The sequence below is a fragment of the Actinoplanes auranticolor genome, from assembly GCF_018332655.1.
Lineage (GTDB): Bacteria > Actinomycetota > Actinomycetes > Mycobacteriales > Micromonosporaceae > Actinoplanes > Actinoplanes auranticolor.
The window spans coordinates 1-41,006 of sequence record NZ_BOQL01000010.1; the positions used below are offsets into that span (position 1 = coordinate 1).

Annotated in this window: 40 protein-coding genes and 2 pseudogenes; 20 read left to right on the top strand and 22 right to left on the bottom strand. The window is 73.3% G+C overall.

Going from position 1 to position 41,006, the window contains the following annotated elements:
* Positions 1-649, top strand: a pseudogene (locus tag Aau02nite_RS04750) (hypothetical protein); the annotation flags it as partial.
* Positions 650-811: 162 nt separating this feature from the next.
* On the top strand, positions 812-1,420 hold the full coding sequence (locus Aau02nite_RS04755; protein ID WP_212987083.1) for a response regulator transcription factor: 609 nt from the start codon (positions 812-814) through the stop codon (positions 1,418-1,420).
* Here Aau02nite_RS04755 and Aau02nite_RS04760 read toward each other — a convergent pair.
* The 6 genes from Aau02nite_RS04760 to Aau02nite_RS04785 form a co-directional block, all read right to left on the bottom strand.
* On the bottom strand, positions 1,340-3,106 hold the full coding sequence (locus Aau02nite_RS04760; protein ID WP_212987084.1) for an ATP-binding cassette domain-containing protein: 1,767 nt from the start codon (positions 3,104-3,106) through the stop codon (positions 1,340-1,342). The two genes, Aau02nite_RS04755 and Aau02nite_RS04760, sit on opposite strands and share 81 nt — an antisense overlap.
* A complete protein-coding gene (locus Aau02nite_RS04765; protein WP_212987085.1) occupies positions 3,103-4,806 on the bottom strand; it encodes an ATP-binding cassette domain-containing protein in 1,704 nt (567 codons plus the stop codon). The genes Aau02nite_RS04760 and Aau02nite_RS04765 overlap by 4 nt, the downstream gene beginning before the upstream one ends.
* Positions 4,807-4,889: 83 nt before the next feature.
* Complete coding sequence (locus Aau02nite_RS04770; protein ID WP_212987086.1) at positions 4,890-5,021, bottom strand: SapB/AmfS family lanthipeptide; 132 nt, start codon at positions 5,019-5,021, stop codon at positions 4,890-4,892.
* A 54-nt stretch (positions 5,022-5,075) separates the two neighbouring features.
* The gene (gene lanKC, locus Aau02nite_RS04775; protein ID WP_212987087.1) at positions 5,076-7,652 is read right to left on the bottom strand and encodes a class III lanthionine synthetase LanKC; all 2,577 of its coding nucleotides are present in this window, start codon (positions 7,650-7,652) and stop codon (positions 5,076-5,078) included.
* A 129-nt stretch (positions 7,653-7,781) separates the two neighbouring features.
* On the bottom strand, positions 7,782-8,981 hold the full coding sequence (locus tag Aau02nite_RS04780; protein WP_212987088.1) for a cytochrome P450: 1,200 nt from the start codon (positions 8,979-8,981) through the stop codon (positions 7,782-7,784).
* Between the two features lie 78 nt (positions 8,982-9,059).
* On the bottom strand, positions 9,060-9,644 hold the full coding sequence (locus Aau02nite_RS04785; RefSeq protein ID WP_212987089.1) for a GNAT family N-acetyltransferase: 585 nt from the start codon (positions 9,642-9,644) through the stop codon (positions 9,060-9,062).
* Between the two features lie 123 nt (positions 9,645-9,767).
* Between Aau02nite_RS04785 and Aau02nite_RS04790 the strand changes: the two genes are divergently transcribed.
* On the top strand, positions 9,768-11,777 hold the full coding sequence (locus Aau02nite_RS04790; RefSeq protein WP_212987090.1) for an FAD-dependent oxidoreductase: 2,010 nt from the start codon (positions 9,768-9,770) through the stop codon (positions 11,775-11,777).
* Positions 11,778-11,793: 16 nt separating this feature from the next.
* Here the strand turns inward: Aau02nite_RS04790 and Aau02nite_RS04795 are convergent, their stop codons facing one another.
* From Aau02nite_RS04795 to Aau02nite_RS04805, 4 genes and pseudogenes are all read right to left on the bottom strand, one after another.
* Positions 11,794-12,978: an MFS transporter gene (locus Aau02nite_RS04795; RefSeq protein WP_212987091.1), complete on the bottom strand. Its 1,185-nt coding sequence runs from the start codon at positions 12,976-12,978 to the stop codon at positions 11,794-11,796.
* 152 nt (positions 12,979-13,130) lie between these two features.
* Positions 13,131-13,400: a nuclear transport factor 2 family protein gene (locus Aau02nite_RS48025; protein ID WP_246594902.1), complete on the bottom strand. Its 270-nt coding sequence runs from the start codon at positions 13,398-13,400 to the stop codon at positions 13,131-13,133.
* Between the two features lie 73 nt (positions 13,401-13,473).
* Positions 13,474-13,722, bottom strand: a pseudogene (locus tag Aau02nite_RS48030) (sigma factor); the annotation flags it as partial.
* The gene (locus tag Aau02nite_RS04805) at positions 13,719-14,381 is read right to left on the bottom strand and encodes an SDR family oxidoreductase (RefSeq protein ID WP_212987092.1); all 663 of its coding nucleotides are present in this window, start codon (positions 14,379-14,381) and stop codon (positions 13,719-13,721) included. The gene Aau02nite_RS04805 and the pseudogene Aau02nite_RS48030, both read right to left, overlap by 4 nt.
* Positions 14,382-14,504: 123 nt before the next feature.
* Between Aau02nite_RS04805 and Aau02nite_RS04810 the strand changes: the two genes are divergently transcribed.
* Positions 14,505-15,878 carry a glycoside hydrolase family 43 protein gene (locus Aau02nite_RS04810; RefSeq protein WP_246594903.1) on the top strand — a complete coding sequence of 458 codons (1,374 nt, stop codon included), beginning with the start codon at positions 14,505-14,507 and terminating at the stop codon, positions 15,876-15,878.
* Positions 15,879-15,989: 111 nt separating this feature from the next.
* Here the strand turns inward: Aau02nite_RS04810 and Aau02nite_RS04815 are convergent, their stop codons facing one another.
* From Aau02nite_RS04815 to Aau02nite_RS04825, 3 genes are all read right to left on the bottom strand, one after another.
* Positions 15,990-16,511, bottom strand: a complete 522-nt coding sequence (locus tag Aau02nite_RS04815; RefSeq protein ID WP_246594904.1) for a hypothetical protein — start codon at positions 16,509-16,511, stop codon at positions 15,990-15,992.
* Positions 16,512-16,699: 188 nt separating this feature from the next.
* Complete coding sequence (locus Aau02nite_RS04820) at positions 16,700-17,830, bottom strand: MAB_1171c family putative transporter (RefSeq protein ID WP_212987094.1); 1,131 nt, start codon at positions 17,828-17,830, stop codon at positions 16,700-16,702.
* Entirely contained in the window at positions 17,830-18,330 is a 501-nt protein-coding gene (locus Aau02nite_RS04825) for a hypothetical protein (RefSeq protein ID WP_246594905.1), read from the bottom strand. Before Aau02nite_RS04825 ends, Aau02nite_RS04820 begins: the two co-directional genes overlap by 1 nt.
* Before the next feature lie 53 nt (positions 18,331-18,383).
* Between Aau02nite_RS04825 and Aau02nite_RS04830 the strand changes: the two genes are divergently transcribed.
* From Aau02nite_RS04830 to Aau02nite_RS04855, 6 genes are all read left to right on the top strand, one after another.
* Positions 18,384-19,418, top strand: coding sequence for an FAD-dependent monooxygenase (locus Aau02nite_RS04830; RefSeq protein WP_212987095.1), 1,035 nt, complete (start codon positions 18,384-18,386; stop codon positions 19,416-19,418).
* A gap of 82 nt (positions 19,419-19,500) precedes the next feature.
* Positions 19,501-20,052: an RNA polymerase sigma factor gene (locus Aau02nite_RS04835; RefSeq protein ID WP_212987096.1), complete on the top strand. Its 552-nt coding sequence runs from the start codon at positions 19,501-19,503 to the stop codon at positions 20,050-20,052.
* 89 nt (positions 20,053-20,141) lie between these two features.
* Positions 20,142-20,783 carry a response regulator gene (locus tag Aau02nite_RS04840; protein WP_212987097.1) on the top strand — a complete coding sequence of 214 codons (642 nt, stop codon included), beginning with the start codon at positions 20,142-20,144 and terminating at the stop codon, positions 20,781-20,783.
* An 87-nt stretch (positions 20,784-20,870) separates the two neighbouring features.
* On the top strand, positions 20,871-21,509 hold the full coding sequence (locus tag Aau02nite_RS04845) for an SRPBCC family protein (RefSeq protein ID WP_212987098.1): 639 nt from the start codon (positions 20,871-20,873) through the stop codon (positions 21,507-21,509).
* Positions 21,510-21,646: 137 nt separating this feature from the next.
* The gene (locus Aau02nite_RS04850; RefSeq protein WP_438841099.1) at positions 21,647-24,076 is read left to right on the top strand and encodes a phosphoketolase family protein; all 2,430 of its coding nucleotides are present in this window, start codon (positions 21,647-21,649) and stop codon (positions 24,074-24,076) included.
* A gap of 109 nt (positions 24,077-24,185) precedes the next feature.
* Entirely contained in the window at positions 24,186-24,470 is a 285-nt protein-coding gene (locus Aau02nite_RS04855) for a hypothetical protein (RefSeq protein ID WP_212987099.1), read from the top strand.
* A 13-nt stretch (positions 24,471-24,483) separates the two neighbouring features.
* Here Aau02nite_RS04855 and Aau02nite_RS04860 read toward each other — a convergent pair whose 3' ends face one another.
* A complete protein-coding gene (locus Aau02nite_RS04860) occupies positions 24,484-24,786 on the bottom strand; it encodes a hypothetical protein (protein ID WP_212987100.1) in 303 nt (100 codons plus the stop codon).
* A gap of 191 nt (positions 24,787-24,977) precedes the next feature.
* On the opposite strand from Aau02nite_RS04860, the gene Aau02nite_RS04865 reads away from it, so the two are divergent.
* A complete protein-coding gene (locus Aau02nite_RS04865; protein WP_212987101.1) occupies positions 24,978-25,763 on the top strand; it encodes a hypothetical protein in 786 nt (261 codons plus the stop codon).
* Between the two features lie 25 nt (positions 25,764-25,788).
* On the opposite strand, the gene Aau02nite_RS04870 is transcribed toward Aau02nite_RS04865, so the two are convergent.
* Positions 25,789-26,151 carry a DUF2203 domain-containing protein gene (locus Aau02nite_RS04870; RefSeq protein ID WP_212987102.1) on the bottom strand — a complete coding sequence of 121 codons (363 nt, stop codon included), beginning with the start codon at positions 26,149-26,151 and terminating at the stop codon, positions 25,789-25,791.
* Positions 26,152-26,220: 69 nt separating this feature from the next.
* Between Aau02nite_RS04870 and Aau02nite_RS04875 the strand changes: the two genes are divergently transcribed.
* Positions 26,221-26,763 carry an AAA family ATPase gene (locus tag Aau02nite_RS04875; RefSeq protein WP_212987103.1) on the top strand — a complete coding sequence of 181 codons (543 nt, stop codon included), beginning with the start codon at positions 26,221-26,223 and terminating at the stop codon, positions 26,761-26,763.
* Between the two features lie 16 nt (positions 26,764-26,779).
* On the opposite strand, the gene Aau02nite_RS04880 is transcribed toward Aau02nite_RS04875, so the two are convergent.
* Entirely contained in the window at positions 26,780-27,625 is an 846-nt protein-coding gene (locus Aau02nite_RS04880) for a patatin-like phospholipase family protein (protein ID WP_212987104.1), read from the bottom strand.
* A 127-nt stretch (positions 27,626-27,752) separates the two neighbouring features.
* On the opposite strand from Aau02nite_RS04880, the gene Aau02nite_RS04885 reads away from it, so the two are divergent.
* Positions 27,753-28,409, top strand: coding sequence for a response regulator transcription factor (locus tag Aau02nite_RS04885; RefSeq protein ID WP_212987105.1), 657 nt, complete (start codon positions 27,753-27,755; stop codon positions 28,407-28,409).
* A 36-nt stretch (positions 28,410-28,445) separates the two neighbouring features.
* Here Aau02nite_RS04885 and Aau02nite_RS04890 read toward each other — a convergent pair whose 3' ends face one another.
* The 3 genes from Aau02nite_RS04890 to Aau02nite_RS04900 are packed head-to-tail and all read right to left on the bottom strand — an operon-like array spanning position 28,446 to position 31,488.
* Positions 28,446-29,357, bottom strand: a complete 912-nt coding sequence (locus Aau02nite_RS04890; RefSeq protein ID WP_212987106.1) for an endonuclease/exonuclease/phosphatase family protein — start codon at positions 29,355-29,357, stop codon at positions 28,446-28,448.
* Positions 29,358-29,407: 50 nt separating this feature from the next.
* The gene (locus Aau02nite_RS04895) at positions 29,408-30,559 is read right to left on the bottom strand and encodes a molybdopterin molybdotransferase MoeA (protein WP_212987107.1); all 1,152 of its coding nucleotides are present in this window, start codon (positions 30,557-30,559) and stop codon (positions 29,408-29,410) included.
* 11 nt (positions 30,560-30,570) lie between these two features.
* Positions 30,571-31,488 carry a MerR family transcriptional regulator gene (locus tag Aau02nite_RS04900; RefSeq protein WP_212987108.1) on the bottom strand — a complete coding sequence of 306 codons (918 nt, stop codon included), beginning with the start codon at positions 31,486-31,488 and terminating at the stop codon, positions 30,571-30,573.
* A 91-nt stretch (positions 31,489-31,579) separates the two neighbouring features.
* Between Aau02nite_RS04900 and eno the strand changes: the two genes are divergently transcribed.
* On the top strand, positions 31,580-32,845 hold the full coding sequence (eno, locus tag Aau02nite_RS04905; protein WP_212987109.1) for a phosphopyruvate hydratase: 1,266 nt from the start codon (positions 31,580-31,582) through the stop codon (positions 32,843-32,845).
* 170 nt (positions 32,846-33,015) lie between these two features.
* Positions 33,016-33,924: a S66 peptidase family protein gene (locus Aau02nite_RS04910; RefSeq protein WP_246594907.1), complete on the top strand. Its 909-nt coding sequence runs from the start codon at positions 33,016-33,018 to the stop codon at positions 33,922-33,924.
* 15 nt (positions 33,925-33,939) lie between these two features.
* Here Aau02nite_RS04910 and Aau02nite_RS04915 read toward each other — a convergent pair whose 3' ends face one another.
* Positions 33,940-34,365 carry a MarR family winged helix-turn-helix transcriptional regulator gene (locus tag Aau02nite_RS04915; RefSeq protein WP_212987111.1) on the bottom strand — a complete coding sequence of 142 codons (426 nt, stop codon included), beginning with the start codon at positions 34,363-34,365 and terminating at the stop codon, positions 33,940-33,942.
* Between the two features lie 67 nt (positions 34,366-34,432).
* Here Aau02nite_RS04915 and Aau02nite_RS04920 point away from each other — a divergent pair, with 67 nt between their 5' ends.
* Both Aau02nite_RS04920 and Aau02nite_RS04925 read left to right on the top strand, forming a co-directional pair.
* Positions 34,433-35,215, top strand: coding sequence for an alpha/beta fold hydrolase (locus Aau02nite_RS04920; RefSeq protein ID WP_212987112.1), 783 nt, complete (start codon positions 34,433-34,435; stop codon positions 35,213-35,215).
* Positions 35,216-35,257: 42 nt separating this feature from the next.
* Positions 35,258-35,680 (top strand): nitroreductase/quinone reductase family protein, encoded by a 423-nt coding sequence (locus Aau02nite_RS04925; protein ID WP_212987113.1) that lies wholly within the window; start codon positions 35,258-35,260, stop codon positions 35,678-35,680.
* Positions 35,681-35,697: 17 nt separating this feature from the next.
* Here the strand turns inward: Aau02nite_RS04925 and Aau02nite_RS04930 are convergent, their stop codons facing one another.
* On the bottom strand, positions 35,698-36,504 hold the full coding sequence (locus tag Aau02nite_RS04930) for an SAM-dependent methyltransferase (RefSeq protein WP_212987114.1): 807 nt from the start codon (positions 36,502-36,504) through the stop codon (positions 35,698-35,700).
* A 269-nt stretch (positions 36,505-36,773) separates the two neighbouring features.
* Between Aau02nite_RS04930 and Aau02nite_RS04935 the strand changes: the two genes are divergently transcribed.
* Positions 36,774-37,352 carry an RNA polymerase sigma factor gene (locus Aau02nite_RS04935; protein WP_212987115.1) on the top strand — a complete coding sequence of 193 codons (579 nt, stop codon included), beginning with the start codon at positions 36,774-36,776 and terminating at the stop codon, positions 37,350-37,352.
* Here Aau02nite_RS04935 and Aau02nite_RS04940 read toward each other — a convergent pair.
* The gene (locus tag Aau02nite_RS04940; RefSeq protein WP_212987116.1) at positions 37,349-40,075 is read right to left on the bottom strand and encodes an AAA family ATPase; all 2,727 of its coding nucleotides are present in this window, start codon (positions 40,073-40,075) and stop codon (positions 37,349-37,351) included. The two genes, Aau02nite_RS04935 and Aau02nite_RS04940, sit on opposite strands and share 4 nt — an antisense overlap.
* 93 nt (positions 40,076-40,168) lie before the next feature.
* On the opposite strand from Aau02nite_RS04940, the gene Aau02nite_RS04945 reads away from it, so the two are divergent.
* Both Aau02nite_RS04945 and Aau02nite_RS04950 read left to right on the top strand, forming a co-directional pair.
* Entirely contained in the window at positions 40,169-40,774 is a 606-nt protein-coding gene (locus Aau02nite_RS04945) for a hypothetical protein (protein WP_212987117.1), read from the top strand.
* The coding region (locus tag Aau02nite_RS04950; protein WP_212987118.1) for a hypothetical protein at positions 40,771-41,006 on the top strand (236 nt) is incomplete at its 3' end. The genes Aau02nite_RS04945 and Aau02nite_RS04950, both read left to right, overlap by 4 nt.

Here is a 41,006-nt window from a genome sequence, read left to right on the forward strand (position 1 = left end):
GCCCGCGCTGCCCGCGCTGCCCGCGCTGCCCGCGGTTCCGGTCCTGCCCGCGCTGCCCGCGCTGCCCGCCATACCTGCAGTACCGGCGCCGCCCACACTGCCGGTCCTCCCCGCATTGCCCACTCACCCCGCGGCGCCTGCCCTGCCGCCAACGCCAACGCCAACGCAAACGCCGCCCACCCTCCCCGAGCTCCCACCGGCGCCCGCCGCACCCCTGAGCCCCGACCCCTTCCTCCCGCCCGCCGCGCCCCCAGCGCCCGAGGCCCACGACCCGATCCCACCGCAGAACGCCGCGCCCACCCTCGCCCCACCACTCACCCCGGCACCGCTCCCGCACCAGACAGCCTCCAACCCGCAGCCCTCACCGAAGCTGCAGGACATCCCCACCCGGATTGAAGCCCACCTCGACCAGGCCGGTCGCGGAAGCCTGCAGGCAGCACCCCTCACCACCCCGCTGCCCGCCCCGCCGCCGCTGCCCGTTGATGCCGCCGGCGCGGGCCAGGCCCGGGATGCCGGTGGTTCCGGTTCGCCCACGATGGGCACCGTCCCGTCGTCCTGGCGACCTGAGATCGTCACCGGTGGCTTCTCCTTCGCCACTGACGTCACCGCCTTCGGGCGGACCGTCCGCTACAGCGGACCTCCCAGCTGATCGCACTCCCTCCGGGGACAGGAAACAGGCCCTGACCGGTCCGTACCGGTGACGGCCGCCCGCCGGCCCCTCGTATCCGCGCTCCGCCCGCCACCGTGGCCGAGCCGTGTCGGATGCCGGCGTTTCCCACCGCGAAGCTTTGACCCTGGCTGGGAGGCCATTGTGATCCGCATTCTGCTCGTCGAACCCGTCAATCTGCTGCGCGGCGCTCTCGCTGCGACGTTGTCGCTGGAGGAGGATTTCGAGGTGGTCGCCGATCTGGGCTGCCTCGACGAGGCGCTGGACATGGCCCGGGCCGTTCCTCCGGATGTCGCCGTCGTCAACGTCGATCTGCTGGCCGACGACGGGTTGCGTACCATCGACCGGCTCACCGAGGAGCAGCCCGGTTGCGCCACGCTGGTGCTGGCCGGGCCCGAGGCTCCCGGGCGGCTCAGCCGGGCGCTGGAAACCCGGGTCCGGGGCGTGGTCGGCACCCAGGCCGCGCCGTCCGAACTGGTCCAGGGCATCCGGCGGCTGGCCCGGGGTGAACGGGTGATGGACGCCAGCCTGGCCGTGGCCATGGTGGTCGCACCCCGCAGTCCGCTGTCGCCGCGGGAACTGGACGTGCTCAGTGTCGTCGCGTCGGGAGTGCCTTCGGAGGAGATCGCCGCGAAGCTGCATCTGACTCCGGGGACCGTGCGTAACTACATCTCAGCCATCATCCGCAAGACCGGCGCGCGCAACCGGTTGGAGGCCGTGCGGCTGGCCGAGGAGGCCGGGTGGTTCCGGTGACGGCATGTCCCAGTGGCCGGCGATCTCGCGGTACAGCGGTGAGCTGAGCCGCAGCGACCTGTCCGTGCCCAGGACCGCCTCGCCGCCGTCCAGCAGCAGGATCCGGCGGGCCCGCACGGCGGAGCTCACCCGGTGGGCGACGACCACCAGGGCGCCGGGGCGGCCGGCGAAGGCCCGCTCGGCGCGGGCCTCGCCGGCCGCGTCGAGGTGGCAGGTCGACTCGTCGAGCAGGACGAGCCGGGCCGGGGAGAGGTACGCCCGGCCCAGCGCGACGAGTTGCCGTTCGCCCGCGGACATCATGTCGGGGGTGATCGGCGCCTCGTAGCCACCGAGCCGCTCGACCAGCGCGCGCAGGCCGACGGCGTCCACCGCGTGGTCGAGCTCGCGGGGATCGGCGTCGGGGCGCAGGTAGCGCAGGTTGTCCCGCAGCGTTCCGCTGAACACGTACGCCTCCTGCGGGATGAGCACGCGCTGCCGGGCCAGGGTCCGTGCGTCCAGGTCGGCCAGGGGGACACCGCCCAGCGTGGCCTCGCCGCGCCGGGGGCGCAGGGTGCCCGCGAGCAGCGCCACCAGGGTGGACTTGCCGATGCCGCTGGGGCCGACGATCGCCAGGTGGTCGCCGTCGGTGACGTCCAGGTCGAGGTCGTGGACCACCGGCTCGGCGTGCCGGCTGTAGGAGAACGTGACCTTGCGCAGGCTGATCTGCGCGCCGGTCGGCGGCCGTGCCGCGGTCGGTGCCGGTTCGGGCGGCGGCAGCTCACCGGCGCGCAGGATGCGGTCGAGGGTCACGGTGAGCCGTACGCCGCCTCCGCCCAGGCCGCCGATCAGGGTGTTCAGCGCCGGCTGCACGCCGTGCAGCAGGTAGGTCAGCGCGCCGAGGACGGCGCCGGCGGTCAGGCCGCCGCGGATCAGCCACGGCGTGGCCAGCAGCACGATGACCACCGGTAGCCAGCCGGCCAGGGCGAGACTGAGCCCGCGGACGGCCGTCATGCGCACGACCGAGCGTTCCGCCGCGGCCTGGCCGTCCACCGGCACGGCCAGGTCCGCGGCCACCCGGCTCTCCGCCCCGCAGGCCACGACGTCGCGCCGGCCCGCGAACGCCGGCCCCGCCTCGTCGGCGAGCCTTTCGTCGGCGGCCACGTACGCGCGCTGCCGGGCCACCATCGCCGGCAGGGTCACGGCGAACAGGGTCAGGCCGGCCAGCATCGGCACCGCCACGGCCAGGGCGATCGGTGGCGCCAGCGCGGCCAGACCCAGCAGCGCTCCGGTCACCGCGAACAGGAAGCCGCGCACCGTCATGACCGCGCCGGCGAAGGTGTCGCGCACGATCTCCACCTGGTGGGTGAGCCGGGCGACGGCCGAGCGGTCGGCGTTGTCCCCGCTCGCGGCCCGTCGCAGCGCCCCACCGACGACGTGGGTCACCAGCTCGTCGCGCAGCGGCTCGGCCAGACCGGCCAGGCAGCGGTAGGTGTTGCGGGTGCCCCACGCGCCGAGCATGACCGCCGCCGCGAGCAGGCCGAGCCAGGCCAGCCCGGTCCGCGGGTGGCCGGCGAGGAAGCCACGGTCGACGGCCCGGGCGATGACCTGGCCGGACAGCACGGCGGGCACGGCCTCGACGGCCGACCACCAGGCGAGCCGGGCCAGCGGGGCGGGGTGGCGGCGCAGGAACCGCAGCAGGTATCTCATCGGTCCGCTCCGGCGAACAGCTCCCGGTACCCCGGCTCCTGCCACAGCGCCCGGTGCTCCGCGTAGCCGCGGAGCCGGCCGTGGTCCAGCCAGGCGACCCGGTCGGCCCGGGCGGCGGTGGCGGCCCGGTGGGTGACGACCAGACGGGTACGCCGGTCAGCCGCGTCGATCAGCGCCCGGCCGACCTCGTACTCGGTGACGGTGTCCAGGCTCGAGGTGGCGTCGTCGAGCACCAGCAGCCGTTGCGCCCCCAGCGAGCGGGCGATGCCCAGCCGCTGCACCTCACCCCCGGACAGCGGGGTGTCGGCGAGGCGGGTGTCGTAGCCGTCGGGCAGGCGCTCGACGACAGTGTCCACGCGGGCGGCCCGGGCGGCGGCGCGCAGGCGGGGGCCGGTGGGGCAGCCGGGACCCAGGGCGAGGGCGGAGCCGACGGTCGCGCCGACGAGGACGGGCCGGGCGAAGGCGTGCCCGATCGCGTGGCGCAGGGTGTCGTGGCGTACCCGGGGCAGCGGCATCCCGTCGAGGAGCACCTCGCCCTCGTCCGGGTCGAGGAGCCGGCCGCAGACGGCGGCCAGCGTGGACTTGCCCGCGCCGGACGGGCCGACGACCGCCACGGTGGCACCGGCCGGGATCACCAGGTCGACGTGGTCGAGCACCGGCGGGTGGCCCGCCCCGGCCGAATGGTGCACGGTCACCGCTCGCAGCTCCAGCCGGCCGTTGCCGGGTGGCAGGTCCTGCCCGCCGTACTGCTGGAGCGGCGCGGCCAGGATCTCCGCAGTCCGGCGGCAGCCGGCCCGGCTGCGCGCGATCCGGCCCAGCACGCCGACCACCCCGCCGAGCCCGGCGCCGAGGGCGACGTACTGCAGGGCGGCCAGCACGGCGCCCGGGGTCAGCCGCCCGGCGCTCAGCGCGAGCCCGGCGACAGCGACCACGGCCAGCTGCATCAGGGGTGCGAGCAGGACGCCCTGGGCGGCCGCCCGGCCGATCGCGTCCCAGGTCCGGGCGCCGTGCCGGCTGAGGTCGGGCAGGGGCCGCAGCACCCGCTGGATCTCCGGCTCCACGGTGGCGGCGGCGGCGATCGTGCGCGCGCCGGTCAGCGCCTCGGTCAGCCGGTCGGCGATGTCGCTCTGGGTGCGCTGATAGCGGGTGCTCGCGTCGGCCGTGTCGACGACGTAGGTGCGCAGCAGCAGGGTCAGCACCAGCAGGCCGGTGACGAAGGTGGCGCCCAGCCACGGGTCGATCAGGGTGAGGGCGACCAGGCTGCCCAGGGGCGGCACCAGCGCCGTACCGGCCAGGGCGACGGCCGCGCCGGCCCCGGCGGCGCCGGGCACCTGGCCCACCAGGCGGCTGACCAGGTCGCCGGCCGGGTGCCGGCGGGCCGCGCCGGGGGCCAGCGCGAACACGTGCCGGATCAGGCTGTGCCGCAGGCGGGCGGTGGCGCGGGCGGTGCTCAGGCCGGCCGCGAGCCCGGTGACGATCTCCGCGGCGGCGATGACGACGATCAGGGCCACGGCCGCGGCGATCCAGCGGCCCGGCCGGCCCCCGGGGGTCAGCGCCGCGTCGACGGCCGCGCCCAGCGCGGCCGGGAGCAGCAGGTCCGCCGCGGCCGTGGCCAGGGCGGCCACCGCCAGTACGGCGACCCACGGGCCGCCGTGCCGGACGGCCCGGCCGAACACCCGGTCACCGGTCAGGGCGGACATCACGCCTCCTCGAGGGGTACGACGGGAGCGGCCCCGGAGCCGGGTCAGGTGTCCCGGTCCGAGGCCGCGCTCAGGACTGCTCGTCAGTTACAGGTCGTGACGCTCAGCGAGCTGTCGCCGCACAGCAGCAGGCTCGCGCGGCTGCCGCCGCCGCCACCACCGGAGTTCTTCGCCTCGGTGGACAGTTCCATTCCCTGCAGGTCGAGAAGTGCCATGGTCGTTCTCCTCCTTGCTCGGTGTTGCGTTCTCCCCGCCCGGTCGGGCGGAAGTCATCGGGTGCCGGCGGGGCCGGCCGGGGTGAGGAAGGGCAGGTCCGCGCCGGGTTCGTGCTGCGCGGCGCCGAGGGCGAGCAGCACGCCGGCGGATCCGGTGGCCAGGTCCATCGACAGCCGCAGCAACTGGTCGCCGGGGAAGGCGAGCCCGCTGCGGAACGGCACGGCGTGCCAGGTGAGGTTGCGGAGCTGCAGGGCCAGCCGGTCGTCGTCACGGTCGTGCCCGGCCAGGTAACGGATGATCCCGGCCCGTCCGGCGAACAGGCCGGCCTGGGCGTAGAACGGGGACCGGGCGGCGAGGCTGATGGCATCGCCGGCCCGGGTGAGGCCCTCGTCGGCCCGGTGGGCGAGGACCTGGTCGAGCACGATGCCGATGCCGGCGCTGCCCTGGGCGAGGTACGGCATGGTGCGCCAGCCCTCGTTGACCTCCAGGGCGCCGTCGGGGCGCACGACGCAGCGGTGCAGATCCTGGCGCAGCGCCGTCACGGCCCGGTCGAGCAGCGTGGGGTCGCCGGTCTGCTCGTACATCCGCAGGAACAGCAGGGCCGGACCGGTCCAGCCGTGGGTGAGCCCGGCGCGGGGCTGCCGGCCACCGCTGACGGCCAGGTCACCGGCCGGCGGGTCGTCGGTGGCGACCGCTGCCAGGCGTTCGGACACCAGCTCGGTGGCGCGCCGGGCGGCGTCGTGCAGGGCCGTCTCGCCGGTGGCGCCGGCCAGGTGCAGCAGGTTCAGGCCCACGCCGGCCAGGCCGCTCATCAGGTCCGGGCCGAGCTGCTCCCACTGCTCGCCCAGGCAGCGTTCGACCACGTCGAGGGCCTCCTGGCGGCGGTCCAGCTCATGCAGGACGTAGGCCACGCCGTGCAGCCCGTCGTAGAGGCCGAGCCGGGAGCCGGACTGCGGGCACAGCGCCCGCCGGACCAGCCAGTCCTCGAAGCCGGGGAAGGGGCCGGAGCCGGTGGCGGCCAGCGCGTGCAGCACGCCGGCGGCGCCGTAGGCGAGGTTGAGGCCGCCGGAGTGGAACTGCTCGATGTCGCCGGGGAACAGCCGGTCGTCGCGCTGCGGGGTGGCGCTGTCCACGATGGCGTCGGTGAGCCGGCGCATCATGGCCGGGACGGACGTGTCGGGACGGATCTGCGGGCCGGTCGGCGCGGCGGCGGGCCGGGCGGTGATGGTGGCGACCGCCTCGCTCAGGAACTCCTCCGGCACGTCGAAGTGCTCGGCGATCACGGCGGCGAAGTCGCGGGCCTTCTCCGGCGCCAGCCGCAGCATCGCGGTCAGCGGCAGGAACAGGGCGAGCCGCAGGCAGGCCAGGGCGTACCGGTCGACGTCGGGCCCGGTGACCCCGCGGGGGGCCGCGAAGCCCTGGTTGCGCAGGCCGGGGCGGCGGTAGCCCTCCGCCGGGCCGGCGACCTCGAAGTCGATCAGCACCGCGGTGTCGGCGTCCGGGCCGTCGGTGCGCACCAGCACGTTGAACAGGTGCAGGTCGCCGTAGACCAGGCCGCGCTCGTGGACGGCGTCGATGGTCCGTTCGATCTGCCGGTAGATGTGCAGCGCCCACCGGCTGTACGCCTGATACTCCTCGGCCCCGGCGTCCGCGTCGATCAGCGGGTACCGGTCGACCAGCAGCTTGTTCAGCGGCTTGGCGTCGATGTACGCCAGGGCGAGGAAATCGTGCTCGCCGAGGCGGAACCGGTCGTGCACCCGGGGCACGGTCGCGAGGTCGGACAGCCGCTCCAGCGCCTCCTGCTCCCGGGTGAGCCGCGCGATGGCGTCCACGCCGTCGGCGTCGAGCCCGGCGTGCGGCCGCGCCTCCTTGAGGACCACCGCCTCACCGGTGCGGGTGTCGGTGCCGCGGTAGAGGCCGCCACCGTTGGAGAAGTGGATGACCTCCTCGATGGCGTACGGCAGGTCGACCACGGTCGTGGCGTTGCGGGCGGCCAGATGCGCGCCGAGGAACGGCGGCAGCGACACCCACTCCGGCGTCCGGAAGACCGGGTCACGCCGGTCGGGCACCAGCGTGCCGGACGGATCGGCGATGGCCGGCTCGACCACCCCGTCGGCGACGCAGTAACGGGCCGCGAAACCGCCGTAGCGCACGTGCACCGGTCCGTCGCCCAGGCGCAGGTCACTGAGGATGTACGGCCCCGGCTCGCCGTCGAGCAGCTCGCTGAGCTCCTTGCAGACGACCTCGAGCTCGGCGTCGTCCCGGGGGTAGACGGTGATGAACTTGCCGCTGGTGCCCCGCCGGGCGTACTTGGCGTTGCGCATCAGCAGGGCCGCCCGGCCGTGGATGAACTTGAACGGCAGGCCACGGTCCCGGCAGTAGCCGAAGACCCGGTCGAGGACGCGGTCGGCGTTGTCCAGACAGGCGGAGATGTGGATCTTCCAGCCCTGCTCGGGCAGCTCGCCCCCGGCCGGGCCGTAGATCAGCCAGTCGTCGAGGGTCTCGCGCTGCCAGCCCTCCGGCACCGGGCGCCGGGCCGCGGCGAACCAGGTCGCCTCGGGCCGGGCGCTGGTCAGGGAGTCGTAGAAGTGCGGATCGGTGACGCAGAACCGTTCGTACTGCTTGTCCATCGCCCGGCTCCCCTCGTACCGCTCCGTGTGCTTGCTTGCCTCTCAGTCTCGGCGGGTGGAGGGAGCCGGTGTAGTGAGCGCTGTCATCAGGTCAGGGTGAGATGCGTGAGGGAGAACTGCTGACATCCGTCATGTTTGAACGGCCAGATAGCTCACCGGCAGGCGCACCGGGCCGTAGACGGCCTCGGTGGGAGCCAGCCATTCCGCCTCGCCGGCGGCCGACAGTTCGCGCAGCCCGGCGGCGAGCCGGGGGAGGGCCTCCTGCAGCTCCACCCGGGCCAGGGCGGCGCCGAGGCAGTAGTGGATGCCACCGCCGAAGGTGAGCTGCGCGGTGGGCTCACGGCGGATGTCGAAGGTGCCGGCGCGGGGGAACACGGCTTTGTCGCGGTTGGCGGATCCGGTGATCGGCAGCAGGCAGGTCCCCGCCGGGAACACCGTGCCGTGCAGCTCCACGTCGGACTTGGCGATCCGCGGCACGCCCAGCAGCGCCGACGGGCAGAACCGGACGACCTCCTCGGCCGCGTTCGCGGCCAGGTCCGGCCGGTCGGCGAGCAGGCGCCACTGCTCCGGGTACGCGAGGAAGGTGGCGACCGCCTGGCTCAGCTGGAACTGCACGGTCCCCTGGCCGGCGGACAGCATGGTGATGACCATGGCGCGCAGCTCGGCGTCGTCGAGCAGCTCCCCGGACTCCTCGGCCAGGATCAGCGCACTGAGCAGGTCCGGGCCCGGAGCCCGGCGGCGCGCCTCGATCAGCTCGTCGATGAACAGGTTGAGGCTGTGCACGGCGGCCTCGATGCGCCCGGCGTGCTCGGCCACGCTGAGGCCGAAGATGAGCCCGACGTCGTGCGCCCACCCGTTGACCTGCGCGCTGTCGCCCTCCGGGATGCCGACGAACGCGCACAGCATCCGCAGGCTGTACGGCTCGGCGAAGGCGGCCACGAAGTCCGCCCGGTCGGTGCCGGCCATGGCGGCGATCAGCTCGTCGGCGCAGGACCGCACCACGGGACGGAAATCGCGTACCCGCCGTACCGTGAAGGCTTTGCTGACCAGCCGGCGCAGCCGCTGGTGGTCCTCGCCGTCGGCGTTGAGCAGGAAGCTGCGCATCGTCTCGACCAGCGGCCCGTCGGTGATGCCCTGCAGCGCCAGGAAGTCCACCCCGGGGGTCCGCAGCTGACGCATCCCCAGCAACGTCTGCACCGGCTCGTGGCGCAGCACGGCCGGGCCCACCGGAGACTGGGCCCACCAGCCCTGCTCGCGCAGGGACGCGAGCACCTCGTGCGGCCGGGAACGGAACTCGTCGCCGTACAGGTCAAGCACCGGTGTCGTCACGGGGTCCGCCTTCGTCCCGGCGGCCCGTCCGCCGGGCCGGTTGCTCCCGAGCATAGGGGCGCCGGGAGCCGGCCCGTGTCACCCGGAATCGGTATTGCGCCGCGCCCACATCGGCCGGGTCATCTCGTACTCGACCTCGCCGAGGTCCGCTCCCGGCAGCGGGTCGTCCCAGACCGGGAAGTACGTGCGCACGTAGCGCAGGCCGACGGCGGCCATCACGCCCCTCGACCCGGTGTTCACCGCCATGGTCTGCGCGATCACCCGGGTCTGCCCGACGGTCTCGAACGCGTGCCGCAGCAGCGCCCGCGACGCCTCACTGGCCAGGCCCTGCCGCCAGTGGCGGCGCAGCAGGCGGTAGCCGAGCTCGGCGACGGCCGGGTCGTCGGGCTGGTCGGGGCCGTGCGCGGGCGGCAGCATCATCAGCCCGACGAAGTCGTCCTCGCCGGGGGACCGGTACGCCATCCAGTAGCCCAGGCCGTCCACCTTGCGCCCCAGCGCCATCCGCTCGGCGTGGGCGGCGACGACCTCCTCGCGCGACCGCGCCCGGCCGAAGATGTAACGCAGCACCTCCGGGTCGGCGTCGAGCTCGACCTCCTGCTCGAGGTGCCGGTCCGCCAGGGGGACGAGCACCAGCCGCTCAGTGCGCAGGATCGGTTGGGGCATCCCGCCACGATCACACACCGCCGGGGTCCGTGCGATGCGTTTTCGGGCCGGTCCACCGACCGTTGACAGTGGACTCCGCGGCTGATGAGGATGACGGGGTCCGCTTCGAGGAAGGCGCCCGCCATGTCAGTGCACCTCAGCCGGCGTCACGTCCTGCGGATCGGCGGCGCGACCCTGGTGGTCACCGCGGCGGCTCCGGCCCTGCCCGCGCTCGCGGCCGCCGCCGTGCAGGCCGACCTGGTGGTCTACGGCGGGACCGCGGCCGGTCTGGTCGCGGCGGTCCAGGCGCGGCGGATGGGCCGGACCGTCGTGGTCGTCCAGCCGGGCACCCACCTCGGCGGCCTGACCACCGGCGGGCTGGGCTTCACCGACAGCGGCGTCAAGGAATCCATCGGCGGCATCGCCGGGGAGTTCTACCGCCGGGTGTACGCGAAGTACAACGGCACGGCTGTCACCCCCACCTCCCCGGCCCGTTTCACCTTCGAGCCGCACGTGGCCCGCGCGGTGCTGGACGACCTGCTCGCCGAGGCCGGGGTGCCCGTCTACCTCGGGGCCCGGCTGAGCTCGGTGACCCGCTCGGGTTCCCGGATCACCGAGCTGGCGACCGAGAACGGTCAGGTGTTCCGCGGGCTGATGTACGTCGACGCCGGCTACGAGGGTGACCTGATGGACCGGGCCGGCGTCAGCTGGACGGTCGGCCGGGAGGCGAACACCGAGTACGGCGAGACGATCAACGGCGTCCAGCTGCGCGACAAGCACCAGTTCGACCGGCCCGTCGATCCGTACGTGGTCGCCGGCAGTCCGGCCAGTGGGCTGCTGCCGGGCATCTCGGCGAGCCCGGTCGCCCCGAACGGCACCGCCGACGAGCGGGTCCAGGCGTACAACTTCCGGATGTGCCTGACCCGGGACGCGGGCCGCATCCCGTTCCCGAAGCCGGCCGGTTACGACCCGGCCGAGTACGAGCTGCTCCGGCGGTACATCGACGCCGGGTACGCCGGTCCGTTCTTCACCACCCAGGGGGTCGGTGGCGGCAAGACCGACTCCAACAACAACGGGGCGGTCTCGACCGACTTCATCGGGCGCAACTACGCCTATCCCACCGCCGGGTACGCCGCCCGCGAGGCGATCGTCGCCGAGCACCGGACGTACCAGCAGGGCCTGATGTGGTTCCTCGCCAACGACCCCCGGCTGCCCGCCCCGGTCCGCACCGCGACGGCGTCCTGGGGGTTGCCGGTCGACGAGTTCACCGCTTCCGGCGGGTGGCCGCCGCAGCTCTACGTCCGCGAGGCGCGGCGGATGCGCTCGGCCTACGTGATGACCGAACGGGACTGCCGCGGGTCGGCACGGGCCGGTGATCCGGTCGGGCTGGCCAGCTACACCATGGATTCGCACAACTGTCAGCGGGTCGTCGTGGGCGGCGCGGTCCGCAACGAGGGCGACGTGCAGACCGGCGTGCCGGCGCCCTTCCCGATCAGCTACCGCTCGATCGTGCCGGCCCCGGCGCAGTGCACGAATCTGCTGGTGCCGGTGTGCCTGGCGGCGAGCCACATCGCGTACGGGTCGATCCGGATGGAACCGGTCTTCATGATCCTCGCCCAGTCGGCGGCGACCGCGGCGGTGCTCGCCATCGACGCGGCGGTGCCGGTGCAGCAGGTCGGCTATCCCGCGCTGGAGGCCCGGCTGCGTCAGGACGGCCAGCTGCTGCGGTGGCCCCCGGCCGTCACCGGCGAAATCATCGTGGACAACGCCGCCGCGTCCGGGGTGACCCGGGCCGGCACCTGGGTCCGCAGCACCGCGACCAGTGGCTTCTACGGCCCGGACTACGAGCACGACGGCAACACGGCCAAGGGGGTCAACCGGCTGCGGTTCACCCCGGCCCTGCCCACCGCCGGGAGCTACGCCGTCTCCCTGCGGTGGACCGCGCACGAGAACCGCGCGGGCAACGTGCCGGTCGACGTCGTGCACAGCGGCGGCACCACGACCCGGACCGTGGACCAGCGGGTATCCGGCGGGCAGTGGGTGCCGCTGGGCACGTTCACGTTCGCCGCGGGCAGCGCCGGCAGTGTGCTGATCCGGACCGAGTCGACCACCGGCTACGTCGTGGCCGACGCCGTCCGCTTCGTGCCGGCCTGACGTCGTAGCCGCACGGTCACGGTCGGGCCTGGGCGGGCGCTGCGGCGGTGAGCCGCCGCAGCTGCCGGAGCACGGGCAGGGTGAGCAGCAGACCCAGCACCGGGACGAGGAAGGCCACCCGCAGTCCGACCGGCTCCGACAGCAATCCGAGCAGGACCGCGCCGATCAGGGCGCCTCCGTAGTTGAACAGATTGACCCGGGCGATCACCTCGTCGCTGTTGCCCGGCACGGCGTGCCCGGCGGCGCTGAAGGCCAGCGGCACCAGCACGCCCACCCCGAGACCGGTGAGGGCGAAACCGGCGACGGCCACGGCGACCGACGGGACGGCGACGACCAGCCCGCAGCCGACCGCACAGATCAGCAGGGACGCACCCGCGGCGGCGACCACCCCGGTACGGGGCACGACGTGGTCACCGACCAGCCGGGAGATCAGCACCGCGACCTGGTACGCCGCATAGCCCAGCGGCGCGACGGAGTCCGCGGCCAGCAGCGAGTCGTGCAGGTACACCGAGCTCCAGGTGCTGACGGCCGAGTCGGCCAGGAACGCGGTGAAGATCAGCGCGCCGCAGATGAGCACGACCCGCCGGCTGCCGTCGCGCGGATGGCGGTGCCCGGTGAGGTCGGGCATGACGGTGCGGGCGGGCTCGTACCCCCGCCAGCCGGCCAGCGCCACCAGGACGGCGAACCCGCCGGCGACGCCCACCGCCACGCCGGCCCCGGCCCCGCCGGCGACGAAGGCCGACATTCCCAGCGCGGCGATGAAGGCGGCGGCGGTGTAGGCCGCGAAGAGCCGGTTCATCACGCTGCGGCCCAGCCGCGCCTGGACCAGGACACCCTGCATGCTGAGCGAGGCGTCGACGGTGCCCAGGCCCACGCCGTACGCGATGAGGACCGCGACGAAGAACGCCGTGGGGGTGTGGAAGGTGGTGAGGCCGAGCGCGACGCCGATCGTCACCAGCCCGCCGGCCAGGGCGAAGCGGCTGCCCCACCGGGCGGCGACCGCGTCGGCGACCAGCGAGCCGCCGGCCGCAGCCACCACGACCAGCAGCAGGATGACCGACACGAGAGCGTCGTCGAAGCCCTGGCGCTCCTTGAACATGGGCAGCGCGGTCACCACCGCGGCGTAGCCGAGGCCCTGCGCCGCGTAGCCGGCACCGATCCACCGGGCCCGGGCGCCACCGGTGGGTTCGGCAGCCGTCATCCGCGGTCCGATCGAGAAACATGGGAATTGTTCACGATCTCCATGGCCGCCCACTCTGGCACGTGTGTGCCCGCACGTCGATAGTCCGCGCGGACCTCGGTGTCACTCCCGCAGGAGCACGGTGATCCGCGCGAGCCGGCCGCCGCGGAAGGTCAGCACGGGCACGGCGTGCAGCCCTCGGGCAGGTGACACTCGAAGGCGGCCTGGCGGTTGGCGCGGGTCGGCACCAGCCGCCAGCTGTGGCCGCCGACCTTGTCGGCGAGGAAGTCCAGCACCGCCGCGCGCCCGTGGTAGATCTGCGGCAACGGCGGCATGTCGAGGACGACGTCGTCGCGGACCAGGTCCACCAGCCGGTCCAGGTCGGCGTGCTGGAAGGCCTCGGCATAGCGGTCGAGCACGGTGGTGTCCGCCGGCTCGGCCACGTCGTCGAGGCCAAGTCCGGCCAGGACGGCCCGGGCACGCTGCAGCGCGCTGTTGACGGCCGTGCAGCGGCTCCAGCGGGCTCGTCCGCCGGGTGCGCTGCTCGATCGCGGTCAGGCTGGCCCGGGTCGCGATCGCGTACAACCGGCGGCGCAGCGACGACCGGCCCTCGAACCGGTCGAACGCGCGCCACGCCCGCACGTAGGTCTCCTGCACCGCGTCCTCGGCGTCGTGCACCGAGCCGAGCAGCCGGTAGCAGTGCGCGAGCAGTTCGCCGCGCAGGGGCTCGGTCGCCACGGTGAAGTCCGTACCAGTCGTCGTCACCCGGTCACGACCCCTTCCGTGTACGCCTCGGAGCCCTCGATCACGCCGAGCACGTGCTGCGCCACCTGCTCGGCGGTCAAGGTCACCCGGTAGTCCGGCTCGGTGCCGTTGCGTGCCGCGTAGCCGGCCACCCCGGCCCGGCCCAGTTCGGTCGCCGGGGTCAGCGGCGGCATGACGGTCGCGAAGCGCAGCCCCAGCTCTCGCCGGGACTCGTCCGCACCGTAGGTGGCGATGAACCGGATCGCCGCCTTGGCGCCGGCGTACCCACCGCTGACCGGGGAGCCGCGCAGGGCCGCCCCGCTGGACATGGCCACCACGATGCTGCCCGGCTCCAGCGGCAGACGCAGCGCGGCCTTGGTCCACTCGAAGACGTGCCGGGTGTCGACCTGCCAGTTGCGTTCGAACTCGGCCCAGCTCAGGGCGTCGACGGGTCCCATCGCCGGGACGACCCCGGCGTTCGGCACCAGCACCCGCGGCCGGTGCTGCTGGATCAAGGCGGCGGCGACATCCGGGTCGGCCGCGTCGGCGGTGACGGTTTCGTAGGGGGCGTCCGCGGCCCGCGTCCGGGAGACGCCGACGACGTGCCGGCCGGTGGCGGTCAGGGCGGTGGCGATCGCCCGCCCGAACCCGCGGCCGGCTCCGGTAACGATGGCTGTCATACCAGTCGAGACCACCGCGGCGGCCGGAATTCATCGCGCACGGACTCCTTGACATTCGCGCAACGAGACCGGAATCATTTGTTTACATCAATGTTAACGGTCACATCCAGCTGTGAGGTGCTCGTGAGACGTCGTACTCTGCTGTCCGCGCTGGGGGCGAGTGCCGCCGCGGGTGCCCTGATCCGGCCCGGCGCCGCCCGGGCCGCCACCTACTCCGGCTACGCGATGGCGTACTTCACGGAGTCACCGACGATGAGCGCCGCCAGTTACAACCTGCACCTGGCGGTCAGCGGCGACGGTCTGGCCTGGACGCCGCTCAACCAGAACCGGCCGGTGGCGACGCCGACCGCGGGCAGCGGCGGGCTGCGCGACCCGTTCCTGCTGCGCAAGCAGGACGGGACGTTCACCGTGCTGGCCACCGACCTGAACGGCACCAACTGGTCGTACCAGAGCCAGTACCTGCACGTCTGGGACTCCACCGACCTGCGCAGCTTCCGCAACTACCGGCTGCTCAAGGTGCACTCGCTGGCCACCCACGCCTGGGCCCCGGAAGCCTTCTGGGACGCCGCGCGCGGTCAGTACGCCGTGGTCTTCTCCGCCGTGGTCAACGGGCACAACGTGCTGATGGTGGCCTACACCCGCGACTTCGTCACCGCGTCCACGCCGCAGGTCTTCTTCGATCCCGGCTATGACGCCATCGACGGCAACTTCGTCACGGCCGGCGGCGTGAACTACATGTACTACAAGAACAACACCAACAGCACGCTGCTGGGCACCCGGTCCACGTCGCTGAATCCCGGCAGCTTCAGCGTCTACACACCGGCGATCGGCCCCGGCCGTGGTGTCGAGGCCCCGCAGATCGTGAAGTCCAACAGCGCGAACGTCTGGCACATGTGGGGCGACACCTGGAGCCCGAACGGCCGGTTCTTCTGCTGGCAGACCGGCGACCTGGCGGGCGGCTCGTGGAGCCTGCTCAACGACCGCGCGTACACCCAGCCGCTGAACTCCAAGCATTTGGGCATCACCGCGATCACCGCGGCCGAGCTGACCGGGCTCACCAGCACGTGGGGCACGCCGGCGTGGAACCGGCTCAAGTCCTACAACTTCCCGGAGCGCTACGTCCGGCACGCCGGTGGGGTCGGGCGCATCGACGCGTACCCGTTCGACCCGTACCAGGATCAGCTGTGGACGCTGGTGCCCGGGCTCGCCGACCCGGCCGGGGTGTCGTTGCGGTCGGTGAACTATCCCGACCGGTACCTGCGGCACGCCGACTACGCACTGGTGCTCAACGCGAACGACGGCACCAGCGGCTTCGCGGCCGACGCCACCTTCCACCGGGTCGCGGGCTGGGCCGACGCCGGCTGGACGTCGCTGCGCTCGCACAACTACCCGGACCGCTACCTGCGGCACAGCGGCTACGTGCTGCGGATCGACCCGATCACCGGCAGCTCGTCGGGCACCGACAAGCAGGACGCCACGTTCCACATCGGCTACTGACGCGCCGGTGGACGCAAAGAGGCGTCGTTGCGAATTCCACGGGGGAAGAACTCGCAACGACGCCGTAGGACCAACTTAAACGACAACGCCCGGCGCTGTCTAACCGGTGGACTATCCACTTTCGGTCGTGTCGTCCCCGCTGCGCGCCGACTTGGGTGCGGGCGGGGTGGCGGGATCGGTCGAACCGTCCAGGATGTCGAGCATTTGCAGCACCTGGCGGCGTATCGCCGGGGTCATGTCACCGGCCCGCATGGCGATCATGCGGACCTGCCGGTCCGCGAGCTTGCGCCGCAGCTCGCAGGCCTCCGGGTCGTCGCCGGCCGGGTCGTCCTCGCCCAGCAGGAACGAGGCGGTTACCGGTGCGCTGCCCGGCGTCCGCCGCTCGTCGAAGAAGCGGGCGATGGCCTTGAGGACGGCGACTGTCGGGTTGGTGTTGGCACCCGAGCGCAGTGTGGCGAGATAGACACGGGAAACGCTGGTGTCGTGGGCCGGGTCGTCGGTGATCGCCTTGGCCACCTGCGGGGTCGAATACTCCCGGGTGCGTCCCCGGTCGTCGACCCAGGTGACGGTGGTGAACAGCTCGTTCAACCGGGCTGCGACCGTGGCCGGCGGCCGGCCTGCGCTGTCGGACATCTCGATCAAGGCTCCTACGCCTGTCGTCTACGGTTAACCGTCGGGCCGCGGATCCGCCTTGACCGGTGTCAGCCGTTAAATATAGTGTCGCAAAGGAAATTGCACGGCGACAGGGGACAACGCGGGCCCGTTCCGACCGATCACGGGGCGGCCGAGACCGGGCCCGCGCCTCACCGCGCCGCCCGGGGTCACCGCACGACGAGCTCCCGGGAAATGGCGGCGAGTCGCCGGGCGTCACTCTCCAGATCGTCGCCGCCGGGCACCAGCACCGGGTCCGCGTCCACGATCGGGCTCTCGGCCCGCTTGGCGCGCAGCGCAGCACCGATCACCGCGGCCCAGTGCGCCTCGTCGCGCTGCGCGCCGGCATGGCCGGCCGGCGTCTCGAAGTACGGCCCCAGCAGCACCAGCCCGTCGCGGATCTCCACGACCCGCCGGTAGAAGCGGTAGTGGCTGCTGTCCCAGCCGAGCCGCCCGCGCCACGAGACGGCCGGCACGCGACCCAGCACCAGCTGCGGGAAGGCTTGATCCACCGCGGTCCACAGCGGCTCCAGCTGGCGGTAGTAGCGCCGGTGCGCCCGCCACAGCGGCACCGAGACGAGCATGCCGACGACCGCCGCGTAACTGACGCCGACCACGAACGCGAGCGCGCCCACGGCGACCCCGGTCAGGTAGACGAGGGTGAACACGCGTACGGCACCCGGGGCCGGCGCGATCGTGGCCTGCAGCAGGGCCAGCACCGACTTGGTGGCGTCGGCGATCAGGAAGGCGCAGACGGCCACGCTCAGGATGACCAGCCCGCGGCGCAACCGGGCCGAGCCGGCGGCACGCACGTACGCGACCGACCAGCGCAGTGACTGCGAATGCGCGTATGCCATGGAGCCGAGCACGGCCACGACGAACACGGTGGCGTGCGGGTTGGCGCCGTTGGCCGTCTCGGCGGGGTCGGCGCGCACCGCGGGCGGGGCCAGGGCCCAGGCGGTGACCGCGATCAGGGTCCCCGCTGCGAGCGGCACGGCCTGCAGGCGTACGGCGCGACGGGCGGCACTCCCGCGCATGGAGTAGGTCAGGAACGCCAGCAGGAAGTAGGCCGCGGCCATGGTGCCGACGTTGACCACCAGGCTGCGTACCCCGGCCCCGGCCCGGTCGAGCAGCGGCTCGAGCGGTGGCAGATTGGCCGTGAAGGTGAGGGTCGCACTGACCACACAGGCCGCGAGCGCGCGCAGCGGCAGATCCTCCGGCGCCCGCCACAGCTGGACGACCTTGTTGAGCACGCCGATCCACAGTGCCGCGGCGATGACGGCGAGCAGGACGGGCGCCACTACAGCCAGCCCTGATGGTGCGACAGTGACGCGCCGAGCCGCTCGGTCCCCGCCGGATACAGCGGGTTCAGCACGCTGGCCCACTCCAGGATCACGGTGGCGATCAGCTCCGCCTCCCGCTCGTAGGCCGAGTCGTAACAGGTGCGGCGCAGCGCCCGGGTGCTGCCGCCGGGACGCTCGTCCGGGGTGAGCACCTCCCAGACCTGGTCATCGCCCTCGTCGCTGGGGTGGTCGGCGATGATGTGCCCGATCTCGTGGAGGATGATGTGATCCTGGTGCGGTCGTGAGGTCTGGCGTTGGTAGAAGATGACGTCCATGGATGCGGTCATGAACCAGAGCCCGAACGGCCCGGGCACCTTGATCGGATGGTCCACCAGCCGGATCGGGCGGCCCCGCTGCCGGGCCAGCCGGTCGCACAGCTCCCGGACGTCCAGGGGCGGCCGCACGTCCAGCTCGCGCAGCAGCGCCCGGCACCGTCGGCGCAGCTTGCGATCGCTCACCTCGAACCCGCTCCCTCGCCGCCGGTGAAGTCATCGAAGGATATCCAACAATCATGACGAAAGTACTCATCGCCGGTGGCGGCGTCGCCGGCGCCGCGACCGCGCTCGCCCTGCACCGGGCCGGGATCACCGCGGTCGTCCACGAGGCCCACGCGTCCGGCGGCGACGACGCCGGCGCGTTCCTCACCGTGATGGCGAACGGCATGGCCGCCCTCGAGGAGATCGGTGCCGGGCCGGCCGTCGTGGCGGCGTCCTACCCGGCCGCGGCGGTGGAGCTCTTCAATGCCGAGGGCGCGCATCTGCAACACCGGGCCATCGAAGGCCCGGCGCGCACCCTGAGCCGCGCCGCGCTGTACCGCGTACTGCAGGACCTCGCGGTCGAACGCGGCATCCCGGTCGTGCACGGCAGACGCCTGACCGATGCGGTGGCCGTCGACGGCGGCGTCGAGGCGCGTTTCGCCGACGGGGAGCGCGTCCGGGGCGACGTCCTGGTCGGCGCCGACGGCATCCACTCACCGACCCGCCGCCTCATCGACCCGCAGGCGCCGACCCCGCGCTACACCGGCCAGCGCGTCGTCTACGGCTACGCCGAGGGCAATCCGGCCGGCAGCGCGCCGGACGCGTACCACATGGTCTTCGGCGCCCGCGCATTCTTCGGGTTCACCGCCCCGGGCGACGGGCGCACCTGGTGGTTCGCCCGCCTCACCGGCGCCAGCCGTCCGGGCGTGACGACCGCCGCGCAGTGGCGTGAGCTGGTCCTGGACGCCGTGCGCGACGACGCCACCCCGGCTGCGGCGATCATCGCGGCGACCGGCGGGGACGTGGTGGGCGGCGACTCGTACGACATCCCGACCACGCCGAGGTGGCACAACGACCGGATGGTGCTGGTCGGCGACGCCGTGCACGCCGCGTCCCCGGCCGCCGCCCAGGGCGCGTCGATGGCGCTCGAGGACGCCGTCGCGCTGGCCGCCGCGCTGCGGGAGCACCCGGATCCTGCCGCCGCGTTCGCCGTCTACTCGGCGCGGCGGCGGGCGCAGACCGAGGAGACGGTGGCGGCCAGCGCCCGGATGGGCCGGCCGACCGCCTGATTTCACCCGCCTTCCTGCCGCATAGTGACGGGGGTCACCTCACAAGCAGAACCGTGGACAGCTGGGAGTCGTCTTGCGTGGTGTGAGACGAAGCTGGGACGCGGCCGACGAGGCGGAACTCGTGCGCCGGACGGCCGCCGGTGACCGGGGCGCGTTCGACGAGCTGTACAGCCGCACGTCACCCTGGCTCGCGGCGCGGCTGCGGCGCCGGTGTGCCGACGAGGACGTGGTCGCCGACGTGCTGCAGGAGACGTACCTGGCGGTCTGGCGGGCGGCGGGCAGCTTCGCCGGCGCGACCACCCAGGGCAGTGCGGTCGGCTGGCTCTGGACGATCGCCGCCAACCGGCTGGTCGACGCGTTCCGGCGGCGGGCCCGGCACGCCCAGCTGCCGGCGGTCCCGCTCACCGAGGACACCTCACCCGCCGCGGAGGACGAGGTGATGGCCGGGCGGATCGGTCAGGAGCTGGAACAGGCCCTGCTCGTCCTGCCCGCCGAGCTGCGGGTGGTGCTGCGGTCGCTGGTCCTCGACGGGCTGTCCGTACGGGAGACGTCCTTGCTGCTGGGGGTGCCGGAAGGCACGGTCAAGTCCCGCGCGCGGCGGGCCCGGATCGCCATGCGGGAGGCCCTGTCATGACCGCGCACCGCACCGCACCGGGCCGCCCGTCCGCGCCGACGGGACCTCCGGCCCTTGGCCGGGGGGTCGGCGCCCGGTAGGAAGAAGACATGATTCGCGTCTTCCTGCTCGACGACCATGAGGTCGTTCGTCGCGGTCTCGCCGACCTGCTGCATGCCGCAGGAGACATCGAGGTGGTGGGGGAGTCGGGGCTGGCGCAGGAGGCGACCCGCCGGATCCCGGCCCTGCGCCCGGACGTGATGGTGCTGGACGCGCGGCTGCCCGACGGCAACGGCATCGACGTGTGCCGCGACGTACGGGCGGTGGACTCCACGATCCGGGGACTGATCCTGACCTCGTACGAGGATGACGAAGCGCTGTTCGCGGCGATCATGGCCGGCGCGTCGGGTTACGTGCTCAAGCAGATCCGGGGCACGGACCTGGTCGACGCGGTACGCCGGGTCGCCACCGGCCAGTCGCTGCTGGATCCCGTGGTGACCCAGCGGGTGCTGGAGCGCATCCGGCACGGGGTCGAGCAGCCGCGCGAGCTGGCCTCGCTGACCGACCAGGAGCGGCGGATCCTCGAGTTCGTGGCCGAAGGGCTGACCAACCGGGAGATCGCCGGGAGGATGTTCCTGGCCGAGAAGACCGTCAAGAACTACGTGTCGAGCCTGCTGGCCAAGCTGGGCCTGGAACGGCGTACGCAGGCCGCGGTCCTGGCGACGAAGCTGCTCGGCGACCACCCGCACTGAAGCCGGGAAGCTCCTGCGGGCCGAGCGGCCCTACCGGGGGTGGCCTGCGCGGCGCACGGTGGGGGGCGAACGCGAAGGAGGAGGGCCATGAACCTCATCATCAAAGGCTTGACCGGTGCGGCACTGCTCGCGGCGGTCGCGTACGGGCCTGCGGCCCGGCGGTGGTATCTGACGTTCGGTGCCACGCCCGAGGAGGTCGACGCGGCGATGCCCGGTGACGAGCTGCTGGCCGGCGCGGAGCTCGTCTCGACCCGCGCCGTCACGATCGACGCGCCGCCCGCAGCGGTCTGGCCGTGGCTGGTGCAGATGGGCAGCAACCGCGGCGGCGCCTACACCTACGACTGGATCGAGAACCTGTTCGGGCTCGAGATGCACAGCGCCGAGCGCATCCTGCCGCAATTCCAGCAGCTCGCCGTGGGTGATGTACTGCCACTCGGTGCGGACGGACCGGGCATGCGCGTAGAGATCTGCGACCGGCCCCGCACGCTGGCCTTCCGCTCGGCCGACGGGACCTGGGTCTGGATCTTCGGCCTGTACCCCCACCGGGGCGGGACCCGCCTGGTGAGCCGTAACCGGATCGCCGTGCCGAAGGCATCGCCCGGTCGCCGGCTGGTGAGCCGGATGGTGCTCGAGCCCGGCAGCCTGATCATGGAACGCAAGATGCTGAACGGCATCCGGGACCGCGCCGAGTCATACCTGCCGGAGCCGGAACTGGTTCCTGCCTGACCGGCGGGGGCCGAAGGTCCCGCCCGCGGGGGCCGCCCGGCCCGGCCACCACGTCCGTCGTCCTCTGAGCGCGGTGATCTCCGCGCCCCTAGATTGGGAAGCGACCAGTAAGGCCTAAGTCACCGGAAGGAAACACCGTGACCGCCGTATCGGAACATCAGGCCGGCACCCGCGACGACGAGCTGGTGCGTGCGCTCGCCGCTCCGGACGACACGGAGATCGCCCAGTTGGACGCCTGGTGGCGGGCCAACAACTATCTGACCATCGGCCAGATCTACCTGGGTGGCAATCCGCTGCTGCGTGAGCCGCTGAGCGCCGAGCACATCAAGCCGCGCCTGCTCGGGCACTGGGGGACCAGTCCCGGGCTGTCGCTGATCTACGCGCACGTGTCGCGGCTGATCCGGCGTACCGGTCAGCAGGCGATCTATCTAGCCGGGCCCGGCCACGGCGGCCCGGCGCTGGTCGCCGCCGGCTACCTGGAGGGCACCTACAGCGAGGTCTACCCGGACGTCTCCCAGGACGAGGCCGGCATGCTGCGGCTGTTCCGGCAGTTCTCCAGCCCCGGCGGCATCCCGAGCCACGTGTCGGTGACGACGCCGGGCTCGATCCACGAGGGCGGTGAGCTGGGCTACGTGCTGGTGCACGCGTTCGGCGCCGTCATGGACAACCCCGACCTGCTGGCCGTGGCCGTGGTCGGCGACGGCGAGGCCGAGACCGGCCCGCTGGAGGGTTCCTGGAAGGGCGTCTCCTTCATCAACCCGGCGCGCGACGGCGCCGTCCTGCCGATCCTGCACCTCAACGGGGCCAAGATCGCCGGCCCGACCGTGCTGGCCCGCAAGGACCCGGCCGAGGTCCGCGCGCTGCTGCAGGGCCACGGCTACGAGATCATCGAGGTCACCGGCGCGGACCTGCCCGGCATGCACCACCGCTTCGCCGCCGCGCTGGCCGAGGCCTGGGGCAAGATCCGCGCCATCCAGCAGGCGGCCCGCGAGGGCGAGTGGGACGGCACCCGGCCGCGCTGGCCACTGATCATCCTGCGCTCGCCGAAGGGCTGGACCGGCCCGGAGGAGGTCGACGGCATCAAGGTGACCGGCTCCTGGCGCTCGCACCAGGTCCCGCTGTCCGGTGTCCGCGACAACCCCGAGCACCTCGCCATCCTCGACACGTGGCTGCGCTCGTACCGCCCGGAGGAGCTGTTCGACCCCACGGGCGCCCCGACCGAGCTCGTCCGCGCCCTGGCCCCCGAGGGCGACCTGCGGATGAGTGCGAGCCCGCACGCCAACGGCGGCCGGCTCACCGAGGATCTCGACCTGCCCGACTTCCGGGACTACGCCATCGAGGTGCCCCGCCCGGCGGCCCAGCACGCCGAGTCGACCCGCAAGCTCGGCGAGATGATGCGCGACATCTACGCGCGCAACCCGTACAGCTTCCGGCTGTTCTGCCCGGACGAGACCAACAGCAACCGCCTCGGGGCCATCTTCGAGGTCTCCGACCGCGGGTTCATGGAGCACGTCACGGACGAGGATGTGAAGATCAGCCGCGATGGCCGGGTGATGGAGGTGCTCTCCGAGCACAACTGCCACGGCTGGCTGGAGGGGTACACGCTCACCGGCCGGCACGGCATGTTCGCCACCTACGAGGCGTTCGCGATGGTCAGCGCCTCGCAGACGGTCCAGCACGGCAAGTGGCTGCAGGAGGCCAAGCACCTGCCGTGGCGGGCCAAGGTGCCGAGCCTGAACGTGCTGCTGACCTCGACGGCGTGGCGCAACGACCACAACGGCTTCTCGCACCAGGGCCCCGGCCTGATCCAGGTGGTGCTGACCCAGCGTGGCGACGTGGCCCGGGTCTACCTGCCGCCGGATGCCAACACGCTGCTGTCGGTGGCCGACCACTGCTTCCGGTCGCGCTCGTACATCAACCTGATCGTCATCGACAAGCAGCCCCAGCTGCAGTTCCTCACCATGGACGAGGCGATCGAGCACTGCACGCGCGGCGCGGGCATCTGGGAGTGGGCCGGCACCGACGACGGCACCAGCGACCCGGACATCGTGCTGGCCTGCGCCGGCGACGTGGTGACCATGGAGACCGTGGCGGCGGCCCAGATCCTGAAGGAGAAGCTGCTCGGACTGAAGGTCCGGGTGGTCAACGTGGTCGACCTGATGACCCTGGTACGCCCGAAGGACCACCCGCACGGCATGAGCGAGACGATGTTCACCGAGCTGTTCACCGACACGGTCGACGTCGTCTTCTCCTTCCACGGCTACCCGGGCGCCATCCACCAGCTGGTGCACGGGCGCCCCGACGCCGACCGGTTCCGGGTCCGCGGCTTCATCGAGCAGGGCACCACGACCACCCCGTTCGACATGACGGTGCGCAACAAGGCGTCGCGCTACCACCTGGTGATGGACGCGATCAACAACGCCAAGCGGCTGCCGCGCGGGGCCACCGAGCTCAAGACCTGGTGCGAGCAGCAGCTGGCCAAGCACGAGACGTACGTGGTCGAGCACCTGGAGGACATGCCGGAGGTCCGCGACTGGACCCTGGGCGACTGGGCAGAGCAGGGCTGAGCCGGGCGACGACGGCGGCACCGGCGCACCCCGGTGCCGCCATCCTCTGCGGAATGGGACGTTCGGCTCTGGCCTGTACGGCCGTCCGGATCCAAGATGGTGCCGGGAGGTGATGGCGACCATGATCTTCATGGTGCTGCTGACGATCACGCTGGCGGCCATCGTCGTGGCGACCGCCTGGTCGGCCGTCAAGGACGCGGACAAGGACACCGCGGACGGGACGGCCGAGGCCGAGGCGGTGCCCGTGCCGGCCGTGCCCGAGACGCTGGAAGGGGTCCTCGCCCGGCAGCTGCTGGAGGGCGAGATCACCGGGCCGCAGTACCGGCGGGCGGTGCAGCGGCTGGCGGAACGCGATGCGGACCGCCACCCGCTGTCCGTGCCCCGGGAGGACTGAGGACGACCGGCGGTCAGTCCTCGCCGTGATAGCCGCGCAGCGCGCGGCGGGTTTCGTGGCGGCTGCGGCGGCGTTCCGCGCGGCGGAAGTAGTAACCCGTGCACTCGCGGCAGCCGTTGTGCATGGTGTCGGCGAAGCGGGCGGTCACCACCCAGTAGCAGCCCCGCGCGGGACGGTGGATCGGTGCCGCCGTGGCGTCGATGCGGTCCGGCAGGGTGCACGGTCCGAAACGATGATCATGGTGCGGCCGGGAGGTCACCATCGGCCGCTCGGCCAGCTTCACCCACCACGGCCTGGTCTTGTCGGTCCTGCTCATACGGTCGCCTTTCGGCTCCGTGACGCCCCGGGATGGGGCCGTCATGAGCACCGGTGCACCGTGATCACCTCCCGCGTGGCATGCGACATCACCCCACGATACGACGAACGGACCACCCCGATCGGGTACGGCCGGGCCTGTCGCACCGTGGCGCCTTGTCCGTGACCTGCGGGTCCGCTGCACTCGGCACCATGAACCCACTACGAACAGCGGCGGCCGTGGCCGTGCTGGTCCTCACCCTGGCCGGCCCCGCGGCGGCGGCACCACCGGCGGGCACCCTGGAACTGCGCTACGCCGGCGACCTGGTGAACGGCCAGGTCGCCGACAGCAGCGGCAAGGGCCTGCACGGCGCCATCCTCACCGGGGGCGGCGGCACCGTGACCTCGATGGCCGGGCCCGACGGCGACCCGTTCCTGCGCTTCCCCGGCGGCAGCTGCCCGGTCGCGCCCTGTCCACAGGCGATCATCCAGCCGGCCGGCAGCATCACGCTGGTCCCGGACGACGGCGGCGAGGGTCGCTTCGTGTTCGGCGCCGACATCCGGCTCACCGGGCCGCCGTCCCCGGCCGCCGGCATGAACGTGTTCCAGTTCGGGGCCGCGGGGCCGGGCGTCAGCCAGTGGAAGATGCAGGTCGACTCCGGCCGCCCCTCATGCCGCTGGTCGGACGGCACGAACTTCGTCCTGCTGCCGGCCGGGCCCGAGAACTTCCAGCTGACGCAGGGCCGGTGGTACCGGGTGACCTGCGTACGGTTGTCCCCGGTGCTGTTCCAGATCCGGGTGACCGACCGCGACACCGGCCGTCAGCTGCTGCCGCCTGAGCAGCAGACCGGCCCGCTCGACGACATCCTGCCCAGCGGCGCCGTGGTCATCGGCGGCAAACGCATCCGGGCCGGCCAGGGTGACGTCGACACCGACCAGTTCCACGGCGACCTCGACACCCTGGAGTTCGGCCGCCGGCAGCTGCCCTCCGACTCCTGATCGTCCCGGCGCGGGCTGCCCCGCCTCAGGGCAGCCGGCGCCGGCCCGCGAAACCCAGGTCGAGGCGGTGGTACCAGCCCAGCTCGGTCTCACCCTCGAGCCAGCACAGCAGCACCGGCACGCCGTCGAGCTCGCCGGGGAAGTCGACCAGCAGCGGCGCGATGCCCTTGAGCTCGGCGCCGGTCTGCTGCACCTCGGTCATCAGCTCGTTCAGCCGGGCCTCCGCGGCCTTCTGCTCGGGCAGCCCGCCCAGCGGCGTCGGCGTGCCGCCGACGGCGAGCGCGGCGGACAGCTCGACCATGTCGGCCCGGACGACGACCAGCTCGTCGAGCACCGGCCGCAGCTGGGCCAGCTCTGTGCGGGCCTGCGCCGGCGTGAACAACCCCATGGCCGCAAGTCTGTCACCCTGGGGTGGCCCGGCCGCAGGGAGGCCGGGAGACCGGAAGAGGAGGTTCGATTGCCCGCGTCGTCCGCTGCGGCCATCGTCATCACCGGCGCCATGGCCGCCGGCAAGTCGACGGTCGCGCAAGGGCTCGCCGAGCACTACCCGCGCGCGGCCCACGTGCGCGGCGACGTTTTCCGCCGGATGGTCGTGTCGGGCCGGCAGGAGCTGTCACCCGAGGTGTCGGCCGAGGCCACCGCGCAGTTGTGGCTGCGCTACCGGCTCGCGACCACGGTCGCCGACGGCTATGCACGGGCCGGCTTCACGGCCGTGATCCAGGACGTCATCCTCGGGCCCGACCTCGCCCGCTATGTGGACCTGCTGGCCACCAGGCCCCGCTTCGTCGTGGTCCTCGCACCCGGCCCGGACGTGCTGGCCCACCGCGAGCGGACCCGGACCAAGAAGGGGTACGGCGACTGGACCGTCACGGCCCTGGACCACGTATTGCGCACCGACACCCCGCGCCTCGGACTGTGGCTCGACACGTCGCACCAGACGGCCGCGCACACCGTCCAGGAGATCGTCGAACGGTTGCCGGAGGCCCGGCTGCCGGACTGACTCCAGGCCCGCGACCTCAGGGACGTTGCCGGTCGCGCCAGGCTGCGCGGGCCTCGGCCACCTGGACCAGCGCCTGCACCAGCGGCAGGGACTCCTCGGCGGCGGCCGCGCCGGCCTGTTCGAACTCGCTCATCCGCGACAGCTCCCAGAACGCGTACGCGTCGACGTCCGGGGTCAGCACCAGGTCCGCGTCGCGGGCCAGCTGTCCCTCCACACCGGGGTGCAGGGTGCTGACTGCCACCATGATCTGCACCATCGTCTTCGGCGGGCGGCGCGGCAGCGGGCCGGACACGTCCACCGCCACCACGATGTCGGCGCCCATGCTGCGGGCCAGGGCGGCCGGGACCATGTCGACCAGGCTGCCGTCGACCAGCAGCATGCCGTCGCGTTCCACCGGCGGGAACACGCCCGGGATGGCCGAGCTGGCCAGGACCGCGCTGGACACCGGTCCCTCGTCCAGCACCACCCGCCGGGCGGTGGTGAGTTCGCAGGCGACCGTGGCGAACGGCAGGGCCAGATCCGTGAAGGTGCGCCCGTCGAGCGTCTTGTCCAGGAAGGTGCCCAGCCGCGAGGTCTCGAACAGCGACCGGCCGGTGATGCTCGGGCGCACCAGCCGCGTCCAGTGCAGGGTGCGGGCCAGCGCGGAGATGTCCGGGGTGCTCATCCCGGCCGCGTACAGGGCGCCGACCAGGGCGCCGGCGCTGCAGCCGGTGATCACCGCCGGGGCCAGGCCGGCCTTCTCGAGGATGCTCAGCACGCCGATGTGGGCCGCGCCGCGGACGGCTCCACCGCCGAGGGCCAGCCCGATGCGGACCGGTCCGTCCCCGGCCGGCGGATCCGGGCGGGGATCTGTCAGCTCCATGTCCCCAGGGTGCAGGCCGCCGTGCCGGGTCACAAGCAGCTGCGTCACACCCGCTCCGGCGGCGTTCCGGTCCCGGTCCACCCGGTCCGGGTTCATCCGCGCGGGCTCCGCAGCCGTATCACCGCCCATGAGAGTGCTGCTGGTGGAAGAGGACGTGTCAGTCGCGACACCGCTGATCGACGGGCTGGCCCGGTACGGCATCATCGCGGACCACGTCACCACCGGCGCTGCCGCGCTCGCCGCCGCGCCGCCCGACCTGGTGCTCTTCGACCTGGGCCGGCGCGAAACCGAACGGGTCGAGGTCTGCCGCAAGCTGCGCGCCGGTGGGACCATGCCGATGATCCTGCTGACCGGGCGGCGCGGGCCCGACCGGACGCTGGGCCGGGACCTGGGTGTCGAGGACTGCCTGGCGTCGCCGTACCCGGTGCCCGAGCTGGTCGCCCGGATGCGCGCGGCCGTGGGCCGGGTCCGGCCGGTGCCGGTCGAGGATCCGGTCCGCACGTACGGGCCGCTGGCCATCGACACCCGCAGCCGCCAGATCCGCCTGCACGGCGTGCCGATCCCGCTCGCCCCCAAGGAGTACGACCTGCTCGTACTGCTCGCCGCCGACCCGGGCGCGGTCGTCGCCCGCCGGCACATCCTCGACACCGTCTGGGAGCCGGACTTCCTCGGTCCCGGCAAGACGCTGGACTTCCACGTGGCCAGCCTGCGCAGCAAGCTCGGCAACGCCGGCTGGATCGAGAACCGCCGCGGCGTCGGCTTCCGCCTTGTCGTCCCGGCCTGATCCCGGGGCTTGATCCCGGCCCGGCCGAGGCGGGGGTCAGGCCGTGTCGAGCTCGGCCAGCACGGCCCGGTGGTCGCTGCCCGGCGCCCGCAGCACCCAGGACCGCTGGGTGGACATGCCGCGCTGCAGGATGTGGTCCGGGCGCAGCACCGGCAGCTCGGCCGGCCAGGTGAAGCCGAAGCCGGCACCGGCCTCCTGCTGGGTGTCGCGCAGCGGGGCGAACGCGTCGAACTGCCGGTCGGTGGTGGCGGTGTTCAGGTCACCGGCCACCAGCACCCGCGGGCTCTCGTCGGCGGCCACCTCGGCGGCCAGCGCGGCGATCGTCTGGTCGCGTTCGGTGGTGGCGGCCGGGCGCGCCGAGGCGAGGTGCGCGGCGTAGATGCGGACCGGGCCGTCGGCGCTGGGCACGGTGGTGCGCAACGCGCGGGTCCAGCCGATGCCGATGTCCACCGGGCCGGTCTCGGTCAGCGGCAGCGTGCTCCACAGCCCGACGGTGCCCGTCACCGCGTGGTACGCGTACCCGGCCGCGAGCTCCTGCTGGGCCGCGGCGAGGTTGGCGGTGGTCAGCTCCTGCAGCACCAGCACGTCGGGCGCGGCGGCCAGCACCGCGCGCACCGCCTCCCGCGGGCTCGCATTCTCCGCGCCCAGGTTGAGCGTCGCCACCCGCAGGTCGTGGTGGTCGGCCGCCGAGCGTGGCACCAGCACCGGCCCGAACATCGCCGCCCAGAACACACCCGGCAGCAGGCAGACCAGGAACGTCCGCGTCGAGCGGCGCAGCGCCGCCACCGCGAGCAGGGCGGGCACCAGCAGGCCGAGCCACGGCAGCCCGCTGTCCAGGGCGGTGCCCAGCGCGCCGGGCACCAGCCGGTGCAGGGCCAGCGCCGCGGCCAGAACGACGGCGGCGACGGCTGTCAGGGCGCTGCCCACCCGCCAATGCCGTCGATCCATCCGTCCAGCCTAATGAGTGACTGCCACCGCGGTGCCGGGATGCGACCGGGTCAGCCCAGCGGTATCAGATCGGCGGGGGAGCCGTCCGTCCAGCCGTCCTCGAGCACGGCCAGCGCGTCCGCCGCGGCGGCACCGGCCAGGCTCGCGGGCCGGCTCCCCGGCACGACCACGGCGTGGTCCCCGGCCAGCCGGACCGGCACCAGCCGGGTCACCGCCGCGGTGACGACCACGTCGCCCCGCACCGGCAGGCGCGGGGCGAGCGGCACCGGCCGGCCCGTCAGCGCGTACAGCAGGGGTTGCAGCACCGTGACCGCCGCGACCAGGCCCGCGAACGGATTGCCCGGCAGCCCGGTGACCCACCGCCCGCCCGGCAGGGCGGCCAGCAGCTGCGGTCCGCCGGGCCGGCAGGCCACCCGGTCGACGAGCCGCTGCGCGCCCAGCTTCTCCAGCACCCGGTGCAGATGGTCGGCCGCGCCGGCCGAGGACGAGCCGGTCACCACGACCACGTCGGCGTCCGGGGCGGCCAGGCGCTCGGCCAGCACGCCCGGATCGTCGCGCAGCACCAGCCGTTCGGCCAGCACCGCGCCCGCGGCCACGACCAGGGCCGACACCATCGGCGCGAAGACGTCGCGGACCTGCCCGGCCGCCGGGATCCCGGCGCTGACCACCTCGTCCCCGGTGACCAGCAGCCGGACCCTCGGCCGCCGGTGCACCGCCACGCCGTCCGCGCCGGCCTGGGCCAGCAGCCCGGCGACCGCCGGGGTGACGAGCCGGCCGGCACCGACCAGCTCGCTGCCGGCCCGCGCGTCCTCGCCGGCCCGCCGGATGTGCGGCTTCCCGGCGGCCGTGGTGCCGCTGAGATCGGCGGTCTCGTACGGCAGCACCGCCACCGTCCCGGCGGGCACCACCGCACCCGTCATGATCTCCACCGCCTGCCCTGGCCGGAGCTCCCGTGTCCACACCGGCCCGCCGGCCAGGATCCGGCCGATGACCTGCCACGGACCGGCGCCGGCCACGGCATAGCCGTCCATCGCCGCGGTGTCGGAGCCGGGCAGGTCGGTCCGGGCCGGCACCGCGGCGGCCAGTACCCGGCCCACCGCCCGGTCCAGCGGGACGTCCTCGGCCGGCAGGGCGGTGGCGGCCCCGGCGGCGATCCGGCGGGCGGCCCGCCATCCGGTTGCGGCAGTATCGGTGGTCGGCATCGCTGCCAGTGTCACATCCGCGGTTCGTCGCGGCCCGCCGACCTGCGCTTGGTGAGCCAGCGCAACACCTGCCGGGCGTGCGACGCGGGCTCGGGGATCGGGTGGAAGACGTGCTCGACGACACCGTCGGAGACCACCAGGGTGAGGCGCTCGTACAGGGTCATGTCACCGGCGGTGAACGTCGGCAGGCCCAGCGCCCGCGCGCAGGTCAGCTGGGGGTCGGGGATCAGCGGATAGGGCAGCCGGAGCCGGTGCACGAGCTCGCGCTGGTAGCCGCTGGACTGCGCGGACAGTCCGTAGACCCGGGCCGCGCCGGCCGTACGCAGCTCCGCGTGGTGGTCGCGGAACCAGGCGGCCTGCTCGGTGCCGCCGCGTGCCCCCGTGATCTCCAGCAGCCCGTTCGGCAGATCGACCCCGGGACGCCCGGTCAGCGGGTACACGAACAGGACACTGCGGCCCGGCCCCAGCGCGCCGAGATTCACCGGGCGCCCGTCGGTGCCGTGGAACTCCAGCGCCGGCAACCGGTTGCCGACCAGCGCGCCCGGGTCCGCGCCCGGCACCGGGCGGCCGGTCACGACCCGGCCCGCGGCCTCGTCGAGCCGGGCGTCGAGGGCCTCCCGCTGGGCGGTCAGCCGGCCGATGCGTTCCTGCAGGCCGGTGATGGTGCTGCGGTACGTGGCCAGCGCCGCCGCGCACACATCCGGCTCCCCGGCCCCCGAGGCGATCGACTCCACGAACGGGCGGGTCTCCTCGACGCTGAGCCCGAGCGCCATGAGCTCGCGGATCTGCGCCACCAGCCGCACGGCGATCGGGTCGTACTCCCGGTAGCCGTTGCCCAGCCGCCGGGGCACGACCAGCCCGGCCGTCTCGTAGTACCGCAGCGCCCGGACCGTCGTCCCGGTCCGGCGCGCCAGCTCACCCACCCGCATCCGACCGACCCTAAACCCGCACCCCCGGGTACGGGTCAAGGTGTTCATCGTCGCCCTTCCGCAACCCGTCCCGGCTGGCCAGGCTGGCCCCATGACGATGATCGAGAACGTGACCGGACGACAGGTGCTCGACAGCCGCGGCAACCCGACGGTGGAGGTCGACGTGGTGCTCAGCGACGGCTCCCGGGGCCGGGCGGCGGTCCCGTCCGGGGCGTCCACCGGCACCCACGAGGCGGTCGAGTTACGCGACGGCGACCCGGCCCGCTTCCACGGCCGCGAGGTGCGCCGGGCCGTCGCCGCCGTCAACGGCGAGATCGCCGCGGCGGTGACCGGCCTGGACGCCGAGGACCAGGCCCGGGTGGACCGGACCATGACCGAGCTCGACGGTACGCCCGGCAAGTCCCGCCTCGGCGCCAACGCGATCCTGGGCGTCTCCCTGGCCACCGTGAAAGCCGCCGCGCAGGCACACCGCCAGCCGCTCTACCGCTACGTCGGCGGGGTCGGCGCCCGCCTGCTGCCGGTGCCGATGATGAACATCGTCAACGGCGGCGCGCACGCCGACAACCCGCTCGACTTCCAGGAGTTCATGATCGCCCCGGTGGGCGCGCCGACCTTCTTCGAGGCGGTCCGGATGGGCGCCGAGGTCTTCCACACCCTGAAGAAGTCGCTGGCCGGGGCCGGGCACAACACCAACGTCGGTGACGAGGGCGGCTTCGCACCGCACTTCGCCACCGCGGACGAGGCCCTGGAGTTCGTGCTGCGCGCCATCGAGGACACCGGCTACAAGCCCGGCACCGACATCAGCATCTGCCTCGACCCGGCCGCCTCCGAGTTCTTCTCCGCCGGCCGCTACCGCTACGCCGGTGAGGACCGCGACCGTACGGTCGCCGAGCAGGTCGACTATCTCGAGACGCTGCTGGCGCGCTACCCGATCAGCTCGCTGGAGGACCCGATGGCCGAGGACGACATCGACGGCTGGCAGCAGCTGACCCGCCGCACCGGCGACCGGGTGCAGCTCGTCGGCGACGACGTCTTCTGCACCGACGCCGAGCGGCTACGCGCCGGGATCGAGGGCGGCTACGCCAACGCGATCCTGGTCAAGCTCAACCAGATCGGCACGCTCACCGAGACACTGGCCACCGTGGACGCCGCGCACAAGGCCGGCTACCGGGTGGTCATGTCGCACCGCTCGGGCGAGACCGAGGACACCACCATCGCGGACCTGGCGGTGGCGGTCGGCTGCGGGCAGATCAAGACCGGCTCACTGTCGCGTTCGGACCGTACGGCGAAGTACAACCAGCTCATCCGGATCGAGGAGGAACTGGGCGACACCGCCCGGTACGCCGGCCGGGGGTGAACACGTGTCGCTTTTCGTCGATGTCCTTGACCGGCGGTGGACCGGGCGACACGCTGCCAAGGATGACGATCTCCCGCCGTACCCTGCTGGGAGCCGCCGCCGTCGCGGGCAGTGGCGCCCTCGTCCCCGGCGCGGCTCAGGCCGCGCCCCGCCGGGCCGTCCGGCCCCCGATGCTGCGCCCCGGCGACCGGGTCCGGGTGATCGCGCCCGGCTCGGCGCCGGACACCCGCCTGGCCCGCGGCATCGAGATCCTCCGCGGTTTCGGCCTGGAGGTGGAGCTGGGCGCGCACGTCAACGACAAGTACGGCTATCTGGCCGGCACCGACGAGGCCCGCCTGGCCGATCTGAACGCGGCGTTCCGGGACCCGGGCATCCGGGGTGTCTTCGCGGCCCGCGGCGGCTACGGCACCCAGCGCATCGTGGACGGCCTGGACCTGGCCGCGGTCCGCCGGGACCCGCGGGTCTTCGTGGGCTTCAGCGATCTGACCGCGCTGAGCGGCCGGCTGTGGCGCGGCGCGCGGCTGGTCAGCTTCTACGGCCCGATGGTCAACTGGACGGACTCGCGCACCGGCCCGGTGGAGATCGAGTCGCTGCGCAAGGCCGTCATGACCACCGAGCCGGTGGTCCTGACCCGCGACCCGGCCGAGCCGAGCGCGGCGGTGCAGGTGCCCGGCACGGCGACCGGGACGCTGCTCGGTGGCAACCTGACCATCCTGCAGACCGGGTACGGCACCCGCGACTTCCCGGACCTGACCGGCGCGATCCTGATGTTCGAGGACGTCGACGAGGCGCCGTACAGCTACGACCGGATGCTGACCCAGCTGCGCCGCGCGGGCGCCCTGGACCGGATCAAGGGCATCGCGATCGGCCAGTTCACCAACGCGCCGGTGACCGCGGGCCAGTGGACGGCGGCCCAGGCGGTCCAGGACCGGGTCGGCGACCTGGGCGTGCCGGTCCTGGGCGGCCTGCGCATCGGCCACGGCAACGGGCAGCTGACCGTGCCGCTGGGCACGAAGGCCACGATCGATGCCGCGGCCGGCACCCTGACGATCGCGCCGGGCGTCACCGACCGGGCGTGAGAGTCGCGGCGGTCGTCAGCCGGCGTCCGGCGGTTCGGCGGTGAGGGCCAGCTCCAGCAGGCCGCCGAGCTGATCGCGCTGCCCGGCGGTCAGGCCGCCCAGGGACCAGCCGAGCACCTCGGCGGCCCGGCGCCCGCCTTCGACGCGGATCGCCTCGCCCTTGGCGGTGATGCGGTGGCGGATGGCCCGCCCGGGCGCCGGGGTGCGTTCGATGAGCCCGCGCTCGACCATCCGGGTGGCCAGGGTGCCGAAGGCCTGGTCGGTCTGGAAGGTCAGCCGGGCCAGGTCGTGCAGCGACGCGCCGGGGTTCTCGTGCAGGTGGCGCAGGGTGTCCCACTGCACGAGGGAGACGCCGAGGTCGGTGAGGGCGGCGGTCATCGCCCGGTGGTGGCGGTGCTGGAGGCGTTTGACCAGCAGCCCGATCTCCTGGACGGATCTCATGACGGCAGCTTAGCAACATCCTTACCTAAGGTTGCTTATATAAGGATGTTGTCCTAGCGTGGCGGTCATGACCATCAGCACCTACACCGTCGCCCGCCCCGGGCGGGCCGAGCCGGCCGCCGTCACCGTCGCCGAGGCCGGCGCCGGCCGCCCGTTCCTGCTGCTGCACGGCGGCGCCGGTCCGTTCTCGTTCCTCGCCTTCGGCGAGCTGCTGGCCCGGGAGCGGCCGGCCCGGGTGCTGACGCCGACGCACCCCGGCTGGAACGGCACTCCGCGCCCCGGCGACCTCACCGGCATCCGCGGGCTGGCCGAGCTCTACGTCGCCCTGATCGACCAGCTCGGCCTCACCGGGGTCACCGTCGTCGGCAACTCGATCGGTGGCTGGATCGCCGCCGAGCTGGCCCTGCTGGCGAGCCCGCGGGTGAGCGGCGTGGTGATCCTCAACGGTGTCGGCATCAGCGTGCCCGGCCATCCGGTCGCCGACTTCTTCGCACTGACCCCGGCCGAGCTGGCCGACCTGTCCTATGCCGACCCGGCCCGCTTCCGGATCGACCCGGAGGCGATGCCGGACTCCCAGAGAGCCGTCATGGCCGCCAACCGGCAGGCCATCGCGCTGTTCGCCGGCACCACGATGGCCGACCCGGGGCTGGCGGACCGGCTGGCCGCCGTCACCGTGCCCACCTGTGTCCTGTGGGGCCAGAGCGACCGGATCGTCGATCCGGAGTACGGCAAGGCCTACGCGGCGGCCATCCCGGGAGCGGTGCACCGGCCGCTGGCCGGCACCGGTCACCTGCCCCAGCTGGAGACCCCTCAGCAGACCCTCGAGGCGATCTGGGACTTCGCCCGCTGAGCGGGCCGGGCGGGAGCGCTCGCCGGGCGCTAGCCTCAGCGTATGGCTTCGTTCAACGACACCATCATCGACACTTTCCGCGCCAACGACGGTGTGGTCGGCATGCACTGGGAGGGCAAGACCCTGGTGCTGCTGCACCACGTCGGGCGGCGGTCGGGCAAGGAGTACGTCACCCCCCTGGTCGCGGCGCCCGATGCCGACGCGTACGTGGTCTGCGCCAGCCTCGGCGGCGCGCCGGAGGACCCGCAGTGGGTCGCCAACCTGGAGGCCGCCACCGGTCCGGCCACCATCGAGCTGGGCGCGTCCACCCTCCAGGTCGACTACCAGGTGGTCCGGCCCGGTGATCCCCGGTGGGAGAGCCTCTACGGGATCTGGTGCGACTACTGGCCGGACGCCCGGGAGTACGAGAAGAAGACCGACCGCAAGTTCCCCGTGGTCCGGCTGCAGGTCCCGCCCTCGGCCTGAGCTGCGCCGCCCGGCGGTCAGGGCTTGCGCGCCACTCCGCAGTAGACGTTGAGCTTCGCGGGGTCGGTGCCGGGCTCGGGCCGCCACAGCGGGGTCGGCACGACACCCGGCGCCACGAGGTCGAGCCCGGTGAAGAACTGCTCGATCTGCTCCGGAGTGCGCATGTGGTAGTCGGCGCCGCCGCTTCTCGCCGTCCGTACCGCTTCGACGGTCTCGGGCGTGATCACGCTGTCGTTGATCACCAGGTAGCTGCCGGACGGGACCGCGCCGACGAACCGCCGGACGATCTCCGCCGGGCCGGGCTCGTCGTCGTCCGCGACGTTGCCCAGGATGCCGAGCATCATCAGGGCGACCGGCTGGGTGAAGTCCAGCGTCTCGGCCGCGGTCCGCAGGACCTTGTCCGGGTCGCGGACGTCGGCGTCGATGTACTCGGTGGTGCCCTCGCGGCTGCCGGTCAGCAGCGCGCGGGCGTGGACCAGCACCAGCGGGTCGTTGTCCAGGTAGACGATCTTGGACTCGGGCGCGATGCGCTGGGCCACCTCGTGGGTGTTGTCCACGGTGGGCAGGCCGGTGCCGATGTCCAGGAACTGGCGGATGCCGGCCTCGGCGGCCAGGAACCGCACCGCCCGGCCGAGGAACGCCCGGGACGCGCGGGCGACGTGCACGATGTCCGGATAGACCTGCTTGACCTGCTCGCCGACCGCGCGGTCGGCGGCGAAGTTGTCCTTGCCGCCCAGCCAGTAGTTCCAGATCCGCGCGCTGTGCGGGACCTCGCTGTTGAGCCGCGAGGCCAGGTCCGTCTCGGCTGACGAGCCACTGATCATCGCGGTGTCCTTCCGGGCGGGGCTCCGCCGACTGTCAGTCCAGGCTTGGGTAGCGACGCTGCCGTCGTCGGCGGTGACGTGGCAGTGAGCATAGTGAATCGCCACGTGCCCGCCGCCACGGTCCCTTATGCAGTCGGATCTCCGACACGCCCGCCGGTATCAACCCCAGGGTGCCCGCCGGCCAACCCCAGGGTGTCGCCCGGATCTCAGCCGGGCCGCCGATCCCTAGCGTCATCCAGGTTCCGTTCGGTACCAGGGGAGGCGCGATCATGACGATCGACCAGTACGACGGCACCCGGGAGATCATCTCCGCCGCACAGTCCGGCGCGGCCGGTGCGGCCGACAGATTCGTCCACGAGTTCGAACGGCTGGTCTGGTGGACGGTGCGCTCGTTCCGGCTGCCCGAGTCCGATGCCGAGGACGTCGTGCAGAACACCTGGCTGCGCGCGTTCGAGCACCTCGACGAGGTGCGCGACCCGGAGCGGGTCAGCTCCTGGCTGGTGACCATCGCCCGCCGGGAGTGCCTCAAGCTCATGCGCAGCGGCAAGCGTGAGGTCCCGGGCCTGGAGCAGCAGGCCGAGCAGCGCGACGAGCGTTCCCCGCACCCGGAGAAGGCCGCCGTCGACGCCCGGATGAACGACCTGCTGTGGCAGCACGTCAACTCGCTGCCGGCCCCCTCGCGTGACCTGGTCGTGGCGCTGAGCAGCAACGACGCTCCCGCGTACGCCGATTTCGCCCGGTGGCGGGGCATCCCGATCGGCAGCATCGGGCCGACCCGGATGCGTTCGCTGCGCAAGCTGCGCACCTCGCTGGAGCGCGCCGGACTCGGGGCGCACGCATGGCACTAGGCCTGGGCTTCCCCCGCGATGCCGGCGAGCTCGGCGCGGGAGCGGATGTGGGTCTTGCGGTAGATGTTGCTCAAGTGGTACTCGATGGTCTTCTGCGACAGGAACAGGGTGGCCGCCGCCTCGTGGTTGGTGGCCCCCCGGGCCACCACGAGCGCCACCTGCAGCTCCTGCGGGGTGAGCCGGGGCAGCGCATCGGGGGACCGGCCGACCGTGGAGCCGGTGGCGCGCAGCTCGGTGCGGACCCGTTCCGCCCAGGGCTGCGCGCCGAGCCGGGTGAAGGTCTCCAGCGCGTCGTGCAGGTGCCGGCGGGCGTCGGCGCGGCGGCGGGCCCGGCGCAGCCGCTCGCCGTAGCAGAGCTGGGTGCGGGCCCGCTCGAACGGCATCCGGGCGCACCCCGGGGCCTGCAGCGCGATCCCGAACGCCTCGTCCATCTCCTCCGGGGCCGTCAGCAGCGCCCGGCACCGGGCCGCGGCGGCCTCGGCCCACTGCCCGCCCGGGTGCGACTCCTGCTCGGCGAGCAGCTCACCAGCGGCGTCGGTGCGGCCGTCCCGGATGTACGCCTCCACGAGGTCGAACACCCACGGCACCACGGCCGGCTCGTGGATGTGCGCTACCACGGGCAGCTCCCGGACGGCCTCGAGCCGGGTGATCGCCTCCCCGGCGTCGCCGTGACTCAGCGCCAGCAGGCCCAGCTCATGACCGGTGTAGAGGGCCATGCACCCGACGCCGAGGCGATCGGCCACCTCCATCGTGCGGCTGACCCGGCGCCGGCAATCGTCGTCGCGGCCCTGGACCGCGTCGAGGCGGCCGGCGAAGAACAGCCCGTACAGGTCGGCCTGGCGGGTCTCGCTGGCCAGCCGCAGGCTCTCCGCCGCGCTGACCCGCGCGTCGTGCCAGCGCCCGACCCGGAAGTGCAGCTCGGACTCGATGCCCAGGGCCTGGGGCAGCACGCCCAGGGCGCCCGCGGACCGGGCGGCGGCGACCACCCGCCCGAGCAGCTCGCCGGCCTGCTCGTAGCCCTCCAGCCAGATCCAGGTCAGCGAGGCATGACACAGGTCCTGGGCGCGGACCAGGGGATCGGCCGCCAGCAGCTCCGCGTGGCAGTCGCGCAGCAGGGCGATCGCCTGCTCGCGCTGCCCGGCCAGGGTCAGCCCGCCGGCCAGCGCCACCGCGGCGACCAGCTGGGTGACCCCGCCGACCCGGCCGGCCAGCTCGTAGCCGCGGCGGACCGCCGCCTGCAACTGCTCGAGGTCACCGACCATGAAGTACGGGATGCAGGCGTCGGAGTACATCAGCGCGGCCCGGGCCGGATCGATCTCCTGCACCGCCTCGGCGCTGCGGACCAGGATCGGCAGCACACCGTCGGGACGCTCGCGCCACATCCGCACGTACGCGTCCATGTGCTGGATCAGGGCCCGGCGGCTGGGGTCGGTGGTCAGCGGGAGCGCGTCGTCGAGCAGCGTCAGCACCTGCTCGTTGCGCCCGGCGAGCTGCCAGCAACGCGCCGCCCGCAGCAGGCGCCGGGAGCGGTCCGGGCCGCGGCTGAGCCGGGCGGCCTGACCGAACGCCCGCGCCGCGGCCACGTACCCGGCGCGCCGGCTGGCCCGCAGCGCGGCCTGCTCCAGCTCCGCGGCGATCTGCTCGTCCGGGGCCAGGGTGGCCGCGGCCAGGTGCCAGGCCCGGGCGTCGGCCGCGGCGTCACCGGCAGCGCCGGCCAGGGCGGTGGCGAGCGCGGTGTGGGCGGCGACCCGGTCGTCGGTGGAGGCGCCGTGGTAGGCCACCGAGCGCAGCAGCGGATGCCGGAACTCGATGCGCTGCTCGTCCACGGTGATCAGGCCCTGCTTCTCCGCCGGCGCGAAGTGACGCAGCTGCAGGCCGCCGGCCCGGGCGGCGGCCAGCAGCGTGGCGGTGTCGCCGCCGACCGCCGCGGCGGCCAGCACCAGCGCCCGGCGGGTGTCGCCGTCGAGCTCTTCCAGCCGGCCCCGCAGCGCCCGCTCGATGCGCGAGCCCGGCGCCACGAACGGCGCGGTGACGCCCTCGTCGACGATCTCCGGCCGTTCCCGGCACAGCTCGATGACCCCGAGCGGGTTGCCGGCCGTCGCGGCGTGCAGCCGCGCCCCGGTGCCCGCCGGCGCCACCGTGAGCGTCGCTCGGCACAGCTCGTCGACCTCCTCGACCGACAGACCCTCCAGCGCCACCTGCGGGTAGCGCAGGCCGGTGGCGTCGGCCGGGTCGCGGGTGGCCAGCAGCAGGGCGATGCCGTCGGCGTGCAGCCGACGCCCGGCGAACAGCACGGCCTCCCGCGAGGACGCGTCCAGCCACTGCAGGTCGTCCACCACGATCAGCACGGGGGAGACCTCGGCCGCCGCGGCCAGGATCCCGACGGTGGCCGCACACACGGTGAAGCGGTCCCCGGCGACCGGCGGGCCCAGGGCCAGGGCGCTGCGCAGCGCGGCGGCCTGCGGGGCGGGCAGCTCGTCGAGCACCCCGAGCGCCGGGCGCAGCAGGTCGGCCAGGCCGGCGAACGGGATCTCCGACTCGTCCTCGTAGCCGCGGGCGGACAGCACCTGCATGCCCTCGGCCTGCCCGACGGCGTACTGGATGAGGGTCGTCTTGCCGATACCCGGCTCGCCGGTGAGTACCAGGGCGTCACTGCGGCCCGCCCGCGCGCCTGTCAGAAGACCGTCGATCAATGCACGTTCGGCGGTCCGTCCGAGCATCATCGGCCGAGTGTATTCCCGTCGCAACCGGGCGAGGGTACCCGTACCGTGTCAGCGGGAGCCGACGCGGTTGATCTTTCGTGAAGGATCATCACCATGATCGAGACAACGGATCCACCGGGCGAGGAGTCGCGGGACGGCTCCTATCTGTCCTCGTTGGCCGGTCGCGGCACCCCGCTGACCGTGCTCACCCCGATGCCCCGGCGCTGGGTGCCGCTGCTGAAGGGCTTCCTGTTCCTGCGGCACCTGCTGGGGGCGCCCGAGGACCTCAAACGGATGTCGTTCATCCACTTCGCGCACTGGTCGGTGATCCCCCGGTTCCCCGGCCAGCGCCGCCGCTCCCGGTACGCCTACCTGCTGTTCCGCAGCGACTTCAACGGCGCCTGGGGCAAGTACATCGATGCCTTCTCGCTGGAGATCCCGAAGCGGATGGCACTGATCTGGGGCTGGTCGTTCGGCTTCCCCGGGGCGCTGCCCCCGGAGCCGTTCCGGCGCTACATCCGGGCCAACGATCTCGAGGTCGACCACTACTACTCCGCCTACCCCGATGCCGGCGTGACGGAGATCGCATCCGCGCTGCGCGTGCGGGAGGCCTACGACCGCCATCTCGGCGGCGCCGACCCGGCCGAGTTCGCCGACGCCTGGCAGCGGTTCGTCGCCGAGGTCCAGAGTGACCTCTACAGCTGGGAGGCGCAGTCATGAGCCGGAGCAGGACGCTCACCCGGTCGGTGACCGTATTCGCGCGCATCGCCGACGGTAAGGCGGCCGAGGTGCGTGAGCGGATCCGGTCCTTCGAGCACAGCCCGTTCGCCACGGTGGCCGGTGTCCACTTCGCCCGCCTGGTCGTGCTCGAGCACGCCGTCCAGCAGCAGCGGCCGGCCGGGATGAGCCGCAAGGCCCGGCTGCTCGACCTGCTGGCCCACGGCGGGCGCCC

Bases quoted from the DNA above. Each gene is read 5' to 3' on its own strand.
- Aau02nite_RS04760 (WP_212987084.1), bottom strand. From the start codon at position 3,106: ATGAGATACCTGCTGCGGTTCCTGCGCCGCCACCCCGCCCCGCTGGCC.
- Aau02nite_RS04765 (WP_212987085.1), bottom strand. From the start codon at position 4,806: ATGTCCGCCCTGACCGGTGACCGGGTGTTCGGCCGGGCCGTCCGGCAC.
- Aau02nite_RS04770 (WP_212987086.1), bottom strand. From the start codon at position 5,021: ATGGCACTTCTCGACCTGCAGGGAATGGAACTGTCCACCGAGGCGAAG.
- lanKC (WP_212987087.1), bottom strand. From the start codon at position 7,652: ATGGACAAGCAGTACGAACGGTTCTGCGTCACCGATCCGCACTTCTAC.
- Aau02nite_RS04785 (WP_212987089.1), bottom strand. From the start codon at position 9,644: ATGCCCCAACCGATCCTGCGCACTGAGCGGCTGGTGCTCGTCCCCCTG.
- Aau02nite_RS04790 (WP_212987090.1), top strand. From the start codon at position 9,768: ATGTCAGTGCACCTCAGCCGGCGTCACGTCCTGCGGATCGGCGGCGCG.
- Aau02nite_RS04795 (WP_212987091.1), bottom strand. From the start codon at position 12,978: ATGACGGCTGCCGAACCCACCGGTGGCGCCCGGGCCCGGTGGATCGGT.
- Aau02nite_RS04805 (WP_212987092.1), bottom strand. From the start codon at position 14,381: ATGACAGCCATCGTTACCGGAGCCGGCCGCGGGTTCGGGCGGGCGATC.
- Aau02nite_RS04815 (WP_246594904.1), bottom strand. From the start codon at position 16,511: ATGTCCGACAGCGCAGGCCGGCCGCCGGCCACGGTCGCAGCCCGGTTG.
- Aau02nite_RS04830 (WP_212987095.1), top strand. From the start codon at position 18,384: ATGACGAAAGTACTCATCGCCGGTGGCGGCGTCGCCGGCGCCGCGACC.
- Aau02nite_RS04840 (WP_212987097.1), top strand. From the start codon at position 20,142: ATGATTCGCGTCTTCCTGCTCGACGACCATGAGGTCGTTCGTCGCGGT.
- Aau02nite_RS04845 (WP_212987098.1), top strand. From the start codon at position 20,871: ATGAACCTCATCATCAAAGGCTTGACCGGTGCGGCACTGCTCGCGGCG.
- Aau02nite_RS04860 (WP_212987100.1), bottom strand. From the start codon at position 24,786: ATGAGCAGGACCGACAAGACCAGGCCGTGGTGGGTGAAGCTGGCCGAG.
- Aau02nite_RS04865 (WP_212987101.1), top strand. From the start codon at position 24,978: ATGAACCCACTACGAACAGCGGCGGCCGTGGCCGTGCTGGTCCTCACC.
- Aau02nite_RS04870 (WP_212987102.1), bottom strand. From the start codon at position 26,151: ATGGGGTTGTTCACGCCGGCGCAGGCCCGCACAGAGCTGGCCCAGCTG.
- Aau02nite_RS04880 (WP_212987104.1), bottom strand. From the start codon at position 27,625: ATGGAGCTGACAGATCCCCGCCCGGATCCGCCGGCCGGGGACGGACCG.
- Aau02nite_RS04885 (WP_212987105.1), top strand. From the start codon at position 27,753: ATGAGAGTGCTGCTGGTGGAAGAGGACGTGTCAGTCGCGACACCGCTG.
- Aau02nite_RS04890 (WP_212987106.1), bottom strand. From the start codon at position 29,357: ATGGATCGACGGCATTGGCGGGTGGGCAGCGCCCTGACAGCCGTCGCC.
- Aau02nite_RS04895 (WP_212987107.1), bottom strand. From the start codon at position 30,559: ATGCCGACCACCGATACTGCCGCAACCGGATGGCGGGCCGCCCGCCGG.
- Aau02nite_RS04900 (WP_212987108.1), bottom strand. From the start codon at position 31,488: ATGCGGGTGGGTGAGCTGGCGCGCCGGACCGGGACGACGGTCCGGGCG.
- eno (WP_212987109.1), top strand. From the start codon at position 31,580: ATGACGATGATCGAGAACGTGACCGGACGACAGGTGCTCGACAGCCGC.
- Aau02nite_RS04910 (WP_246594907.1), top strand. From the start codon at position 33,016: ATGCTGCGCCCCGGCGACCGGGTCCGGGTGATCGCGCCCGGCTCGGCG.
- Aau02nite_RS04915 (WP_212987111.1), bottom strand. From the start codon at position 34,365: ATGAGATCCGTCCAGGAGATCGGGCTGCTGGTCAAACGCCTCCAGCAC.
- Aau02nite_RS04920 (WP_212987112.1), top strand. From the start codon at position 34,433: ATGACCATCAGCACCTACACCGTCGCCCGCCCCGGGCGGGCCGAGCCG.
- Aau02nite_RS04925 (WP_212987113.1), top strand. From the start codon at position 35,258: ATGGCTTCGTTCAACGACACCATCATCGACACTTTCCGCGCCAACGAC.
- Aau02nite_RS04930 (WP_212987114.1), bottom strand. From the start codon at position 36,504: ATGATCAGTGGCTCGTCAGCCGAGACGGACCTGGCCTCGCGGCTCAAC.
- Aau02nite_RS04935 (WP_212987115.1), top strand. From the start codon at position 36,774: ATGACGATCGACCAGTACGACGGCACCCGGGAGATCATCTCCGCCGCA.
- Aau02nite_RS04940 (WP_212987116.1), bottom strand. From the start codon at position 40,075: ATGATGCTCGGACGGACCGCCGAACGTGCATTGATCGACGGTCTTCTG.
- Aau02nite_RS04945 (WP_212987117.1), top strand. From the start codon at position 40,169: ATGATCGAGACAACGGATCCACCGGGCGAGGAGTCGCGGGACGGCTCC.